This is a genomic window from Mesorhizobium sp. SARCC-RB16n, from assembly GCF_008520305.1.
Taxonomy (GTDB): Bacteria; Pseudomonadota; Alphaproteobacteria; order Rhizobiales; family Rhizobiaceae; genus Mesorhizobium.
This window is the reverse complement of sequence record NZ_ML703268.1, coordinates 150784-206586: the sequence shown is the minus strand read 5'-3', so window position 1 is coordinate 206586 and position 55803 is coordinate 150784. Positions and strand designations below refer to the sequence as shown.

Annotated in this window: 53 protein-coding genes and 2 tRNA genes (1 of these 55 only partly in view); 29 read left to right on the top strand and 26 right to left on the bottom strand. The window is 62.5% G+C overall.

Annotated features, from left to right (window positions below; genetic code table 11):
* The 3 genes from C7I87_RS16035 to C7I87_RS16025 form a co-directional block, all read right to left on the bottom strand.
* Positions 1–880: the 5' portion of a carbohydrate ABC transporter permease gene (locus C7I87_RS16035; RefSeq protein ID WP_149905111.1), read on the bottom strand. Its footprint begins 38 nt before the window's first position; the window shows 880 of its 918 coding nt (coding positions 1–880); the start codon lies at positions 878–880; the stop codon falls past the left edge of the window.
* A gap of 12 nt (positions 881–892) precedes the next feature.
* Entirely contained in the window at positions 893–2014 is a 1122-nt protein-coding gene (locus C7I87_RS16030) for a carbohydrate ABC transporter permease (protein ID WP_149905110.1), read from the bottom strand.
* A gap of 99 nt (positions 2015–2113) precedes the next feature.
* Positions 2114–3778 carry a type 2 periplasmic-binding domain-containing protein gene (locus C7I87_RS16025; RefSeq protein WP_149905109.1) on the bottom strand — a complete coding sequence of 555 codons (1665 nt, stop codon included), beginning with the start codon at positions 3776–3778 and terminating at the stop codon, positions 2114–2116.
* A 275-nt stretch (positions 3779–4053) separates the two neighbouring features.
* On the opposite strand from C7I87_RS16025, the gene C7I87_RS16020 reads away from it, so the two are divergent.
* Genes C7I87_RS16020 through rbsK form a run of 3 tightly spaced genes read left to right on the top strand, consistent with a single transcriptional unit; the run spans position 4054 to position 6531 of the window.
* The gene (locus tag C7I87_RS16020; RefSeq protein ID WP_149905108.1) at positions 4054–5103 is read left to right on the top strand and encodes an ABC transporter ATP-binding protein; all 1050 of its coding nucleotides are present in this window, start codon (positions 4054–4056) and stop codon (positions 5101–5103) included.
* A gap of 26 nt (positions 5104–5129) precedes the next feature.
* Positions 5130–5582: an RbsD/FucU family protein gene (locus C7I87_RS16015; protein ID WP_149905107.1), complete on the top strand. Its 453-nt coding sequence runs from the start codon at positions 5130–5132 to the stop codon at positions 5580–5582.
* A gap of 4 nt (positions 5583–5586) precedes the next feature.
* Positions 5587–6531: a ribokinase gene (rbsK, locus tag C7I87_RS16010; protein WP_149905106.1), complete on the top strand. Its 945-nt coding sequence runs from the start codon at positions 5587–5589 to the stop codon at positions 6529–6531.
* An 84-nt stretch (positions 6532–6615) separates the two neighbouring features.
* Here rbsK and C7I87_RS36625 read toward each other — a convergent pair whose 3' ends face one another.
* Both C7I87_RS36625 and C7I87_RS16000 read right to left on the bottom strand, forming a co-directional pair.
* Positions 6616–6789: a hypothetical protein gene (locus tag C7I87_RS36625; protein ID WP_306440507.1), complete on the bottom strand. Its 174-nt coding sequence runs from the start codon at positions 6787–6789 to the stop codon at positions 6616–6618.
* Positions 6790–7505: 716 nt separating this feature from the next.
* Positions 7506–7582, bottom strand: a tRNA-Asp gene (locus C7I87_RS16000).
* A 217-nt stretch (positions 7583–7799) separates the two neighbouring features.
* Between C7I87_RS16000 and C7I87_RS15995 the strand changes: the two genes are divergently transcribed.
* Positions 7800–7875 (top strand) — tRNA-Val (locus C7I87_RS15995).
* A gap of 64 nt (positions 7876–7939) precedes the next feature.
* Here the strand turns inward: C7I87_RS15995 and C7I87_RS15990 are convergent.
* The 6 genes from C7I87_RS15990 to C7I87_RS15965 all read right to left on the bottom strand — a co-directional run bounded on the left by C7I87_RS15990 (position 7940) and on the right by C7I87_RS15965 (position 14337).
* On the bottom strand, positions 7940–8710 hold the full coding sequence (locus C7I87_RS15990) for an SDR family NAD(P)-dependent oxidoreductase (RefSeq protein WP_149905105.1): 771 nt from the start codon (positions 8708–8710) through the stop codon (positions 7940–7942).
* Positions 8711–8756: 46 nt separating this feature from the next.
* Positions 8757–9752, bottom strand: a complete 996-nt coding sequence (locus C7I87_RS15985) for an ABC transporter permease (RefSeq protein ID WP_149905104.1) — start codon at positions 9750–9752, stop codon at positions 8757–8759.
* A 117-nt stretch (positions 9753–9869) separates the two neighbouring features.
* Positions 9870–10910, bottom strand: coding sequence for a sugar ABC transporter substrate-binding protein (locus C7I87_RS15980; RefSeq protein WP_149905103.1), 1041 nt, complete (start codon positions 10908–10910; stop codon positions 9870–9872).
* Positions 10911–10949: 39 nt separating this feature from the next.
* Positions 10950–11714 carry an ATP-binding cassette domain-containing protein gene (locus C7I87_RS15975; RefSeq protein WP_149905102.1) on the bottom strand — a complete coding sequence of 255 codons (765 nt, stop codon included), beginning with the start codon at positions 11712–11714 and terminating at the stop codon, positions 10950–10952.
* Complete coding sequence (locus tag C7I87_RS15970) at positions 11711–12877, bottom strand: ROK family transcriptional regulator (RefSeq protein WP_149905101.1); 1167 nt, start codon at positions 12875–12877, stop codon at positions 11711–11713. Before C7I87_RS15970 ends, C7I87_RS15975 begins: the two co-directional genes overlap by 4 nt.
* A 155-nt stretch (positions 12878–13032) precedes the next feature.
* Positions 13033–14337, bottom strand: a complete 1305-nt coding sequence (locus C7I87_RS15965) for a M23 family metallopeptidase (protein ID WP_149905100.1) — start codon at positions 14335–14337, stop codon at positions 13033–13035.
* Positions 14338–14641: 304 nt separating this feature from the next.
* Here C7I87_RS15965 and C7I87_RS15960 point away from each other — a divergent pair, with 304 nt between their 5' ends.
* Complete coding sequence (locus C7I87_RS15960) at positions 14642–15637, top strand: sterol desaturase family protein (protein WP_188393862.1); 996 nt, start codon at positions 14642–14644, stop codon at positions 15635–15637.
* Entirely contained in the window at positions 15634–16770 is a 1137-nt protein-coding gene (locus tag C7I87_RS15955) for a GNAT family N-acetyltransferase (protein WP_149905099.1), read from the top strand. The genes C7I87_RS15960 and C7I87_RS15955 overlap by 4 nt, the downstream gene beginning before the upstream one ends.
* 41 nt (positions 16771–16811) lie before the next feature.
* On the opposite strand, the gene C7I87_RS15950 is transcribed toward C7I87_RS15955, so the two are convergent.
* The gene (locus C7I87_RS15950) at positions 16812–17279 is read right to left on the bottom strand and encodes a peroxiredoxin (RefSeq protein ID WP_149905098.1); all 468 of its coding nucleotides are present in this window, start codon (positions 17277–17279) and stop codon (positions 16812–16814) included.
* Between the two features lie 95 nt (positions 17280–17374).
* Between C7I87_RS15950 and C7I87_RS15945 the strand changes: the two genes are divergently transcribed.
* The gene (locus C7I87_RS15945) at positions 17375–20752 is read left to right on the top strand and encodes a DUF3971 domain-containing protein (RefSeq protein ID WP_149905097.1); all 3378 of its coding nucleotides are present in this window, start codon (positions 17375–17377) and stop codon (positions 20750–20752) included.
* Positions 20753–20756: 4 nt separating this feature from the next.
* Here the strand turns inward: C7I87_RS15945 and tyrS are convergent, their stop codons facing one another.
* A complete protein-coding gene (gene tyrS / locus C7I87_RS15940) occupies positions 20757–22010 on the bottom strand; it encodes a tyrosine--tRNA ligase (protein ID WP_149905096.1) in 1254 nt (417 codons plus the stop codon).
* Between the two features lie 266 nt (positions 22011–22276).
* Here tyrS and C7I87_RS15935 point away from each other — a divergent pair, with 266 nt between their 5' ends.
* The 4 genes from C7I87_RS15935 to C7I87_RS15920 are packed head-to-tail and all read left to right on the top strand — an operon-like array spanning position 22277 to position 25870.
* The gene (locus C7I87_RS15935; protein WP_149905095.1) at positions 22277–23011 is read left to right on the top strand and encodes a glycosyltransferase family 2 protein; all 735 of its coding nucleotides are present in this window, start codon (positions 22277–22279) and stop codon (positions 23009–23011) included.
* Positions 23004–23336, top strand: coding sequence for a lipid-A-disaccharide synthase N-terminal domain-containing protein (locus tag C7I87_RS15930; RefSeq protein ID WP_149905094.1), 333 nt, complete (start codon positions 23004–23006; stop codon positions 23334–23336). The genes C7I87_RS15935 and C7I87_RS15930 overlap by 8 nt, the downstream gene beginning before the upstream one ends.
* A 37-nt stretch (positions 23337–23373) precedes the next feature.
* Complete coding sequence (locus C7I87_RS15925; RefSeq protein ID WP_188393861.1) at positions 23374–25023, top strand: ArnT family glycosyltransferase; 1650 nt, start codon at positions 23374–23376, stop codon at positions 25021–25023.
* 25 nt (positions 25024–25048) lie between these two features.
* On the top strand, positions 25049–25870 hold the full coding sequence (locus C7I87_RS15920) for a phosphatase PAP2 family protein (RefSeq protein ID WP_149905093.1): 822 nt from the start codon (positions 25049–25051) through the stop codon (positions 25868–25870).
* 95 nt (positions 25871–25965) lie between these two features.
* Here C7I87_RS15920 and C7I87_RS15915 read toward each other — a convergent pair whose 3' ends face one another.
* On the bottom strand, positions 25966–26640 hold the full coding sequence (locus C7I87_RS15915; protein WP_027028091.1) for an alpha/beta hydrolase: 675 nt from the start codon (positions 26638–26640) through the stop codon (positions 25966–25968).
* 252 nt (positions 26641–26892) lie between these two features.
* On the opposite strand from C7I87_RS15915, the gene C7I87_RS15910 reads away from it, so the two are divergent.
* The 8 genes from C7I87_RS15910 to sufA all read left to right on the top strand — a co-directional run bounded on the left by C7I87_RS15910 (position 26893) and on the right by sufA (position 34507).
* Positions 26893–28053, top strand: coding sequence for a cysteine desulfurase family protein (locus C7I87_RS15910; protein ID WP_149905092.1), 1161 nt, complete (start codon positions 26893–26895; stop codon positions 28051–28053).
* Positions 28054–28268: 215 nt separating this feature from the next.
* A complete protein-coding gene (gene sufB, locus C7I87_RS15905) occupies positions 28269–29786 on the top strand; it encodes a Fe-S cluster assembly protein SufB (protein ID WP_149905091.1) in 1518 nt (505 codons plus the stop codon).
* A 30-nt stretch (positions 29787–29816) separates the two neighbouring features.
* A complete protein-coding gene (gene sufC, locus C7I87_RS15900; RefSeq protein WP_149905090.1) occupies positions 29817–30572 on the top strand; it encodes a Fe-S cluster assembly ATPase SufC in 756 nt (251 codons plus the stop codon).
* 40 nt (positions 30573–30612) lie between these two features.
* Positions 30613–31881: a Fe-S cluster assembly protein SufD gene (gene sufD, locus C7I87_RS15895; protein WP_149905089.1), complete on the top strand. Its 1269-nt coding sequence runs from the start codon at positions 30613–30615 to the stop codon at positions 31879–31881.
* 5 nt (positions 31882–31886) lie between these two features.
* Positions 31887–33131 carry a cysteine desulfurase gene (locus C7I87_RS15890; protein WP_149905088.1) on the top strand — a complete coding sequence of 415 codons (1245 nt, stop codon included), beginning with the start codon at positions 31887–31889 and terminating at the stop codon, positions 33129–33131.
* A 5-nt stretch (positions 33132–33136) separates the two neighbouring features.
* Positions 33137–33523 carry an SUF system Fe-S cluster assembly protein gene (locus C7I87_RS15885; RefSeq protein ID WP_149905087.1) on the top strand — a complete coding sequence of 129 codons (387 nt, stop codon included), beginning with the start codon at positions 33137–33139 and terminating at the stop codon, positions 33521–33523.
* A gap of 16 nt (positions 33524–33539) precedes the next feature.
* A complete protein-coding gene (locus C7I87_RS15880; RefSeq protein ID WP_140809304.1) occupies positions 33540–34040 on the top strand; it encodes a DMP19 family protein in 501 nt (166 codons plus the stop codon).
* Positions 34041–34126: 86 nt separating this feature from the next.
* Positions 34127–34507 (top strand): Fe-S cluster assembly scaffold SufA, encoded by a 381-nt coding sequence (gene sufA, locus C7I87_RS15875; RefSeq protein WP_149905086.1) that lies wholly within the window; start codon positions 34127–34129, stop codon positions 34505–34507.
* 93 nt (positions 34508–34600) lie between these two features.
* Here the strand turns inward: sufA and C7I87_RS15870 are convergent, their stop codons facing one another.
* A complete protein-coding gene (locus C7I87_RS15870) occupies positions 34601–35098 on the bottom strand; it encodes a GFA family protein (RefSeq protein ID WP_149905085.1) in 498 nt (165 codons plus the stop codon).
* A gap of 91 nt (positions 35099–35189) precedes the next feature.
* On the opposite strand from C7I87_RS15870, the gene C7I87_RS15865 reads away from it, so the two are divergent.
* On the top strand, positions 35190–35513 hold the full coding sequence (locus C7I87_RS15865; RefSeq protein WP_149905084.1) for a TfoX/Sxy family protein: 324 nt from the start codon (positions 35190–35192) through the stop codon (positions 35511–35513).
* A 12-nt stretch (positions 35514–35525) separates the two neighbouring features.
* On the opposite strand, the gene C7I87_RS15860 is transcribed toward C7I87_RS15865, so the two are convergent.
* Both C7I87_RS15860 and C7I87_RS15855 read right to left on the bottom strand, forming a co-directional pair.
* Positions 35526–36443 carry a pseudouridine-5'-phosphate glycosidase gene (locus C7I87_RS15860; protein ID WP_149905083.1) on the bottom strand — a complete coding sequence of 306 codons (918 nt, stop codon included), beginning with the start codon at positions 36441–36443 and terminating at the stop codon, positions 35526–35528.
* A 57-nt stretch (positions 36444–36500) separates the two neighbouring features.
* Complete coding sequence (locus C7I87_RS15855; RefSeq protein WP_149905082.1) at positions 36501–37445, bottom strand: carbohydrate kinase family protein; 945 nt, start codon at positions 37443–37445, stop codon at positions 36501–36503.
* A gap of 9 nt (positions 37446–37454) precedes the next feature.
* Here C7I87_RS15855 and C7I87_RS15850 point away from each other — a divergent pair, with 9 nt between their 5' ends.
* The 3 genes from C7I87_RS15850 to alaS all read left to right on the top strand — a co-directional run bounded on the left by C7I87_RS15850 (position 37455) and on the right by alaS (position 41762).
* Entirely contained in the window at positions 37455–37706 is a 252-nt protein-coding gene (locus C7I87_RS15850; RefSeq protein WP_149905081.1) for a hypothetical protein, read from the top strand.
* Positions 37707–37726: 20 nt separating this feature from the next.
* Complete coding sequence (gene recA, locus C7I87_RS15845) at positions 37727–38827, top strand: recombinase RecA (RefSeq protein ID WP_013895892.1); 1101 nt, start codon at positions 37727–37729, stop codon at positions 38825–38827.
* Positions 38828–39095: 268 nt separating this feature from the next.
* Positions 39096–41762, top strand: coding sequence for an alanine--tRNA ligase (gene alaS, locus C7I87_RS15840; RefSeq protein WP_149905080.1), 2667 nt, complete (start codon positions 39096–39098; stop codon positions 41760–41762).
* Positions 41763–41779: 17 nt separating this feature from the next.
* Here the strand turns inward: alaS and C7I87_RS15835 are convergent, their stop codons facing one another.
* Complete coding sequence (locus C7I87_RS15835; RefSeq protein ID WP_149905079.1) at positions 41780–42406, bottom strand: glutathione S-transferase family protein; 627 nt, start codon at positions 42404–42406, stop codon at positions 41780–41782.
* 16 nt (positions 42407–42422) lie between these two features.
* On the bottom strand, positions 42423–43634 hold the full coding sequence (locus tag C7I87_RS15830) for an NADP-dependent isocitrate dehydrogenase (protein ID WP_149905078.1): 1212 nt from the start codon (positions 43632–43634) through the stop codon (positions 42423–42425).
* Between the two features lie 214 nt (positions 43635–43848).
* On the opposite strand from C7I87_RS15830, the gene C7I87_RS15825 reads away from it, so the two are divergent.
* Positions 43849–44769: an RNA methyltransferase gene (locus tag C7I87_RS15825; protein WP_149905077.1), complete on the top strand. Its 921-nt coding sequence runs from the start codon at positions 43849–43851 to the stop codon at positions 44767–44769.
* The gene (gene murI, locus C7I87_RS15820) at positions 44762–45619 is read left to right on the top strand and encodes a glutamate racemase (protein WP_149905076.1); all 858 of its coding nucleotides are present in this window, start codon (positions 44762–44764) and stop codon (positions 45617–45619) included. Before C7I87_RS15825 ends, murI begins: the two co-directional genes overlap by 8 nt.
* Here murI and C7I87_RS15815 read toward each other — a convergent pair.
* Positions 45575–46957 carry an RNB domain-containing ribonuclease gene (locus tag C7I87_RS15815; RefSeq protein ID WP_149905075.1) on the bottom strand — a complete coding sequence of 461 codons (1383 nt, stop codon included), beginning with the start codon at positions 46955–46957 and terminating at the stop codon, positions 45575–45577. The genes murI and C7I87_RS15815 overlap by 45 nt on opposite strands.
* Before the next feature lie 156 nt (positions 46958–47113).
* On the opposite strand from C7I87_RS15815, the gene C7I87_RS15810 reads away from it, so the two are divergent.
* Positions 47114–47302, top strand: a complete 189-nt coding sequence (locus C7I87_RS15810; RefSeq protein WP_027143670.1) for a DUF3008 family protein — start codon at positions 47114–47116, stop codon at positions 47300–47302.
* Positions 47303–47420: 118 nt separating this feature from the next.
* Here C7I87_RS15810 and C7I87_RS15805 read toward each other — a convergent pair whose 3' ends face one another.
* On the bottom strand, positions 47421–47618 hold the full coding sequence (locus C7I87_RS15805; protein WP_140506376.1) for a hypothetical protein: 198 nt from the start codon (positions 47616–47618) through the stop codon (positions 47421–47423).
* 376 nt (positions 47619–47994) lie between these two features.
* Between C7I87_RS15805 and rpsD the strand changes: the two genes are divergently transcribed.
* From rpsD to C7I87_RS15790, 3 genes are all read left to right on the top strand, one after another.
* Complete coding sequence (gene rpsD, locus C7I87_RS15800; RefSeq protein WP_013895883.1) at positions 47995–48612, top strand: 30S ribosomal protein S4; 618 nt, start codon at positions 47995–47997, stop codon at positions 48610–48612.
* A 150-nt stretch (positions 48613–48762) separates the two neighbouring features.
* Positions 48763–49650, top strand: a complete 888-nt coding sequence (ttcA, locus tag C7I87_RS15795; RefSeq protein ID WP_149905074.1) for a tRNA 2-thiocytidine(32) synthetase TtcA — start codon at positions 48763–48765, stop codon at positions 49648–49650.
* Positions 49640–50467 (top strand): inositol monophosphatase family protein, encoded by an 828-nt coding sequence (locus C7I87_RS15790; protein ID WP_149905073.1) that lies wholly within the window; start codon positions 49640–49642, stop codon positions 50465–50467. The genes ttcA and C7I87_RS15790 overlap by 11 nt, the downstream gene beginning before the upstream one ends.
* A gap of 30 nt (positions 50468–50497) precedes the next feature.
* Here the strand turns inward: C7I87_RS15790 and C7I87_RS15785 are convergent, their stop codons facing one another.
* The 5 genes from C7I87_RS15785 to purL all read right to left on the bottom strand — a co-directional run bounded on the left by C7I87_RS15785 (position 50498) and on the right by purL (position 55574).
* Positions 50498–51784 carry a multidrug effflux MFS transporter gene (locus C7I87_RS15785; protein ID WP_373424725.1) on the bottom strand — a complete coding sequence of 429 codons (1287 nt, stop codon included), beginning with the start codon at positions 51782–51784 and terminating at the stop codon, positions 50498–50500.
* 144 nt (positions 51785–51928) lie between these two features.
* A complete protein-coding gene (gene grxD, locus C7I87_RS15780; protein WP_013895877.1) occupies positions 51929–52264 on the bottom strand; it encodes a Grx4 family monothiol glutaredoxin in 336 nt (111 codons plus the stop codon).
* Positions 52265–52415: 151 nt separating this feature from the next.
* A complete protein-coding gene (locus tag C7I87_RS15775; RefSeq protein WP_015318146.1) occupies positions 52416–52649 on the bottom strand; it encodes a BolA/IbaG family iron-sulfur metabolism protein in 234 nt (77 codons plus the stop codon).
* Between the two features lie 122 nt (positions 52650–52771).
* Positions 52772–53335, bottom strand: coding sequence for a hypothetical protein (locus C7I87_RS15770; RefSeq protein ID WP_149905072.1), 564 nt, complete (start codon positions 53333–53335; stop codon positions 52772–52774).
* 7 nt (positions 53336–53342) lie between these two features.
* Positions 53343–55574 (bottom strand): phosphoribosylformylglycinamidine synthase subunit PurL, encoded by a 2232-nt coding sequence (gene purL / locus C7I87_RS15765; protein ID WP_149905071.1) that lies wholly within the window; start codon positions 55572–55574, stop codon positions 53343–53345.
* Between the last annotated feature and the right edge of the window lie 229 nt (positions 55575–55803).

The window sequence follows — 55803 nt, the reverse complement described above, 5'->3', positions numbered from 1 at the left end:
AGCGTTCCAGCGCGATGCCGATGATCGCCAGCGGCGCGATCGCCGCGGTGGCAAGGGCAGCCATTGACCACCAGTTGATGCCTTGCGACCCCGTCTGGCTGGCGACCATGACCGGGATTGTCTTGGCGTCCGTCGAAGTCAAAAGGGCGGCGAAGAAATACTCGTTCCAGCATAGCACCATCGCCAGGATGAAGGCGGCGACCATGCCCGGCAGCGCGATCGGCATGACGATACGGAAAAAGGCGCCCCAGATCGATAGGCCGTCGACAAGGGCGGCTTCCTCGAGTTCGACGGGGATGGAATTGAACTGGTCACGCATGATCCAGATGACGATCGGCAGCACCATCAGCGTGTAGAGCAGGATCAGTCCGACGCGGGTGTCGAGCAACCCGACCTCGCGGTAGAGCACCAGGAAGGGTAGGGCGAGCACCACCGGCGGCAGGATCAGCTGGGACAGGAAGAAGAAGGAGATATCCTCGTTCTTGAACCAGGCGAACTTGTAGCGATAGCGCGTGAGGCCATAGGCGGCGAGGCTGCCGATGATGATCGCCAGGCTCGACGCACCAACCGAGGTGATGACCGAGTTCATGAAACGCTTGAGGAACTCGTCGCGCACGGTCGAGGTCTGGAAGATCGAGTCCGGCGACAGGCCAAGCGATCGCCAGCCTTTCCAATCCGGCTGGAAGTCGACAAACGGGATCAGATGCCCTTGCGTGACGTCGACCGCCGATTTGAACGAGGTCGTTATCGTCCAGTAGATGGGGAACAGGCAAATGAAAGCCCAGAAGACAAGCGCGCCATAGATGAAGACACGGCTGGTGATGAAGCTAGCCGGGGAGCGGATTTCGGAGACGGTATAGTCGGTGGTCTGAACACTCATGATCCGGCCGCTCTAGTTGACGTTGCGCACGAAGCGGTTGGCGATCTTCAGGAGCCAGGTCACGAACACGACGATGATGACAAGATAGGCCATCGCCAGCATGGTGCCGTAGCCGACATTCGAGCGGTCGCGGTATTCGCGGTAGATGAAGCTCGACACGGAATCGGTGGCACCGCCCGGGCCGCCCGACGTCACCGTGATGATGATGTCGGCAAGCTTCAGCTTGAAGATGATGCGCAGGACGACGGCGGTCACCGACACCGGCAGCATCAGCGGGAAGGTGACCTGCCAGAAGGTTTGCCATGCACTGGCGCCATCGACACGTGCCGCCTCCAGCACCTCGCGCGACATCGCCTGCAGTCCGGCCAGCAGCATGATCATCATGAACGGAATGAAGGTCCAGGCGTCCAGCATCATGACCGAAATGCGAGCTGTGATCGGGTCGGAGAAGAAGGCGGGATTGTCCCAGCCGAGGTGGCGCGCCAGCGTCGCTGCCGGGCCGAACCGGTACTCCATCAGCGATTTGCCGATCATCCAGGACACCGCGACCGGCGACAGCATCAGCGGCATCAGGAAGACGACACGGAAGAATTTTCGCGCCCGGATCTGTGCGTTGAGCAACAGCGCCAGCGCGAAGGCGATGACATATTCCACCAGCACCGCCAGCACATAAAGCACCATATTGAACAGCGCATTGCGGTAGTAGGGATCGCCCAGCATCTGCCAGAAATTGTCGAGCCCGTTGAATTTTCGGCCCGAGAAAGAACTCAGGTTCCAGTCCGTCAGCGCGATGTAGAAGCCGAACAGCGTCGGGAAGATCACCATGGCGATGGTGAACAGCAGGGCCGGCAGCAGGAACAGCGCGCGCTGGCCGTCCTCGCCACGCGTCAGCACCTGGCCGATGCCGATAGCCACGCCCCACAGCACGTAGGCATAGACGACCGGTCGCCAGGTCTCGAAGCCGATCGTATCGACCTCGCTCTTGTAGAGGATCTGAAGCAGGATTGTCGCCAGGAGGCCGAATGTGGCCAAGGCCATCAGTGCCCAGCCGAGGCGTTTGCGGCCAGGCGGGATCAGATCCATTGGTGCGGAATTTGCCGGCCACGCATTCGTGGTCGAAGTCTGTTCAGCCACGCCTCTCGCCTCTTCTGCCACACTGACCGAACAAGAGCCGGTCAAAACTCGGCCCGGCGATGATGTGACGCCGGGCCGAGACTTATATCAAGGGTCCATCTAGGCGCCGAGCGAGGCCTTATAGAGTTTGATCTGCTTCTCGCGGCCGATCTGGTCGGTCAGCTTCTCCCAGGCGGCGGCAATGGCATCGGCACCCTCCTGTGCCTTCATCTTGCCTGCGAACGTATTGGCCAGGATGTCCTCGGCAGCGCTGTAGTATTGGAAGATGCCGGGGATACGTGGCTCGATAGCACCATTCGGATGATTGTAAGAGTTGAACTGGGAGTCGAGGTAGTTCGTGATGAAGGCCTTGTCGTAGCCGGCGGCCACCCATTCGTCGATGTCGTGCTGGCTGTTGCGGTAGCACTGGAAGCCGGACGGATACATCGCCGTCCAGATTGCCAGATCCTTGCCACCGAGATGCGCCGCCGCGCTCCAGGCTGCCTTGTGCTTCTTCGGATCGCTGTCGACGCGGGCCATGACATAGACGCCCCAGCCGAGATAGGCGAGGTTGGGCGCGTAGTTCGGTCCGCCCGGCAGCTTGTCCCATTTGCCGGTCTTGGAATTGTAGACGTCATCCGAGCCCGGCAGGATGTCGAAGCCGCAAAGGTCGCCAATCACCGAGGAATCGTTGGTTTTGGCATTGGAGCCGATGTCACCCCACCAGGGGATCATTGAACCGGTTCCGGCCAGGAACTGCTGGAAACCAGTGGTGTTCGGGTCGGCGTTGATCTGGTCGGCGGGTTCTGATGGCAGCGCGTCGATCACGTCCTGGATGGCACGCACCCAGGCCGGGTTGTTGATACGTGGCTTCATCGTGTCGGCGTCGAACAGCCAGGCCTTATCGTCGGGATGCTTGGCATAGGCGCTGGCACGGCTGCCGAGGAAGTAGAAGCCGAAACCGCCCCATGGTTTGGGCGCATCGAGGTAGCCATAGACATCCTGGCCCTTGAATTTCTTGCCCTTGAGGAACTTGGTGACGGCCTGCACCTGCTGCCAGGTCTTCGGCACGCCCCATTCGCCGGCACCGCCGCCGTCCTTCCACTGCTTGGCGAGATCCGCGTCGGCGAACACGTCGGTGCGGTAGTTGAAATTGTGCGTGTCGCCGTCGATGGTGACGCGATACTGCTTGCCATCCCAGGTGCCGACCGGCGGCTTCAGATAATTGACGAGGTCGTCGAGATCGATCTGTTTCTTGACCCAGTCGGGCATTTCCGAAGTGAGTCCCTTGCCGCAGACATCGCCTTCGAAAGGCGCGCCCATCTCGGCAATGTCGAAGTCGACGGTTCCGGTGGCGATCGACTGCTGCAGGCGGGCGTTGTAATCCGCTTGCGCCAGATCGATCCAGTTGATCTTGGCGCCGGTATAGGTCTCCCATGGCTTCAGGAAGCCGCGGAACAGCACATTGTGCAGGTTCTGGTTGTTGAGGCCCATGAACGCAAGCTCGACCCCGGCAAACTCGCCTTGCTTGACACTTGCCTTGGTCGCATCGAGACAGAGCTCGCCGACCTTCTGGAAATCGGCATCGGTCGGCTGGCCTTTGCCAACGCCGGGAATCTGCAGGATTTTCGCACGAAGTTCGCTTGCCGCGGAGGCAGGACGCGTCAAGGCGCCGAGGCCCGCGCCCGATGCCGCCGCGATCGCGGCCATGCTGGCCGCGCCTTTCAGTATGTCGCGTCTGGTAGCGCCGGCACGGACCAGTTTTTCGTAAAGATCTACTCTCATGGACTATTCCTCCCAGAACGTTAGTCGTGAATCGAAGTGCCAATCGTGCCCGGCGCTGGCCTTGTTCAGAAGCGAAACCACGACCCCAACCTGCGTCGCTTCGGGTTCCGTTTTTCGGGTAGAGTACCGGCGTTCGGATCGGCGCCCGTCACTATTCTCACAACCAAACGCCGTGTCAACGAGAACGGGTTTTTATCTATAAGGGACCGACTTGCCCTGACAGGTCGCGTTGGTTAGCTTCTGCGCCTACGGCCAGTGGGGCCGATGGGGGAACGATGGCTCAAGTCGCGATCAGCAATGTGGCCAAGGCATTTGGAACCGTCAAGGTTCTGCACGAAGTCAGCGTCGACATTGCCGATGGCCAGTTCGTCGTGCTGGTCGGCCCATCCGGTTGTGGCAAGTCCACGCTGCTCAGGATGGTGGCGGGGCTGGAGACCGTCTCCGGCGGCACGATCGTCATCGGCGATCGTGTCGTCAATCATTTGCCGCCGGCCAAGCGCGACATCGCCATGGTGTTCCAGAACTATGCGCTCTATCCGCACAAGACGGTCGAGCAGAACATGGCCTTCGCGCTCAAGTTGCGCAAGACCGATCCGGCCGTGGTGGCCGAGCGGGTCAAGCGCGCCGCCGACATCCTCGACCTCAGCCCCTATCTGAAGCGCTATCCGCGCCAGCTTTCCGGCGGCCAGCGTCAGCGCGTCGCCATGGGTCGCGCGATCGTGCGCAATCCGCAGGTATTCCTGTTCGACGAGCCGCTTTCGAACCTCGACGCCAAGCTGCGCGTGCAGATGCGCACCGAGATCAAGGAACTGCACCAGCGGCTGAAGACCACCACCATCTATGTCACCCACGACCAGATCGAAGCCATGACGATGGCCGACAAGATCGTCGTCATGCGCGACGGTCGCATCGAACAGGTCGGCGCGCCGCTGGAGCTGTTCGACCGGCCGGCCAATCTTTTCGTTGCCGGGTTCATCGGCTCGCCGTCGATGAACCTGCTCAAGGGTACCGGTCGCAAGGGTGGCGTCGACATTGCCGGAACGCTGTTCCCGGTCGCTCCAAACAACGCCGTCGAGGAGGGGCGCTCCGTCGTCTATGGTGTGCGCCCCGAACATCTCGAGATCCACCCGGATGGTGTGCCGGCGAAGATTTCCGTGGTCGAGCCGACCGGTTCGGAAACCCTGGTCTTTCTGCGCTTTGGCGACGGCGAGATGGTGGCGCTGTTTCGCGAGCGCCACGACTTCAAGCCCGGCGATACGCTGAAGCTTCGGCCAAGGCTCGATCATCTCCATTTGTTCGACGCCGAGACCGGCAAGCGTCTCTGATCTCAAACGCACTTCACGAGGACATCATGCTCAAAGGGATCGATCCGTTGCTCAATGCCGACGTGCTCCAGGCTTTGCGCGCGATGGGACATGGCGACGACCTGATCATCGCCGACACCAACTTCCCGTCCGATTCGGTCGCGCGCCAGACGGCGCTCGGTCGGGTGCTGCGCATCGATGCCTCGGCGGCGCAGGTGGTGAAGGCGGTGCTGTCGCTTTACCCGCTGGACACGTTCGTCGACGACTCGGCAGCCCGCATGGAGATCGTCGGCAAGCCCGACGAGATCCCAACGGTACAGAAGGAAGTGCAGAAGGAGATCGACGCCGCCGAGGGTAAATCCTGGCCTATGGTGCCGGTCGAGCGTTACGCCTTCTACGAACGCGCAAAGCAGGCTTATTGCGTCATCCAGACCGGCGAACGCCGCTTCTACGGCTGCTTTGCCTTCCGCAAGGGCGTCGTGCCGCCGGATGCGGAGTAGCGGCATGGCCTCGGGCAAGCCGATCGTCATGAAGCCTGTCGTCATATTGGGCGTGTTCGTCGCCGATACGGCCTACAGGGCGCAGCGCCAGCCGCGCATGGGCGAAACGATCCTCGGCAATTCCTTCAAGCTGGGGCCAGGCGGCAAGGGGTCGAACCAGGCGGTGGCGGCCGGCAAGCTGGGGGCGGACGTCACGTTCCTGACCCGGCTCGGCGTCGATGCCTTCGCCGACATGGCCAAGCGGACCTGGAAGGATGCCGGCGTGAAGAGCGCGGCCATCGACACGCCGGACAGCTATACGGGCGCCGCCTACATCTTCGTCGAGGAGGGAAGCGGCAACAACGCCATCATCGTCAGCCCCGGCGCTGCCATGCTGATCACGCCTGAGGATATCGAGGCCAATGTCGAGCTGATCCGTGGTGCCGGTGTTTTCGTGACGCAGCTCGAACAGCCGATCGAAGCCGCGATGCGGGCGCTGGAGATCGCGCGCAGGGCAGGAGTGACGACCATTCTCAATCCGGCACCGGCGGCAAAGCTCCCCGACCGCATCTACACGCTCTGCGACTATCTCACGCCTAACGAGACAGAGACGGAGGAATTGACCGGACTGAAAGTCTCCTCGCCCGATGAAGCGCGCGCCGCCGCCGGCAAGCTGCTCGAAAAGGGCGTCGGCACGGTCATCGTCACGCTCGGCGATAAGGGCGCGCTCCTGCACACGAAGGATCGCTCCGAGCATGTTCCAGCCATCAGTGCCGGCCCTGTCGTGGAGACCACCGGCGCGGGGGACGCCTTCAGTGGCGGCCTTGCCGCAGCACTGTCGCGCGGCGTGGAGCCTCTGGAGGCGGTGCGCTTCGCCTGCGCTATTGCCGGCATTTCCGTGACCCGTCCAGGCACCGCACCGTCGATGCCGACATTGCAGGAGGTCGAGGCGCTGCTGGCCAAGAGCTGAGGCGATTGCTCGGAGCTCGCAGGCCACACCGGAGGCCGGACTGTTCCGGCCACCGATGTCTCCTGTTAGATGGGCGTTGAGAAGCTACTGCTTGATGTAGCAGCGCTTCCCGGCGTCGGGAGCGGGATCGCCGAAGGAATCATTGTCGCATTCGACGCCATCCCGGAACACGTCCTGCGTGAACCGGCCGCGCGCGCCATACCTGACCACCTTGCGGCCATAGAAATCGCAGAATTCGCCTTCATCGGCACAGGCCACCCATCTCTCGCGGCGAGGCTCATCGTAACCGCCATCGGATTCGCCACGATCGCGCAACACGATAGAGCACGTCTTTTCGTGGCCAGGCGCAGGGTCGCCAAAAACGCGAGTTGAGCATGGGACCGCGTCACGGTCGATAAAGCGCGATGTAGTGCGGCCTCCGTCGCCAAAAACCACTTCAGCCGGAAATGGCAGTCGGCAAATGCCGCCCTCCCTTGCGCATCGCTGAAGCCGAGCAGCCGAAGCAGTGGCGGGAAAGATGGCGGAAGCAACTATTGTAAGGCCAGCAAAGCTTATGGCCGTGAACACCGTGCTCATCGAAGTGGTTGAGGCGATAGACACTGTAAGTCCTCCAGGGTCGTTCAGGCTGTATGTATGTTATGGTAGCCGGATTATTTCAGGCCAAGTTATTTCAGAGGTGAATCAAGCTTTTTTTTAGGCGGATGCGCAAGCCCCGTTCGAGCGGTTTGCCTGGCGCAAACGTCCGGCCAAGGGAAGACATCTGTCAACGTAGGAGCTGAAACAGGGCCCGCAGCCGACTTTCCGAGCTGACAGGAAGCAAATCTCATCCGGGCACCACGATCATGGCCGCAGGCCCATGCACGGCAGATCGAACCCAGATTTGAAAGGTTCTGGATCGCATCCGCATACATGCATCTTTGACAGACAACGTCGACATTTCTCCTAAGCCAAGGGTTTGTGTCCCTTGAGAGAAATGGCGCGAGTGACGGGGCTCGAACCCGCGACCTCCGGCGTGACAGGCCGGCACTCTAACCAACTGAGCTACACCCGCGCATTGACGAGCACGTGTCAGCCGTGTTCGTCGTTGGGGCGCTGGATAAGGGGTTCGCTACCGGGTGTCAAGCGCACCAAACCATCATAACGCCAAACAGGAGAAGGTTTTTTGACAGCCGGCATTTTGTTCGCAAATCCGGCCTGTGAACAGGGCGTCCCACGCTCATTTGGCCTTGCGAAGCCAGTCCCGACCGCTTAAAGGTCCGGCCCGGAGCGGGCGATTAGCTCAGTTGGTAGAGCGCTTCGTTTACACCGAAGATGTCGGCGGTTCGAGCCCGTCATCGCCCACCATTCAAACCCATATTTCAAGTCATCTGCCGGAGGCCGAACTGCTGGCTGCAGGCGCCTCGCGGCTTCACGGCGGCACCATCCGGAAATCCTTGCCCTCGGGCAGCAATTGCCCGCCATCGACGACGATGGTCGTGCCGGTGATGTAGCTGGCGTCGTCCGAGGCGAGGAACAGGAAGGCGTTAGCCACGTCGCGCGGGCTGCCGAGCCGGCCGAGCGGGATCGAATCCTCCATGTTCTTGATATAGGCATCGCCGCGATGCTGCTGAATGGCTTCGGTGAGGATATTGCCGGGTTCGACGCCGTTGACGGTGATGCCGTAGCCGGAAAACTCCAGCGCGGCCGCGCGGATGAAGCCGTTGATGCCTGCTTTGGTCGCCGAATAATGGCCATGGCCGGGGCTGGTAACGTGCGGGCCGGTGATGGAAGAGGTGTAGAGCATGCGCCCGAAGCGCTGCGCCTTCATCGGCGCCAGGGCCGCGCGGCTAGCATTGAAAGTGCCGCGCAGGTTGACGGCCATAACGCGGTCCCAGTCGTCGGTGCTGGTGTTTTCGATCAACTGCCAGGGATAGATGCCGGCATTCTGGACGATAATGTCGAGGCGGCCGTGGTGTTTCAGCGAAAGCGCCACCGCGGCCTCGGCGTCGCTCATTACCGAGATGTCGGTGCGGATGAAGGGGACGCCGAGTTCATCCGCACTTGCTTGCCCGGCCTCCTCCTCCGAATCGGCCAGCACCAGCCTTGCGCCTTCTTCGGCGAAGCGCAGCGCGATGCCTTTGCCGATGCCGCGCGCGCTGCCGACGATCAACGCCACCTTGTCTTTCAGTCGTGCTGTCATGCGAGCCGTCCTGTCATGCCAATTCCCGCCTCATGCCAATCCCCTCTCATGCCAATCTTTGGCGGATGGTTTGCTTGAATGCGTCGAGCAAGACGGCTGCCAGAACCAGCAGGCCATGGATGACCTGGGTGAAGTTGGCGGGCAGGCCCATCAGGTTGATCGCCGTGTTGATGGCAGAGAGCAGAAGCACGCCGGCGTAGACGCCGGGCAGGGTGCCGACGCCGCCCTTCAGGCTGACGCCGCCGATAACCACGGCCGCAAAGGCATTGAACAGAAGGCCTACACCCAGATTGGCGGTGGCGCCCGAAGTGCGGATCGCCAGCAGCCAGCCTGCCAGGCCGGCGATGGCGCCGGCGAGCACGAAGGCGATGATCAAGTTGCGATTCACCCGTATGCCGGCGCGGAAGGTCGCAGTTTCATTGCCGCCGATCATCACGAGGTGCCTGCCAAACGGCGTCTTGGCCATGATCAGCGAGAAGACCACGAAACAGGCGACCGCGATCCAGGCGGTAAGCGGCAGGCCGATCAGGCGTTGGATGCCGAACCAGCGGATGGCAGGCGCCAGGTCCTGCGCCGAGCGGCCGCCCGAAATGACCAGCACGAGGCCGCGTACCCAGATGTAGGAGGCCAAGGTGATGATGAAAGCGCTCATCTTGACCTTGACCACAAGATAGCCGTTGAACGCGCCGATGAGGCCGCCGACGGCCAGCGCCAGCAGCAGCGAGACCGGAACCATCAGCCATTCCGGGTGCAATTGGACGCCGAGGCCGATGCCCGAGGAACAAAACAGGATGCCCACCGCCATGGCGCTGAGCGCGGCGACGGATTCGACCGACAGGTCCATGTGACCGGCAATAATGACCAGCGCCAGGCCGATCGACATGACGCCGAGCACGCTCGATGCCTCGATGATGTTGGCGAAGATTCCGAGCTGGAAATAGTTCGGGATGAACAGCGAGAAGACAACCAGGACAAGAAGCAGCATGAACCAGACGAGGTTGTCGAGGACGAACTCCAGGGCATGGCGTGTGCGAAGGTTCATGTGTCGATCCGATTGGCGTGCGCAATCAAGGCCGCAGCGAATTGTCTGCGTCTCGTTCCATGAGGGCAGGGAAAGGCTCCGGGCCGGGTATGGCCCGGAGCGTTTCAGGCGGCATGCCTATTCGACTGATTTGACCGTGTCGGTCGGCGGCTTCTGGTTGCCCCAAAAGGCCGGATTGTCGACGTTCTCCTTGGTGATGGCGGCGCCCGGAATCTTGATGTTCGGGCCCCAGGCTTCCTTGGTGACGGTCGATTTCAGGCCAAGCACGTCGTATTCGCCGGGCTTGATCTCTTCCTTCTTGACGACCTTGTCCATAAACATGGCGACGGCAGCGGCCTGTGCGTAAAGCGGCTGCTCGACCTCGACGTTGAGCCAGCCCTTGCGGATCAGGTCGAGGCCGACCGGCGCACCGTTCGAGCTCATCAGCATGACGTCGCCTGGCTTCTTTCCGGCGGCCTCGAGCGAAGCGACAGCGGCGACCGACAGGTGTGCGGCATGGCTGAAGATCAGGTCGATGTCGGGGTTGGCCAGCATCTGGTCGGCAACGATGGTGCCGGCATTGCTAGCCTCCCATTGCATGGCCGGCAGCGAGATGATCTTGACGTCCGGGAACGCCTTCATCTTCTCTTCAAAACCCTTCTGGATGTCGAGCGTGTAGGGATCGCCGGGATCGCCAAGCACCTGAAGGACCTTGCCCTTCACCGAGCCGTTCTTGGCTTTAAGAAGCTTTTCGGCCTGGTCCGCGGCGACGTAGCCGATCTCGACGGTACCCGCGACCGATGTGAAGTCGGACGGTGTCGACGTGATCTGGCGGTCGAACTCGATCATCGGAATGCCGGCGGCGCGGGCTGCCTCGATCGATGGTTTCAACGCATTGAAATCGACGGCGGCCAGGATGATCGCCGCCGGCTTCAGCGCGATGACGTCGTTCATCTGCGATTGCTGCGCGTCGGTCTTGTTGTCGGCGTTCAGCGTCTTCATCTCGTAGCCGGTCTGTTTCAGGAACAGCTCCAGCGCGCTCACCGAGCCAGTCTGGAACTCGTCGAGCAATGTCGGCACCATGTAGTAGACAGTACCCTTGGACTGCGCGAATGCCGGCGTGAGCGTGGCAAAAGCCAGTGCCAGGATACCGAAGACAGCAAGAAGTATTCGCTTCATGTCGTTGGCTCCCTGTTAAGCCGGACCCCTCTTTGTCCCTTAGCCCGCCGGTCCGGCACCGGCGAGCGTCTCCCCGGTGATCATGTTGATCACCGCGTCGGGACTTGTCTTGTTGCGTGCGACATCGCCCGCCACGACGCCTTGCCGGATCACCACGATCCGGTCGGCGACCTGGAAAGCCTGCTGCATGATATGGGTGATGATGACGACGCCGATGCCCTGGCTCGCCACCTGGCGGATCATGTCGAGACCGCGCCGCGTCTGTTCGACGCCAAGCGCGGCGAACGGCTCGTCGAGCAGCACCAGCTTGCCGCCCCAATGCACGAAGCGGTTGAGCTCGATGGCCTGCCGCTGGCCGCCCGAGAGATGCTCGACATTGGTGCGCAGCGATGGAATGCGGGTGCCGGCGCTGGCCAGCGCCTTGCCGACGACGGCTTCCATGGCGCGCTCATCGAGCACGGGAATGCCAAGCACCTTCCTGGTGATCTCGCGGCCCATGAAGAAATTGGCCACCACGTCGACATTGGTGCAGAGCGATAGGTCCTGGTAGACGGTTTCGATCCCCGCCGCCTTGGCTTCCGCCGGCGACCGGGCCAGGAAGTCCTTGCCCTCGAACAGCATGCGGCCGGAGGTCGGTTCGAGACCGCCCGCAATGATCTTGACCAGCGTCGACTTGCCGGCGCCATTGTCGCCGAGCAGCGCCACGACCTCGCCCTTGCCGATGGAAAAGCTGATCCCCTTCAGCGCTTCGATCGCGCCATAGTTCTTGGTCACGTTGTCGAGCACCAGCAGGGGTTCGCTCATGCGGCAATCTCCCTGGCCGAAAGGATGTCGCGGCCGCGCTCGCGTTCGGCGGCGAACATCTGGCCGAAGCGGGGCGACAACACCCCGGAAACGGCGAGGGCCGCGGCGCCGCGCAGCACGGCATGCTGGCCGCCGCTGGCGACGATGACACGCGGCGTCTTGCGGTCCGCGCGGGCCGAGACCGAATTGTGCAGCGGTTCGGCCGCGTCTGCCAGGCGTTCGAGCAACTCCGATGCCGCCAAGCCGCCGAGCACGACCGTCTCTGGGTCGAAGAGGTTTTCGATGATGGCGATGGTGTTGCGGAAGATCGGGCCGACTTGCGCCACCCAATCGGTGTCGTCGCCGGCCCAGCGGCCCCGCGCTTCGAGCGAGAGGTAGCGCTCGAGGCAGCCTCGGTTGCCGCAGGGGCAAAGCTCGCCGTCAGGGACCACGGGAATGTGGCCGATCTCGCCGGCATTGCCCCAGGCGCCGCGCAGAACGGCGCCGTCATGCATCATGGCGCCGCCAAGCCCAACGCCGAAATAGAGATAATAATAGTCGGAATGGCGGGCTCCGATGCCATAGAGCCGCTCGCCCATCGCGGCGGCGGCCATGTCGCTCTCGAAGAACGCCGGCAATCCCGTCGCGGCCGTCAGCCGTTCACGCAGCGCCACGTGCTTCCAACCGGTCATCGTGGTCGGGCCGACAAAGCTCATGGAGTCCACGTCGAACGGACCGGGAAGCGCCATGCCGATGCCGATGACGCGGCCGCCGGGCCGCTTGCCCGTCAGGTCGCGGACCATGGCGCCAATCTGCTCGAACGCATGATCGGGCGCCGCGTTGGGCGCTTCGCGGCGTGAACTCTCGATGACATCGCCGCTGAGATTGATCAATGCGGCGTCTATTCCAAGCGGCGTCAGGTGGATGCCGACGGCATAGCCGCCTTCCGGGTTGATACGCAGCGTCGCCGGTGGCAGGCCACGCCCCTTCGGCTCTTCGCGCACGGACAGGATGTAGCCCTGTTCCTCCAGTTCGCGAACGATGGTCGACACGGTCTGGACGGTGAGCCCGACATGCCTGGCGATGTCGCCACGTGCTATCGGGCCATGACGGCGGATGGACTCCAGCACGATACGCCGGTTGTACGGCCGTCCGAACTCCTGATTGGTCCCCCGCAATGCCATGCCTTGCGTCCCCACTTGACGTGAGGTTCGCATCAAACATTTATTCAGTCAAATGGAATTCAAAAATGATCCGGAACACGGACAGAGCTGCCGACCCACGACGTCTCACCCTCGGTGGTTGCGGATTCCAGCCGGCAAGCGAGCGGTCGCCCTCGCTAGAGATATTGTGCGACTTTCCTGCCGACGGTCAGGAAGCGCAGCGGATCGATCGCCTCGCCATTGTGCCGCACTTCATAGTGGAGATGCGGGCCGGTCGAGCGTCCGCTGCTGCCGGTCTTGCCGATGATGGCGCCGGCGTCCACTTTTTCGCCCACCGTCACATCGATCTCGCTCAGATGCCCGTAACGAGTCGCAAAGCCGTTGCCGTGATCGACTTCCACCATGCGGCCATAACCGCCGTTCCAGCCGGCCTTGGTCACGACGCCGGCCGCCGTCACCCGCGCCGCCATGCCGATAGGTGCCCTGAAGTCCATTCCCGAATGCAGCGCGGCCGTGCCGAGGATGGGGTCGGTGCGCACGCCGAACGGGCTGGTGACGGAATGGCCGGGGGCGGGATTGGCAAGCGGCAGCCGGCGCGCTTCGTTCTTCAGCTGATCGAGCGTGTCCAGCGCCTCGTCCAGTTCCTTGACCTTGCTGTCGAAGATCATCGAGGAGTCGAGCGGGATCAACGGTCCGCCGACATCGCTCTCGTTCTTGCCGAAATTGCTGTCGACCGGCAGTCCGGCTGCCTGCAGCGCCTGCTGGATGGCATCTGCGCTTTTGTAGGCATTATCCGCGAGCGTGCTGATTCGGCTGAGCTGTTCGTTCTCGATGGATTTCAGCGACTGGTTGATCGAGACGAACAGCTTGTCGGCGCGATCGGCGGCTGAATCGGTGGGCAGCGGATCGGTGCGGGTCGACCACAGGGAGAAGGGCCTCGTGTCGGCGGTGCCGAGATCGGCGCCCAGGCTGGCGACCGCGTAGTTCTGCGCCGGCTGCTTGATGCTGCCGGTCACCTCGGCGCGCTTGTCCGGCTTGGCAGCCGCGGCCGGATCGTCGGCGGGCACCGTTCCGACCTCATTTTCGGCGCGTTCGAGCAGCGGGCCGAGACGGCCATGCCGCTGGCTGAGCTGCGTCTGCCGCTCAAGCAGTTCGCTGACCTTGGTTTCCATCAGTTGCTGGTCGAGCAACTGCCTGCTGGTGATGCGGTCGACCTGGGCGCGAAGCGCCGAAATGCGGTCCTCATAAGCCTGCTGCATGCGCGCCTGGCGCGCGGTGGTGGCGCCGATCAGGTCGTCGCGCAGCACGAGATAGGATGTGGCCAGGAGATAGCCGATGGCAATCGCGGCGAGTGCCGAACCGATGAATGCCGCGAGCCAGGGGCGGATCGTGAAGTGCCTGATCTCGCTGCCTCGGGCGATGATGACCGTGTGGGGTTCTTTGCGCCTGCCGAAGACTGCGGACTGACCGGTTGCGTTCACGGGACCAAGCTTTCGTTTACGACACCACGACAGCTTGATTACACATTATTAGGGTTAACAAAGGCTTGCCTTGTCCGCTGTGCGGCGCCGAATGCACGCAGCGCGGGCAAGAGATTGCATGAGAACCGCCAAGGTGCGGCCGCCATGTCGCGAAATCGTTGGCGATGAGCACCCAATGTTCTGCCAGCAGCGGCTTGTCGTGCCCAGAGCAAGGCTCGGGTTTCTTAACTGTCTTCGATTGCATTTAATTGACGCTTTTCGAGTAAAGGCGTGCTGATATTTGGAATTGACCGTGGCGGTGGGAATGCTGAACGATCTGGTTGGCAAGATCCTCGACAAGATTTCGGGCACCAGTCTGCTGGCGACCGGGCTTTTGCTGCTGACTGCCTTTGTCAGCGCGCTCGTGGCCTATTGGCGCACGGTCGAGGAGAAGAACTGGAGGGAGTTTTTCGAATTCGTCATCCCGCATGAGGTCATCACCCATCCCTCGGCGAAGGCCGACCTGATGTTCTGGGTAACGAAGAAGGCCCTGATGCCCTTCCTGATGTTGCCCGCCGGAATTGTCTTCGTCACGGCGGTGGGCTACGGGACCAACTGGCTGTTTTCGACACTGTTCCAGTTCCAGCCGCCTCTGATGGAGGGGCCGGCAGGGCCAGTGACGGTGCTGATCTTCACCGTCAGCATGCTGCTTGCTTACGACATTTCCTACTATCTCTATCACGTCGCCCAGCATCGCTATCCGCTGCTTTGGGAACTGCACAAGGTGCATCACTCGGCCGAGGTGATGGTCGGGATCACCAAGGACCGGGTCCACCCGCTCGACGAGTTGATGAATCGAGCCTGGGACGGCGTCATCGTGGGGTTCTGCTTCGGCGTCTGGTCGCTGATTTCGCTGAACCTTGTCGAACTGACCGTCTTTGGCGTCAACGTCTATGTCATGCGCAACATCCTGATGATGGATTTCGTCAGGCATACGCATTTCAAGATTTCGTTCGGCCCGCTCAACAATTTGATCCTGTGTCCTCATTGGCACCAGTTGCATCACAGCGTCGATCCGCGCCACTACGACAAGAATTTCGGGCTGCTCTTCTCGTTCTGGGATCGGCTCTTCGGAACATTGTGTGTTCCGAGGCCCGACGAGGACTTCAGGTTCGGGCTGGTCGACCGCGATGTGCGCGACTACCAGTCGCTCGCCGGCCTTTATGTCATGCCGCTGAAGCGGATGTGGGGGCATATTGCAAGGCGCATCCGGCCTGGAAAGCCACGCACCTCGCGATCATCGGAAGGGACACGGCCATGAACGCTCCCGTTGTGCTCGCAATCCCGCGGACACGCACCTTCGAAGTCGTGACATCGGCGGTGCGCCTGGCCGAGATCGCACCGGCCTGGAGCGCGCTCTGGCAGCGGGCTGGCGGGCTTGTGTTCCAGCATCCGGACTGGATCGCGGCCTGGTGGCGCACCACCCCGCACCAGGAGCGGCGCACGCTCAGGATCGGGCTTGCCTGGAACGGCGACCGGCTCGATGGCGTGATAGCGCTCGCAACCTTCAGGCGCTCAGGCATCCGCTTGCTCGAATGGGCGGCGAAGGATCACAGTGACTATGGCGACGCGCTGGTTGCACCCGACTGCGATCCGCGGGCGATCTCGCGCCTCTGGCAGTATGTTTTCGACCAGGGCGGCTTCGACCTGATCTATCTCAACCGTCTGCTGCCGGATGCCGGTGTTCATGCCCTGCTGCAGCCGGCCCACGGCAAGGCACTTCGGCCCAACCACCGCACTGAAATCAGCTATCGCGTCGCCGGCCCCTGGCAGCGCGGGGCGGAATGGTTCGAGACGTTGTCCAAGAAGGGCCGGCAGAACTATCGTCGTGGCCGCAAGTTCATGGAAGAGAGCGGCGCATTGCGTTTCCGGCTACTGGATGCGGAGGACCCGCGCGAGCCGGTGCTCGAGCGGGTCGCGACGCTGAAGCGCCTCTGGCTCGCCCGCCATGGGCGCGCCTCGGATCTGTTTGATGAGGGTTCGCCCGTTCTCTCCGCGCTTATTTCAGTGCTGGCCGACCTCGGGCTGTTGCGCATCTTCGTGCTAGAGCTTGACGACACGATCGTCGCCGTCTCGATCAATTTCGAGCAGCACGGCACGATGATGGCTTTCGTCACCACCTATGATCCCGAATACGAGCGCGCCTCGCCGGGTATGGTGCTGATGATGGACTATATCCAGTGGTCGCTCGACCGTGGCTTGGCCAAAATTGATTTTCTCTGCGGCGGCGAGGATTTCAAGCGGCGCTTCGCCACGCAGTCGGTCATGCTGTCATCGATGATGGGTGCGCGCGGCTTGCGCGGTCATCTCGCCGCGCTGGCCGATCATGTGGGCCATGTTTCGAAATCCTGGAGGACTGGGCGGCAGCCGAAGGCCGAGGCGCCCGACGAGTAACGATCGCAATTGTCGATTGCTTTCGCGGGCTTCGGCGACGCTCAAAGCGCGCGAACGGCTTCCAGCACGGCCTCGGCATGGCCCTTGACCCGGACTTTGCGCCAAATCCTGGCGATCCGCCCGTCGCGGCCGATCAGGAACGTCGCGCGCTCGACACCCATGTATTTGCGGCCATACATCGATTTCTCGACCCATAGATGGTAGGCCTCGATCACCTTGCGCTCCTCGTCGGCGGCAAGATCGATGGTGAGATCGTATTTTGACTTGAACTTGTCGTGTTTCTTGGCGCTGTCGGGCGACAGGCCAATGACGACGGCGCCGGCCTTCTCGAATTCCGGCTTCAGCTGTGAGAAGCTGATCGCCTCTTGCGTGCAGCTTGTCGTGTCGTCCTGCGGGTAGAAATAGAGCACGACAGGCTTGCCGGTGGATGCGGCTAGGCTGAGCGATCCACCACCATCCCGCGGCAGGTCGAATTGCGGCGCGGGATCGCCTACGTCGAGGTCGGCCATATCGATGCCCTTGTTTGAGGTTACGCGCGAAGCCACAGCGATATAGTGTCGAGCGGGGATTCGTCCACGAGCGAATTCGTACAACGGAAGATTGCGTGGACCAGGAGCAACCGCAGCACGAGAAGATCAGGTTCAGGCGGGACGAGATCACCGACCTGGGGGCCTTGCCGTCCGCTTGCCGCGTGCCGCCTCTCGGTCAGGCTGCTATCGGCCGCGGCGTCCGCATGCTCTCGCGCGTGTTTGCCGGCCTGGTCGCATTCATACTGCTGGCCGCGGTGGCCGTCTACCTCATCGGCCTTTACGGCATCGGCTCGGACAGGCTGCGCGTGGAGGCGGAGAGCGCCATAGAGAGGCTGGCGGGCGTCGACGTCAATGTCGCGGTCGGACCCGCGCGCATCACACTCGACAGTTCGAGCTTCGTCGCTCTCCAGGTGAGCGATGTCAGCCTGAAGACCGGCGACGGCAAACCCATGGCCGATGTGGGCCGCGTGCGCTTTGGCGTGCGCCTGGTGCCGCTGCTTTGGGGCGAGGTGCGGCTGACCAGTGCCAGGGTCTCCGATGCCCGTATCCTCATGGCGGCGATGCCGTCCGGCGGCGACTGGACCGCGGCGCTGCGCAACTCGGACGGCCTGGTCGACCCGGAGAAACTGTCGGACGCGGTGTTCGGCAACATCCATGGCGCACTCGACGCCGTGCGGGAAGATTCGATGCGCCGGATCGATCTCAGCAATGTCGAGTTCGTGCTGCCCGACGCCGGACCGATCAAACTGGTCAAGATCGCCGACGCCACCGTCGTTCAGTCGGGACCTGGCGGCATGAAGTTCACATCCGAGGCGGATGTCGACGGCAGGACAGTCACCGTTGCGGCTTCCGCCACCCGCGATATCGCGGCGCACCGTGTGACAAGCCTGGATGCCAGCATCAATCTGGCGGATGCCGGCGCCGCAGCCGGCTCCGGCAAGCTTGGGGCCGTCGCGTTGAAGCTCACAGGATCGGAAGGCTCAGGTGCCGCCGCATCACGCTTGACCGCCGCCCTTTCGTCCACCGGGTCGGTGCTGGATCTTGGCACGCGCGGGCTGCTGCCGGCAGATGCTGATGTCGATGCGACGCTTGTCTATGGCTCCAACAAGATCCAGGTGGACAGGTTGCTGCTAAAGACCGGCCGCTCGACTTTCGATTTTGCCGGCTCCATCGGGCCCAAGCCCTCGACCGGTGCCGCGGATGAGGAGCCCGCCTACCGTTACGACCTGACCAGCGACGGCTCGACCCTGGCGCCGTCGGAATCGCCGGAGCCCGCGCTGACTTTCCTCTCGCGCGTTGCCGGCGTCTATCAGACCAAAAGCCATAAGCTGGTGGCCGAGCAGATCGCCGTTCGATCCGCCGCTTCCAGTGAGGTGCTTGGCACCGCGACGGTGGAATTCGTTGACGGCAAGGCCCCCGGGATCAATCTGGCGCTCAACGTCCACAATATGCCGGTCTCTCACGTCAAACAGCTCTGGCCTTGGTTTTCGGCGCGCAATGCGCGGCTCTGGGTGCTGGATAATCTGTTCGGCGGCCGCGTGGTAGACGCCAATCTCCAGTTTCAGGTGGTGCCGGACCGCCTCGGCAATGGCGTGCCGCTTTCCGCCGACGAGGTCTTCGGCCGTTTCCAGATCGAGGGGACGCGTTTCGACACAGCCGGCCGCATTCCGCCGATCCGCGACGCGATGGGCGTCGTCGGCTTCCACGGCAACGACGTCGACATCTCGTTGTCGTCGGGCACCGTCTTCATGCCAAGTGGCCGCGTGGTGGCGGCCAGCAACGGGACATTGGCCGTCAAGGCAGCAAACCGCCCGCCGGTCATCGGCGCTCTCGATATCGACGTTGCCGGCGATGCGTCCGCCGTCGCCGAACTTGCATCCTACGAACCGATCAATGCCATGCGCCATGTCGGCATTCTGCCGGAGGACCTTTCCGGCGGCGTCACGGGCCATGTCAAGGCGGACATCCCGCTGCAGTCTGGCGTCGACACCTTGAAGCTCGATTGGCTGGTGTCGCTCGACTACACCGGCCTGTCGCTGGCCAAGCCGTTCGAGGGACAGACCGTGACGGGTGCCGATGGTTCGATCACGGTCGACCCGCAAAAGGCTGTTATTTCCGCCAAGGCGTCGCTGAACGGCATTCCGGCCGAACTCGACCTCATCGAGCCGCTGGCGGATGACGGCCCGGCGCGCAGCCGCAAGGTAGCCCTGGTGCTCGACGACAAGATCCGCGCCGCCGCCATGCCCGGCCTGACGCCGCTGCTTGGCGGTACGGTGAAGGTCGCAATCGACAAGAGCGGCAGCGGCAACCAGAACGTCTCGGCCGACCTGACCAATGCCAGGCTGGACGTTCCCTGGGCCGGCTGGAGCAAGGGGGCGGGGGTTCCCGCCAGCGCCACATTCGTCATGACCAAGTCCGGCGACACCACGACACTGTCCGACTTTAACCTCGACGGAAAGACATTCACCGTCGACGGCAGCATCGTGCTGGTCAACGGCGCCTTGTCTTCGGCCAAGTTCAGCAAGGTCACCTTGAACAGGGGCGACGACGTGGCGGTTTCGGTGAAGCGATCGGGCAAGGGCTATGCGGTCGACATCAATGGCAAAGCGCTCGACGCTCGTTCGCTCATCAAGCAGTTCACGTCCGATGTGGACACCGCAACCAAGACGACAGGAACAGACAACATTTCCGTCAGCGCCGATGTCGATCAATTGACCGGTTTCCACGATGAGCAACTGTCCAACCTGAAGCTCGACTACAGTGCGGCTGGTTCAAGGGTGAACGGACTGAAGGTCAGCGCGACGGCGAGTTCCGGCGCTGCCATCGCCATCAGCAATACCACCGGCGACGGCAGGCGCTCGCTCAGCGTGCGGTCGGCGGACGCCGGCGCCATCCTGCGGTTCCTCAACATCTATGAGCACATGGAAGGCGGATCGATTACGCTGGCGCTGACGGGGGCCAGCGACGGACCGATGAAGGGCAAGGTCGACACCAGCAACTTCTTCGTCGTCAACGAACCCAAGCTTGCCTCCATCGTCTCGACCACGCCCGCCGGCGACAGCCGCAGCCTCAACCAGGCGGTGAAGGGCAACCTCGACACGTCGCGGGTGAAGTTCGAACGCGGTTACGCCGAGATCGACAAGGGCAGCGGCTACCTGAAGCTGACCAATGGCGTGCTGCGTGGGCCGCGCATCGGTACGACCTTCCAGGGCATCCTCTACGACCAGAACAACAATATGGACATGACCGGCACCTTCATGCCGGTCTACGGCCTGAACCGCATTTTTGGCGAATTGCCCATCGTCGGCGCGCTTCTGGGCAATGGCCGAGACCGCGGCCTGATCGGTGTGACCTACCGGCTCAGGGGCAATGCCAACAAGCCGGTGCTCGACGTCAACCCGCTGTCGGTGATCGCGCCGGGGATATTCAGGTCGATCTTCGAATACAGGTGAGATCTCAGGCCGGCCGCACCAGGATGTGTTTTTTCCTGCCCAGTGAAAGCTTTACGACGTTTTCCGGACTCAAATCCTCAAGCGTGACCAGTCGACGGTCGTCGCTTACCGGCTGGTCGTTCAAGCGCACGGCGCCGCCTTGGATATGTCGCCGTGCCTCGCCATTGGACGATGCCAGCCCCGCGCTGACCAATAGCGACAGGATGCCGACGCCGGCTTCGAGTGCGGCCTTGTCCGTCTCGACGGTCGGCAACGTGTCGGCGAGCGCGCCTTCCTCGAAGGTCTTGCGCGCGGTTTCACTGGCTTGGTCGGCGGCCGCGCGGCCATGCAGATGGGCGGTGATCTCGGTAGCGAGGATCTTCTTTGCCTCGTTGATCTCGGAGCCGCCCAGCCGCTCGAGCCGCGCGACCTCGTCCAGTGGCAGCGTGGTGTAGAGTTTCAGGAAGCGGGCAACGTCGGCATCCTCGGTGTTGCGCCAGTACTGCCAGAACTCGTAGGGGCTCAGCATCTCCGGATCGAGCCAGACCGCGCCCGAAGCTGACTTGCCCATCTTGGCGCCGGACGAGGTGGTGAGCAGCGGCGTGGTCAGTGCGTAGAGTTGCGCATCCTCCATACGGCGGCCGAGATCGATGCCGTTGATGATGTTGCCCCATTGATCGGAGCCGCCCATCTGCAGGCGGCAGCCGAGGCGCTTGTAGAGTTCGACGAAATCATACGCCTGCAGGATCATGTAGTTGAATTCGAGGAACGACAGCGATTGCTCGCGATCGAGCCGCAACTTGACGGAATCGAACGCAAGCATGCGGTTGACGGAAAAGTGCCGGCCGACATCGCGCAGGAAATTGACGTAGTTGATCTCCATCAGCCAGTCGGCATTGTTGACCATGACCGCGTCGTTCGGACCACTGCCGAATTTGAGGTAGGGCATGAAGTTGCGGCGGATACCGGCGAGATTGTCGTCGATATCTTGTGGCGTCAAAAGCTTGCGCGCCTCGTCCTTGAAGGAGGGGTCGCCGATCATCGAGGTGCCGCCGCCCATCAGCGCGATCGGCCGGTGGCCTGTCTGCTGCAGCCAGTGCAGCATCATGATCTGGATCAGCGAGCCGGCATGCAGGCTCTTGGCCGTGGCATCGAAGCCGATATAGGCCGTCACCGTTTCCTTGGCGAAGATGTTGTCGAGGCCGGCATCATCCGAGGTCTGGTGGATGAAGCCGCGCTCGCTCATCGTGCGCAGGAAATCGGATTTGAAGGCAGGCATGTTTTCTTTCCCGAAAGCGTGCGCCCGGTCCGGCGCGGGCATATGTGAACGCGCGCGTTTAGCACTCAAGTGGCATCAGCAAAAGTGGATTCCGGTTTTGCGGCCCGAACGGATGGTGCCAGCGGCGATACGGCTGCAATGCTTGCTTCATCGTTTCGGCTGGCGTAATGAGGCGCCGCCCCAAAAGGTTCTTGCAGCCCACGACCTCAAGCGGCACCGCACGGCATCCATAAATGCCATATCCGACGACAGAGCCCCGACGCGACATGCCGGACGCATTGATATCCATTGTCATTCCTTGCAGAAACGAGGCGGCAAACCTGCCGCTGCTGATCGACGAGATCGAGGCGGCGATGGCTGGCCGCGACTTCGAACTGATCATCGTCAATGACGGCTCGACCGACGAGACCGTTGCCGTGCTCGCCGAACAGGCGGCGCGACGCCCGTTTCCGCTGCGCGAGTTGCGGCATGAAAAATCCGCCGGCCAGAGCCTCTCGGTGCGTTCGGGCGCCTGGGCGGCGCGCGGCGGCATTGTCGCGACCATCGACGGCGACGGCCAGAACGATCCGCAATACATTCCGATGCTGGTCGATGCCTTACGCCAGGCCGGCCCCGATTTCGGCGCCGCGCAAGGGCAGCGCCTCAAGCGCCGCGACAGCAAGGTCAAGCAATTGGCGTCGCGTTTCGCCAACTGGCTGCGAAACGCCATCCTGCATGACGAGACGCGCGATACCGGCTGTGGCCTGAAGGCGGTGCATACCGATATCCTGCGCAAACTGCCGTTCTTCGACGGCACCCATCGCTTCGTTCCGGCGCTGGTCATCCAGGAGGGGTACCGCGTCGTGCATTGCGATGTGATCGATCGCTCGCGCCGGCACGGCAAATCGAATTACGGCATTTTCGATCGCGGCTTGCAGGGCGCGGCCGATCTCATTGGCGTCTGGTGGTTGCGCCGCCGGCGCCGCAGAATGCCAAAAGTAGAGGAAATCAAGCGTGTTTAATGTGCTTCAGGAACTGGGGACCTGGCTTCACCAGGTTTTCATCAAGCAGTTCGATGCGTGGGTTCTGCTCGGTTTCATCGCCCAGTTCTTCTTCACCATGCGCTTCGTCGTGCAGTGGCTCGCCTCGGAAAAGGCCAAGCGCAGCGTCGTGCCTGTGGCCTTCTGGTTCTTCTCCCTGTTCGGCGGTGGCCTGCTTCTGATCTATGCCATCCAGCGCCAGGATCCGGTGTTCATCGCCGGGCAGGCCATGGGCATGTTCATCTACATCAGAAATCTCTGGCTGATCGCCAATGAGCGCAAGGCGGCGATGACCAAGGTCGATTGAGCAGCCGCCCAAAAGAAATGATCGGAGAGACTCAAAAATGGCGTTGAACAGGAACTACATATTTCTCTTCCTGTTCAGCCTGGTGATGACGGCTTCGGGCCTGGCATCGATGCCGCCGATCGACCGTGACGAGCCGCGCTTCGTCCAGGCCACCAAGCAGATGGTCGAGAGCGGCGACTATGTCGACATCCGCTTTCAGGACACCTCACGCTACCAGAAGCCGATCGGCATCTACTGGCTGCAATCGGCGGCCGTGGCGCTGAGCGGGCAGGGTGCCGAGGCGCCGATCTGGGTCTATCGCACGGTTTCGGCACTTGGCATTGCCATTGCAGTGCTGGCGATCGCCTGGACCGGGACCAATCTTTTCGGTGCCAATGCCGGCCTCGCGGCCGGCCTGGTGATGGCCGCCATCTTCGCCACCGCTTTCGAAGGCCGCGACGCAAAGACCGATGCCATGCTGCTGGCCTGCTGCGTAGCGGCGCAAGGGGCGCTGGCGCAGATTTATCTCGCATCGCGCCGCAATGAACCGGTCGGAGGTCATCTCTGGTGGATCTTCTGGATCGCGCAAGGGGCCGCGATCCTCATCAAGGGGCCGATTGCGCCGCTGCTGTCCGCGTTGACCGTCGCGACGCTGTTCGCCTTCGAACGCGACGGGCGCTGGCTGTCGAAGCTCAGGGTTGGGCGCGGCTTGCTGCTCGTCCTGGTGATTGCTCTGCCCTGGCTCGCCGCGATCACCTGGAAGAGCCACGGTGCTTTCCTGCAGCAGGCCGTTGGCAAGGACATGCTCGGCAAGGTCGCGTCAGGCGCGGAATCGCATGGCCTGCCGCCCGGTTTCTATATATTGACCTATTCGCTGTTCATGTGGCCGTTCGGCCTGATCGCGGTCGGCGCTGGCTTGCAGGCCCTCAACCGTCTGCGCGACGATGTCAGGCTGCGCTTCTGCCTCGCCTGGTACATTCCGTTCTGGCTCGTCTTCGAACTCATTCCCACCAAGCTGCCGCATTACGTCCTGCCGGCCTATCCCGGCATGGCGCTGCTGACTGGGTGGCTGCTGACATTGCAGCCGCAGGACGCCAATGCGCCGCTCAGGCGCTGGCAGCAATGGTTGTGGTGGTCGACCGCATTCGGTCTTGTCGTGGTCAGCCTGGGCCTGGCGGCGGTCTGCATCGGCGCGCCGATCTACCTTACCCATACTTTCTCTTGGTGGAGCATTCCGGCGGCGGCGGCCGCACTCGGCGCAGGCTATTTTGCGTTCTCCCGCCAGTTGCAGGTGCCGCTGCCCCGCATCGGCGCCACCGCCGCCTGTGCCGGTATTGCCTATGCGTTGTTGTTCGGGATCATCGCCCCGTCCCTGAAGCCGATATGGCTGAGCCCGGCAATCAGGGAAGCGGTGCGCGCCAACAAACCTTGCGACACGACCGTACTGGCCTCGGCGCGCTATCAGGAGCCGAGTCTGGTGTTCCTGGTCGGCACGAAAACGGTGCTGACCGATGTCGGCGGCGTGGCGGAGCATCTGCTTGCCGATCCTGCTTGCTCCTTGGGGCTGGCACCGATCGGCGACGAACAGAAATTGAATGGCATGCTGTCAGTGCAAGGCAAGTCGGCAAACCGGATCGCCGAAGTCGACGGTCTCAACTATTCGTCGGGAGACAAACTGTCGCTCGGTCTCTACCGTATAGCGCAATGACGATGATGATGGGGTCGAGTTCCCAATGCTCCTGAGATCGCGCCCGCCAGTTTCCAGATCGCTCCTCGGGATAGGACGCCGATCCCTAGGCAATTTTCGCGACACCCTGCAGATCGCAAGACGGCGCCTTGCCGTTCGCCCGGCTCGCTATCCCAACATTTCGTGGTGGGCGTGGGGCCTGGTCTGGGTCTTTCTGACGGCAGCGGCCTTTGTTCGTCTCGACACGCCAGCAGGAGTGACCCATGGCCAATGGTCGCCTGATGTGGCCAGGCTTGCCGAGTTCTTCACGCAATTCGGACTGGGCGGCTGGTATCTCATCCCGTCCGCGCTTCTGCTTGTCGCGGCCAATCTGACGGATTGGCGAAGCCTATCGCGGCGCGCGCTGATGCTGGTCTACAGTTGGACCTGTCTGGCTTTCTTGGTGCTGAGCGCCGTCGGCCTTTCGGGCCTCACCGTCAATGTCCTGAAATATGCCATTGGCAGAGCCCGCCCGCTCTACTACCAGGATTTTGGCGTCCTTGCGCTGCACCCTTTTGCCTTCGATGCGCGCTTTGCCGGCTTTCCCTCCGGCCATGCCACGACGATGGGCGCAGTGTTCGGCATCCTGCTGCTTTTGTTTCCGCGGCGTTGGTACATTGCCCTGGTGGTCACGGCCTGCATCGCCTCGACCAGGGTCTTCGTCGGCGCGCACTATCCGAGCGACACCGTAGCCGGCTTCGGCCTCGGCTGCGCCTTCGCGCTGGCAGTCGGACTGGTCTTCGCCAGGCTCGGCTTCATCTTCCGGCCGGCTCCTTCAGGATTGCCGGTCCGCAAGCCATCGTTCCGGCTCATTGCCCCAGAAAAATAGGTCGCTGCCGGACATCAGCACGGCGGCAAGACATATGTCGAGGAGGCGGGCATTGCCCGCCCACTCATTGCCGCGAATACGGATCGCCTGATGTCTTAGCGCAGCCGTTTCGGCCGCGGATCGGACAACTCTCCCGCCAGCCGGCGATCGAGATAGTCGGCGCATTCCTCGATCAGGACATCGGCGTCATTGGCGAAGAAATGGTTGGCGCCGGGCAGAGTCTTCTGCGTGATGGTGATGCCCTTTTGCGTGTGCAGCTTGTCGACCAGGCCTTGCACGTCCTTCGGCGGCGCCACCTTGTCGGCATCGCCGTGAATGATCAGGCCCGAGGACGGGCAGGGCGCCAGGAAGGAAAAATCATAGGTGTTGGGCTGCGGCGCGATCGAGATGAAGCCCTCGATCTCGGGCCGGCGCATCAGGAGCTGCATGCCGATCCACGAACCGAAGGAATAGCCGGCCACCCAGCAGCTCTTGGAATCCGGATGCAGCGACTGCACCCAGTCCAACGCCGCCGCCGCGTCCGACAACTCGCCGGTGCCGTGGTCGAACTCGCCCTGGCTGCGGCCGATACCACGGAAATTGAAGCGCAGCGTGGTGAAATCGCGCTTCTGGAACATGTAGAAAAGGTCATAAACGATCTTGTTGTTCATCGTGCCGCCGAACTGCGGGTGCGGATGCAACACGATGGCAATCGGCGCGCTCTTTTCCTTCGAGGGCTGGTAGCGTCCCTCCAGGCGGCCAGCCGGACCGGTGAAAATGACCTCAGGCATGAAATACTCCACGTGACATATACAAGTGCGGCGCCCGGAACTCTTCCTCTGGCCCCGCTTCCACAGACCTTGACGCAGGGCGAGCGTCTTCCTAGAAGCTAGTTTAGAATTGTTCAAAACTGGGTGGCCGAAACGCGATCGCCCGGTCGCACTCGCCGCAAGCCGCGTAAATAGGACGGCTTGCCTTGGAATTTCAAGGAAATAACGCCATACGTCGGCGGAATGGCTTCTGACGGGAAGGACTGGACGACAATGGCCGCGATACGCGCCTATCTCGACTATAATGCCAGTGCGCCGCTGCTTTCAGCGGCGCGCGAGGCCATGGTCGCGGCGTTTGATGCGGCCAATCCCTCGTCGGTCCATGCCGAGGGGCGTGCCGCGCGCAGGCTGGTCGAGAATGCCAGGCGCGACGTTGCGGCGTTGGTCAACGGCAAGGCCGAGCATGTCGTCTTCACATCGGGCGCGACCGAGGCCGCCTCGACGCTTCTGACGCCGGACTGGCGGATGGGGCGCGGCGCCATTCGCATGAGCCGGCTCTACGTGTGCGAGGCCGACCATCCGTGCCTGCTGAATGGCGGACGCTTCCCGGCAGACCTGGTGACGCGGATCGGTGTCGGCGCCGATGGCATCGTCAATGTCGACGCCTTGACGGCGGCGCTCGCCGGTCACGACAAGGCCGATGGCTTACCGTTGGTCGCGATCCACGCCGCCAACAATGAAACCGGCGTCATCCAGCCGATCGACCGCATCGCGGAGATCGTCAGGGCGGCGGGCGGCATTCTTGTCGTCGACGCCGTCCAGGCCGCTGGCCGCGTTTCCATCGATATGTCGGCCGAATACGCCGACTATGTGATTCTGTCCTCGCACAAGATCGGCGGGCCCAAGGGCGCTGGCGCCATCGTTGCCGCCGCTGACCTGATGATGCCGAGGCCGCTGATCAATGGCGGCGGCCAGGAAAAGGGCCGCCGTGGCGGCACCGAGAACCTGCCTGGCCTCGCCGGTTTTGGCGCCGCCGCGCGAGACGCCCTGGCCGGACTGAACGCCATCGGTGCCGTGCGTCAGCGTCGCGATGAGGTCGAAACGTCAATCAAGACGCTGGTACCGGATGTGGAAATCTTCGGGGCCGGCGCACCAAGGCTTGCCAACACGACATTCTTCGCTATTCCCGACGTCAAAGCCGAAACCGCCCAGATCGCCTTCGATCTGGCGGGCGTGGCGCTTTCCGCCGGCTCCGCCTGCTCGTCGGGCAAGGTTGGACCGAGCCATGTGCTGAAGGCCATGGGGTACGGTGACAGCCTTGGCGCCTTGCGCGTGTCGGTCGGCGCAACGACCGGTGCCGAGGACGTCGAACTGTTCCGCACCGCGCTGGAAGGAATTGCCGCGCGCCGGGCGGGTAGAGAGAAAGCCGCGTAGCGGTTTGAGCATCGGACCGAAAATCCGATGCTTGAGAAAAACGGATTTGGGCTTCGGCCTGGTAGAGCCGTGCGTTTCATGCTGGCCGGGTGAATTTCCGGTCGAGGCGCACTATATTGAACTTACGCTGCCGCGGACGCTGCTCGGCGTCCAATCGGCGGTGCCATAGTTTGAAAACTGTCGGGCCTTGACCCCGGCGTGGATGGAGAACGCATATGCCTGCTGTGCAGGACACGATCGATCGGGTCCGAAAGATCGACGTCGACCAATACAAATACGGATTCCAGACCGAGATCGCTGTCGACAAGGCTCCCAAGGGCCTGAGCGAAGACATCATCCGTTTCATCTCGGCCAAGAAGGACGAACCGTCCTGGATGCTGGACTGGCGCCTCGAAGCCTATCGGCGCTGGCTGGCGCTGGAAGAGCCGACCTGGGCGCGCGTCAACTATCCCAAGATCGATTTTCAGGACATCTACTATTACGCGGCGCCCAAGAGCACGCCCGGGCCAACTTCGCTCAGCGACGTCGATCCCGAGATATTGAAGGTCTACGAGAAACTCGGCATTCCGTTGAAGGAGCAGGAAATCCTCGCCGGCGTGCAGAAGACCGACGCCTCGGAGCTCGAGGAAGTCAGTGACAACGTCTACAAGTCGGGCCGCGTCGCTGTCGATGCCGTGTTCGATTCCGTGTCCGTCGTCACCACCTTCAAGAAGGAACTGGCGCAGGCCGGCGTCATCTTCTGCTCGATCTCCGAAGCGATCCGCGAGCATCCGGAGCTGGTCCAGAAATATCTTGGCTCGGTCGTGCCGACCTCCGACAATTTCTACGCCACGCTGAATTCGGCCGTGTTTACCGACGGCTCGTTCGTCTTCGTGCCCAAGGGCGTGCGTTGCCCGATGGAGCTGTCGACCTATTTCCGCATGAACGAGAAGAACACCGGCCAGTTCGAGCGCACGCTGATCATCGCCGAGGAGGGGGCCTACGTCTCCTATCTCGAGGGCTGCACGGCCCCGCAGCGGGACGAGAACCAGTTGCATGCCGCGGTGGTCGAACTGGTGGCGCTCGACGATGCCGAGATCAAATATTCGACCGTGCAGAACTGGTACCCTGGCGACGCTGACGGCAAGGGCGGCATCTACAATTTCGTCACCAAGCGCGGCGACTGCCGTGGCGACCGTTCGAAGATTTCGTGGACGCAGGTCGAGACCGGCTCGGCGATCACCTGGAAATATCCGAGCTGCATCCTGCGCGGCGACGATTCCTCGGGCGAGTTCTATTCGATCGCCGTGTCGAACGGCTACCAGCAGGTCGATAGCGGTACCAAGATGATCCATCTCGGCAAGAACACGTCGAGCCGCATCATCTCCAAGGGCATCGCCGCCGGCTTCTCGCAGAACACCTATCGTGGCCAGGTCTCGGCGCACCGCAAGGCGACCAACGCCCGCAACTTCACCAATTGCGACTCGCTGCTGATCGGGGACCAGTGCGGCGCTCACACCGTGCCGTACATGGAAGCCAAGAACTCGACGGCGCAGTTCGAGCACGAAGCGACGACGTCGAAAATATCAGAGGACCAGAAGTTCTACGTCATGCAGCGCGGCATTCCGGAAGAGGAAGCGATCGCTTTGATCGTCAACGGCTTCGTCAAGGATGTCATCCAGCAGCTGCCGATGGAGTTCGCGGTCGAGGCGCAGAAGCTGATCGGCATCTCGCTGGAAGGCTCCGTGGGCTGACCGGCCCGGACAAATATTCAGGAAACAAAAATGCTTGAGATCAAGAACCTGCACGCCCGCATCGTCGATGACGGCACCGAGATCATCCGCGGCTTGAACCTGACGGTGAAAGCCGGCGAGGTCGCCGCGATCATGGGGCCGAACGGCTCGGGCAAATCGACGCTCTCCTACATCCTCGCCGGCCGCGAGGACTATGAGGTGACCGAGGGCGACATCCTCTACAACGGCCAGTCGATCCTCGAAATGGATCCGGCGGAGCGCGCCACTTCGGGCATTTTCCTCGCCTTCCAGTATCCGATGGAGATACCGGGCGTGGCGACCATGGAATTCCTCAAGGTGGCGATGAACGAGCAGCGCAAGGCGCGCGGCGAGGAACCGCTGAAGATCCCGGAATTCCTCAAGCGCGTGAAGGACGCCGCCGCCTCGCTCAACATGGACATGGCGATGCTGAAGCGGCCGCTGAATGTCGGCTTTTCCGGCGGCGAGAAGAAGCGCGCCGAGATCCTGCAGATGAAGCTTCTGGAGCCGAAGCTGTGCGTGCTCGACGAGACCGATTCCGGCCTCGACATCGATGCGCTGAAGATCGTTTCGGATGGCGTCAACGCGCTGCGCGCGCCCGACCGGGCGTTCCTGGTCATTACCCATTACCAGCGCCTGCTCGAACACATCGTGCCCGACAGCGTGCACGTGCTCTACAAGGGCCAGGTCATCAAGTCGGGCGACAAGTCGCTGGCGCTCGACCTCGAAGCCAATGGCTATGCCGGCGTGATCGGCGAAGCCGCGTGAGATGCCAAGTCATTTTGTGCCAAAAGACAGGGCGACACTGATGAACATGCATACACAACCGCAGCGCACACCGGCCGAAACCGCGTTGATCGACGCGTTCGGCGACCGGCTGTCGCTGCTGCCGGGCGACGGCGCGGTGATGCTGAAGCGTGACGACGCCATAGAAGCGATCAAGCACGGCCTGCCGACGCGGCGCATCGAATCCTGGCATTACACCGATCTGCGCCGGCTTTTGAATGTGGTGCCGGACTTCGATCCGGCTGCCGCTGCGAAAGCCATCGCGCCAATCGTCGACGGTTCGACGGTTCTGACCCTGTTGAACGGCGTATCGAGTGCCAAGGCGCCGGTCGTCGAAGGCGTCAGCGTCCAGCGCCTGTTCGAAAAGCTGACCGACGGCAGCATCGCGCCGGGGCTCGATCCCTATGGCAGCGATGACGCCATCGGTGCGCTGAACACGGCCTTTGTCGCCGACGGCTATTTTGTCGACATCGCCGACGGTGTCGAACTGGAAAAGCCGATCGAGCTGCAGAATTTGCAGGCCGGCGGCCAGACCCATGTGCGCCTGCCGGTGCGGGTCGGCGCCGGCGCCAAGGCGGTCATCGTCGAGCGTCAGGCCGGCGAGGGCGCGGCATTGACGAGCTCGGTCTGCCAGCTCGTGCTCGGCGAGGGCGCCGAGGTAACTTGGCTCATCGTCCAGGAACAGCCGGAAACGGCAACACATCTGGCGCAGTTCAAGGCTCATATCGGCAAGAATGCAAAACTGACGCTGTTCGTCATGAACGCCGGCGGCAGGCTGGTGCGCCAGGAAATCATGGTCAAGACGACGGGCGAAGGCGCCGACTTCAAGCTGCGCGGCATCAACCTGTTGGCGGGCGACACCCACACCGACGTCACCATGGTGCTCGACCATGCCGTGCCGCATACGGCATCGACCGAGGTCATCCGCAACGTGGTGACGGGCAAGGCGCGCGGGGTCTTTCAGGGGCGCATCAACGTTCACCAATATGCGCAGAAGACCAACGCCAAGATGGCCTGCAACACGCTGCTTTTGTCGGACGATGGCGAATTCTCGACCAAGCCGGAGCTTGAAATCTTCGCCGACGACGTCGTCTGCGGCCATGGCGCGACGGTCACCGAGATCGACCACGACCATTTGTTCTACCTGATGGCGCGCGGCGTCGATGAAAAGAGCGCGCGGGGGTTGCTCGTCAAAGCCTTCGTGGCCGAAGTGATCGAGGAACTGGATGACGAAGCGATCGTCGAGGCGTTGGAAGCGCGGCTCGACGACTGGTTTGTGACGCACGGGTGATCCTGATGAACGCTCCAGGCAAGATCGGAGATTTCTACGACGTCGAGGCGATCCGCCGTGACTTCCCGATCCTGTCGCGCGAAGTCTATGGCAAGCCGCTCGTCTATCTCGACAATGGCGCCTCGGCACAGAAGCCGCAGGTGGTGGTCGATACCATCCAGCATGCCTATTCCCAGGAATATGCCAACGTCCATCGCGGCCTGCACTTCCTCTCCAATGCCGCTACCGATGCCTATGAAAAGGCGCGCGAGACAGTGCGCCGTTTCCTCAACGCGCCAAGCACCGACAACATCGTCTTCACCTCGAACACGACTTCGGCCATCAACACCGTCGCCTATGGCTACGGCATGCCCAACATCGGTGAGGGCGACGAGATCGTGCTGTCGATCATGGAGCATCACTCCAACATCGTGCCCTGGCATTTCATCCGCGAGCGCCAGGGCGCGAAATTGGTCTGGGTGCCGGTCGACGACCTCGGTGTCTTTCACATCGAGGAATTCGAGAAGCGCCTGACCGACAAGACGAAGCTCGTTGCCATCACGCAGATGTCGAATGCGCTGGGCACGGTGACGCCGATCAAGGAGATCGTCCGCATTGCCCATGCGCGCGGTATCCCGGTGCTGGTCGACGGCAGCCAGAGCGCCGTGCACATGCCCATCGACGTGCAGGACCTCGATTGCGATTTCTTCGTCTTCACTGGCCACAAGGTCTACGGCCCCTCGGGCATCGGCGTGCTTTATGGCAAGAGGGATATTCTCGCAGGCATGCGTCCCTTCATGGGCGGCGGCGAGATGATCGAGGAGGTGACGGAGGATGTAGTCACCTATAATGAGCCGCCACACCGCTTCGAGGCTGGCACGCCGCCGATCGTCCAGGCGATCGGGCTGGGCGCGGCACTCGACTACATGGAAAGCGTCGGCCGCGAGCGCATCGCGGCGCATGAGGAAGACCTCAAGAATTATGCCCATGAGCGGCTGCGGGCCATCAATTCGCTGCGCATCTTCGGCGATGCGCCTGGCAAGGGCGCCATCATCTCCTTCGAACTGCAAGGTATTCATGCCCATGACGTATCGATGGTGATAGACAGGCAAGGCGTGGCTGTCCGCGCGGGCACCCATTGCGCGCAGCCGCTGTTGAAACGCTTTGGCGTAACCTCCACATGCAGGGCATCGTTCGGCATGTATAATACCAGGGCCGAAGTCGACGCTTTGGCCGAGGCGCTTGAAAAAGCGCGCAAGTTTTTCGGGTGACGACCATGGATGATGTGAGTACAACCGCAGAGACCGTACCGGCCGGCAACAGCGTCGTTTCCGCCTCGGCCATCCCCGCCGATGAACTGGCGCGGCTGACCGATGACATCGTCTCGGCGCTGAAGACGGTCTACGACCCGGAAATCCCGGCCGACATCTACGAGCTCGGTCTCGTCTACAAGATCGACGTCGAGGACGACCGTTCGGTCAAGATCGACATGACTTTGACCGCGCCCGGCTGCCCGGTGGCCGGCGAAATGCCTGGCTGGGTGGAAAATGCCGTCGGCGCCGTCGAAGGCGTTTCCGGGGTCGAGGTCAACATGACCTTCGATCCGCCCTGGACGCCCGACCGTATGTCGGAAGAGGCACAGGTGGCGGTTGGCTGGTATTGAGGCGGTCAGACGAATTATGTCCGACAAATTTTCGCCGGATTACTTGAGCGCAAGGGATGTCCCGCCTTCGGAGAAAGTCGTTGAGCTTTGGGGCGCTCCAGTTATCGGCGCTCTCGATCGACCGCCCGAGTATCGTAGAATTGTCAGCGCTATGCCTTCCGCGATCAGGAACGTCATCTGTGTCGAGTTACTGACTTGGCAGGTTCTGAACGGCGGCTTCAGGCAGTATTTCTGGAATTCTTATGGGATAACGGCGCAGGGGGCCATTCAAGGTTTCCATGCGATGGGCCTTGAAATGCATGCGGAATTGACACGACAGGCCTGTGCTCTGTTGGGCGAGCGTTTTCCCGATGAGCGTTTGGCAAGGATGGAAATCGTGGGTGAAGCCGGCGGCCGTGGCATAGATTTCAATGCCTTGGATGACGCGTTCTATGCCTTGGAGGAGCATGAACGGGACTCATCTGAAGCTGTTCTTGATGCATACGCGACGGCAGCGCTGCACGGACAATGGCAATAAGATCTCTTGCAGCAAAGTGCAATTGTAACCATTTTAGGTAAGACTCGTTCTGCGGGCCTTGAACTCGCGCGAAAGTGGAGAATGACATGGGACGCTTTGCCGTCATCACGATGACCGAAAAGGCCGCCGACCGGGTGCGCGAGATCGTCGCCACGCGTGACACTGCGCACGGCATTCGCCTCGGCATCAAGAAGGGCGGCTGCGCCGGCATGGAATACACGGTCGATCTGGTGACCGAGCCCAACGCCAAGGACGACCACATCGAGCGCGACGGCGCGCATGTGTATGTCGCGCCGGAAGCTGCCTTGTTCCTGTTCGGCACCGAGATGGATTTCGAACAGACGACGCTGCGCACGGGCTTCACCTTCCACAACCCGAACCAGAGCTCTGCCTGCGGTTGCGGCGAATCGGTCGAATTGAAGCCCGCCGATCTCAAGGCGCTGGCCGAGGCGCGCGCCTCGGCCTAGCCTTCCTTCGCCCCGTTCACGGGGAGAAGGTGGCCCGAAGGGCCGGATGAGGGGCAGCGCCTGCCTCTCAGAATTTCGCCCATCTACCTGCCGCTAATCCACCCACATGCCCGTCCGCCTGTGCCAGTCGGCGATTGATTCCTCGGGATAGACGTCGAACGTCTTGTCGCCCTTGCCGATCTCGGGCTCGACCCAGTCCGCCTTGTATTTCAGCATCAGATGCACTTTTTCCGGCGGCTTCGGCAGGTCGCTGTCTATCGCCGAGGCAAAGGGATGGACAAGTTCCGGCCAGGTCGGGTCGTAGAGCCAGAGCGCCGAACCGCATTTGCGGCAGAAATTGCGCTCGCCGGTCGAGACCTCGCAATGGGGATGCTCGTCGTCCTCGATCTCGGCTCGGTACACACCGAGGCTCCTCTTGCCCTTGATGTTCAGTGTCTCGTAGTCGGCACCGAGATTGATGGCGAAACCGCCGCCGCCTTGCTGCTTGCGGCAGATCGAGCAGTAGCACAGCATGAACGGCACCGGCGTGTGGCTTTCCACTTCGAAACGCACGGCGTTGCAGCGACAGGACCCCTTGAGCAGCACAGGCATGGCAAAAACTCCGACAGGATAGCCTCAACCTGTCAGCATGAATTTTGGTTTCGGCGATGACAAGGCCAAATGCCGGTGACATGATCGTGGCATGGACAATGAGCGCATCGCGGAACTGTTCGAGGGCCTCGGCCCGGTCAGCATCCGAAAACTGTTCGGCGGCAAGGGGATCTATTTCGACGGCATCATCGTCGCCATCGTGCTGCGCGGTGAATTGCTGCTGAAGGCGGACGAACAAAGCGTGCCGGATTTCGAAGCCGCTGGCTGCCGGCAGTGGACCTATACCGGCTCCCGCCATGGCAAGCTGGTGGCAATGCCCTATTGGAGCATTCCCGACAGGGCCTTCGACGATCCTGACGAAATGACGGTGTGGGCGCGGCGCGCCTATGAAGCCGGGCTGCGGGCCGGCAGGTAACGGCGCGGAACCCTACAAGGCCTTGGCGATCTTAGCCGCCAATCGCGCATTGTTCTCGACCAGCGCGATGTTGGTCTTCAGGCTGCGGCCGCCGGTGAGTTCGAGGATTTTTCCCAGCAGGAACGGCGTTACGGCTTTGCCGGTAACGTTGAGCGCCTCTGCCGCCTTCTGCGCGGCTTCGATGTAGCCGGCCATTTCTTCAGCGGGGATTTCGTGGTTTTCCGGGACCGGATTGGCGACCAGCAAGCCGCCGCTAAGCCCAAGCGCTTGCCGCGTCTGGTAGAAATGCGCGATGTCTTCCGGCTTGTGCAAGGTCAATGGCGCCCGGAACGGCGACTGCCGCGACCAGAAGGCCGGCATCGTCTCGCAGCCATGGCCGACCACGGGCACGCCGCGCGTTTCCAGCACCTCCAGCGTCTTTTCGATGTCGAGAATGGCCTTGGCGCCGGCCGAGACGACGATGACCGGCGTGCGCGCCAGTTCATCGAGGTCGGCCGAGATGTCGAAACTCTTCTCCGCGCCCTTGTGCACGCCGCCAATGCCACCGGTGGCGAACACTTTTATTCCGACCATTTCAGCCGCGATCATGGTCGCCGCGACCGTGGTGCCCCCGGTGCGGCCTTGCGCGACGGCGAAGCCGAGATCGGCGCGCGACAATTTCATGGCGTCACCCGTCATCGCCAGCGATTCGCGTTCGCCGTCCGAAAGTCCGATTTTGATGCGGCCGTTGACCACGGCAATCGTCGCCGGCACCGCGCCGCCATCTCCAATGATCTTTTCGACATTGGCCGCCATGGCGCCGTTGTCGGGATAGGGCATGCCATGGGTGATGATGGTGCTTTCGAGCGCCACCACCGGGCGTCCGGCGGCCAGGGCCTGCGCCACCGGTGCGTGGATATCGATGAAGGGGCGGGCGGTCTCTGGCGTCATGTCTGATCTCCAATCCGGAGTGCGGCGCATCCACTGCGCTTTATGAATTTGCCGGTCTCATGCCACTTCCCTGGCATCCGGCACAAGGGCCAGCGCTTCCGCGAAGCTTGCAGCGTTGAATTCGGGCACTGCGTTGGCGCTTTCGATGGCGAGCGTTGCCGCGGCGACGCCTTCGCGTAGGGCCTGGCGCAACGGCAGGCCGCGCAGCAGCGCCGCCACCGTCACACCCGCCAGCGCGTCGCCGGCGCCGGTGACATCGGCGACTTTTCTGGGGGCAGGCGGCACGATCGAAAAGGCGCCTGTGCCGTCGAAACCCAACACAGGGCCACTGCCTGCCGTGACCACGCCGCTGGCAAGGCCGCTGCATCGCAACCCGTCGATCATCTCCCGCTCGGCGGCATTTGCATTGACCCCAGCCAGCACAACGGCCTCCCGCCGGTTCATGAAGAGCTGAGCCAGCCCGCCGAGCACCGGTATCAGCCGCGTCACCTTGGCCGGCGAAATCGCAATGGCGAAAACCGGTTTGCCGGCGGCTAACGACAGCAGCCGCTCCAGCGCGGCCGACGGCAGATTGGCGTCGCACAGGATAGCATCGGCGGCGGCCACTTCCTGGCGTATCCTGGAGCGCCGGATCTGCTTGGGAAAGGCCAGGTCGTACAGCGCCATGTCGGCAAAGCCGACGATCAGTTCGCCTTCGCGGTCGAGCAGTGCCGTGTAGCTCGGCGTCGTACGGTCGAGGAACACCGCCGACAGATCGACGATGCCTGCCTCGGCGATGGCCCGTGAAACCGTATCGGCTGACGCATCGCCGCCGCGCACCGAAAGCAGCGATGCGGAGAGGCCGCGCCGCACCATGCCGCGCAGGGCGTTGAAGACGCCACCGCCGACATCCTCGCGCATCGTGCCGGGATTGGAGGCGGCTGGCACATAAGGACCGGATACCTGGCCACGCCGGTCGATATGGGCGCCGCCCACGGCCAGTATCTTCGCTGATTTCACCATGGCGGCGATATGACCTTTGTTGTTGTAGCCGCACAAGCGCTAGAGTGCGCGACAGAGCTTCGCACGCAAGACGGCGATTCGGCGGGGTGGGATGCTGGGCCCGGCTGGCCCAATGCGGAGCCTGTTCCTGACCGGCTTGGCAAGACAAAAAAAGAACAAATCGGGATATCGCTTGTTTTTCAATTGGTTGCTACCCCTTGCCAAATGAGAACAAAAAAGGTACAAAATGACAGGGATTACGGATTGTCCGGCCTTCATTGACGACCAAGGGGTGATGTATCATGGCTCAGAATTCTTTGCGGCTGGTAGAGGATAAGGCAGTGGACAAATCAAAGGCTCTGGATGCGGCGCTGTCGCAAATCGAGCGGGCTTTCGGCAAGGGCTCGATCATGCGGCTCGGCGCGAACGAGCAGGTCGTCGAGATCGAAACGGTACCGACCGGGTCGCTCGGCCTCGACATCGCGCTCGGCGTCGGCGGCTTGCCGCGCGGCCGCATCATCGAAATCTACGGGCCGGAAAGCTCGGGCAAGACGACGCTGGCGCTGCATACCGTGGCCGAAGCCCAGAAGAAGGGCGGCATCTGTGCCTTCGTCGACGCCGAACACGCGCTCGATCCGGTCTATGCTCGCAAGCTCGGCGTCGATCTTGAAAACCTGCTGATCTCGCAGCCCGACACAGGCGAGCAGGCGCTCGAGATCTGCGACACGCTGGTGCGTTCGGGCGCCATCGACGTGCTGGTGGTCGATTCGGTGGCGGCGCTGACGCCGCGCGCCGAAATCGAGGGCGAGATGGGCGATTCGCTGCCCGGCCTGCAGGCCCGCCTGATGAGCCAGGCGCTGCGCAAGCTGACCGCATCGATCTCGCGCTCCAACACCATGGTCATCTTCATCAACCAGATCCGCATGAAGATCGGCGTCATGTTCGGTTCGCCCGAAACGACGACAGGCGGCAACGCGCTGAAATTCTATGCTTCGGTTCGCCTCGACATCCGTCGTATCGGCTCGGTCAAGGATCGCGACGAGGTCGTCGGCAACCAGACCCGCGTCAAGGTGGTCAAGAACAAGCTGGCACCGCCCTTCAAGGTGGTCGAGTTCGACATCATGTATGGCGAGGGCGTCTCCAAGACCGGCGAACTGGTCGATCTCGGCGTCAAGGCCGGTGTGGTCGAGAAGTCGGGCGCCTGGTTCTCCTATAATTCGCAGCGTCTCGGCCAGGGCCGCGAGAATGCGAAACTGTTCCTGCGCGACAATCCCGACACCGCGCGCGAGATCGAACTGGCGCTCAGGCAGAATGCCGGACTGATCGCCGAAAAATTCCTCGAGAATGGTGGTTCAGAGGGCAATGGCGACGACGGTTTCGAGGACGAAGCCGGCGCGATGTAGGGCAACGCCAGAGTTTGGCCATAAATCCAGCCTATCCGACGCTTAAGTAACAGAGTTCTTTAGTACTGCGTTCCAAACCGCCGGCCTTCGAGCCGGCGGTTTTCGTTTGCGCGCCCGCGCAAGTGCCGATGCAAGGTGTGAATTGGCCCAATTCCGTGTTTCTGGACAGGGTCAAGAGCTACGGCTAAAAGGCCAACTCCATCTTCTAGAAAACACTGAGCCATCTCCCGCCGGTCCGGCCGGCGGCTCTCTTGAAAAGGCAGTATCCATGAGTGGCGTGAACGAGATCCGGTCGACCTTTCTCGACTATTTCCGCAAGGAAGGCCACGAGGTCGTGGCCTCGAGCCCGCTCGTGCCGCGCAACGATCCGACCTTGATGTTCACCAATGCCGGCATGGTGCAGTTCAAGAACGTCTTCACCGGCTTGGAGAAGCGGCCTTATTCGCGTGCCACCACGGCCCAGAAAAGCGTTCGCGCCGGTGGCAAGCACAACGATCTCGACAATGTCGGCTATACCGCGCGCCATCTGACCTTCTTCGAGATGCTCGGCAATTTTTCCTTCGGCGACTATTTCAAGGAGCGCGCCATCGAGCTTGCCTGGAACCTCATCACCAGGGAGTTCGGGCTGAAGAAGGACAAGCTGCTGGTCACCGTCTATCATACGGACGATGAGGCGGCCGGCTTCTGGAAGAAGATCGCCGGTTTCTCCGACGATCGCATCATCCGGATCGCGACCTCGGACAATTTCTGGGCGATGGGCGACACCGGCCCCTGCGGCCCCTGCTCGGAAATCTTCATCGACCGTGGCGAGCACATATGGGGTGGCCCTCCGGGCAGTCCCGAGGAGGACGGCGACCGGTTCCTCGAATTCTGGAACCTGGTGTTCATGCAGTACGAGCAGCTGACGAAAGAGGAGCGCGTCGACCTGCCGCGCCCGTCGATCGACACCGGCATGGGCCTGGAGCGCATGGCATCCATCCTGCAAGGGGTGGAAAGCGTCTTCGAGACCGACCTGTTCCGTCATTTGATCGATGCGGCGTCCTCCGCGCTTGGGCGCGCGCCCGACGCCGAAACGGTGGCGTCCTATCGCGTCATTGCCGATCACCTGCGCTCATCCTCCTTCCTGGTCGCCGACGGCGTGCTGCCGTCGAATGAAGGCCGCGGCTATGTGCTGCGCCGCATCATGCGCCGCGCCATGCGCCATGCGCAGCTGCTCGGCGCCCGCGATCCGTTGATGTGGAAACTGGTGCCGGCCCTGGTGCGCGAGATGGGCCAGGCCTATCCGGAACTGGTGCGTGGCGAAACGATGATTACCGAGACCCTGAAACTCGAGGAGACACGCTTTCGCAAGACGCTGGTGCGCGGCCTCGGCCTGCTCTCCGAGGCGACGGAGAAGCTCGGCGCTGGCGACATGCTGGATGGCGAAACGGCATTCAAGCTCTATGACACCTATGGTTTCCCGCTCGACCTGACGCAGGATGCGCTGCGGCAGCGCAGCATTTCGGTCGATCTTGCCGGATTCACCAATGCGATGGAGCAGCAGAAGGCGGAGGCGCGTAAGCACTGGGCCGGGTCCGGCGAGGCCGCCACCGAGACGGTTTGGTTCTCCGTGCGTGAAAAGACCGGCGCCACGGAATTCCTCGGCTACGAAACCGAGCAGGCTGAGGGCCTTATCCAGGCGCTGGTCAAGGACGGCAAGACCGTCGACAGCGCCGCCAAGGGCGATGCGGTCGCCGTGATCGTCAACCAGACGCCGTTCTATGGCGAATCCGGCGGCCAGATGGGTGACACCGGCTTGATGTCAGGCGAGGGGTTCTCGATCGAGATCTCCGATACCCAGAAGAAGGCCGATGGTCTGTTCGTGCATCTGGGCAAGGTGATTGCCGGCACGGTCAAGACGGGTGCCGCGGTCGAACTGAAGGTCGATCATGCACGCCGCTCCAGGCTGCGCGCTAATCACTCCGCGACGCATCTAATCCATGAGGCGCTGCGCGAGGTGCTGGGCACCCATGTCGCGCAGAAGGGCTCGCTGGTCGCCCCCGAGCGCCTGCGTTTCGACATCTCGCACAACAAGCCGATTTCCGCCGAGGAGCTCGAAGAGGTCGAGCGCATGGCCAACGAGATCGTTGTCCAGAACAGCCCGGTCACCACGCGCCTGATGTCGGTCGACGACGCCATCGCCGAGGGCGCCATGGCGCTGTTCGGCGAGAAGTATGGTGATGAGGTGCGGGTCGTGTCGATGGGCACAGGTCTGCATGGCGCCAAGGCCAACCGGCCTTATTCGGTCGAACTCTGCGGCGGCACGCATGTCAGGGCGACCGGTGATATCGGCCTGGTGCGCATCGTCTCGGACGGTGCGGTCGCCGCAGGCGTGCGCCGCATCGAGGCGTTGACCGGTGAGGCCGCGCGAAAACATCTCGACGAGCAGGACAGGCGGCTGAAGGCGGCCGCCGCCACGCTGAAGATCTCGCCGGCAGATGTGCCGGCGCGCGTCGAAGCGCTGCTCGAAGAGCGCAAGAAGCTCGAGAAGGACCTGACCGAAGCGCGCAAGAAGCTGGCGCTGGGCGGCGGGTCGCCGGCCGATGCCCCAGCCGCCAACGAGATCGTCGCTGGTGTCGGCTTCCTCGGCAAGGCGGTTTCCGGCGTTTCGCCGAAGGACCTGAAGCCGCTGGCCGATGCCGGGAAGACTTCGTTGGGCTCTGGCGTCGTCGTGTTCGTTGGCGCTGGCGAGGACAACAAGGCAAGTGTCGTGGTCGCCGTCACCGATGATCTCGTCAGCCGCTTCAGCGCCGTCGACCTGGTGCGCGTGGCCTCCGCCGCATTGGGCGGGCAGGGCGGCGGCGGCCGTCCCGACATGGCCCAGGCCGGTGGCCCGGATGCGTCAAAAGCCAATGATGCGATCGCCGCGGTAAGGGCGGCGCTGGAGGCAGCGTAAGCGTCGGATTGGACTTATCAACCAACCTTGTCGGTGCGCGCAAAGCTTGCACGCACCGAGACACGCGCGTACCAGTCCCGGATATCCGCAAACCGCGCCAGCAAGTCGCGCCCCTCGCTGACCTTGACGAAATAGCCAATCATCGGCGCCGCATGCAGGTCGGCCAAGGTCAGCTGGTCGCCAAGCAGCCACGGCCCTTGTGCCTTCAGTGACGTCAGCACCCTGAGCACGGTTTCGGCCCGGCGCAGCCCTTCGGCGGTCAGCGTCTCGTCGGGCGTTTCTTTCTCCAGCCGCTCGACGGCGACGTCCCACACCATTGCCCGATAAGCATAGGCATCGAACATGCCGATGATCTGGCCCATCCTGGCGCGGCCGCGCGCATCGGCGGGCTGCAATGCCGGACCGTCGAAAGCTTCGTCGGCATAGCGCGCGATCGCGCTGGCCTCGAAGAGCCGAAAGCCATCATGTTCGAAGGCCGGGATGCGGCCGAAAGGATGGCGTTCGCCGTACCATGCCGGCGCGCCACCCTCCGCAAAAATGTCCACCGGCACGAGGTCGTAGGCGACGCCTTTCTCCTCGAGCGCAAGCCGGACGATGCGCACATAGACGCTGTAGTCCGCGCCGTAGACGACCGGCTTGCCCATTTGTCCTCGAGGCTGCTTACGCCATCGCCTTCTGCAAGTTCTCGTCGATCTTGTCGAGGAAGCCGGTGGTCGATAGCCAGGGCTGGTCGGGGCCGATCAGCAACGACAGGTCCTTGGTCATGAAGCCGGACTCGACGGTCTGGATGCAGACCTTTTCCAGCGTCTCGGCGAAGCGCTTCAGGTCGGCGTTGTCGTCGAGCTTGGCGCGGTGCGCGAGGCCGCGCGTCCAAGCGAAGATCGAGGCGATCGAATTGGTCGAGGTTTCCTCGCCCTTCTGATGCTGGCGGTAGTGGCGGGTGACGGTGCCGTGCGCGGCTTCGGCTTCGACGGTCTTGCCGTCCGGCGTCATCAGCACCGAGGTCATCAGGCCGAGCGAACCGAAACCTTGCGCCACCGTGTCGGACTGCACGTCGCCGTCATAGTTCTTGCAGGCCCAGACATAGCCGCCCGACCATTTCAGGCTCGACGCCACCATGTCGTCGATCAGCCGGTGCTCGTACCACAGCTTCTTCGACTTGAACTCGGCCTCGAATTCAGCCTCGTAGACCTCCTGGAAAATGTCCTTGAAGCGGCCGTCATAGGCCTTGAGGATGGTGTTCTTGGTCGACAGGTAAACCGGATAGTTGCGTAGCAGGCCGTAGTTCAGCGACGCCCGGGCAAATTCGCGGATCGACTCGTCGAGATTGTACATGGCCATGGCGACGCCGGCGCCGGGCGCATCGTACACGTCATGCTCGATCACCTGGCCGTCCTCGCCGACGAACTTGATCGTCAGCTTGCCCTTGCCGGGGAAGCGGAAATCGGTGGCGCGATACTGGTCGCCGAAGGCATGACGACCGACGATGATCGGCTTGGTCCAGCCGGGCACCAGGCGCGGCACGTTCTTCATGATGATCGGCTCGCGGAAGATGGTGCCGCCCAAAATGTTGCGGATGGTGCCGTTCGGCGATTTCCACATCTTCTTCAGCTTGAATTCCTCGACGCGTTGCTCGTCGGGGGTGATCGTCGCGCATTTCACGCCGACGCCGTATTTCTTGATGGCGTTGGCCGAATCGATCGTCACCTGATCGTTGGTGGCGTCGCGGTGCTCGATACCGAGGTCGTAATATTCGAGCTTGAGGTCGAGATAAGGGTGGATCAGCTTGTCCTTGATGAACTGCCAGATGATGCGGGTCATCTCGTCGCCGTCGAGTTCGACGACCGGGTTCGCCACCTTGATCTTCGCCATGGAAAGAATGCCTCGTTGCTGGGAATGGGACGGCCTTGCCCGCGTGGCGTTCGGCCGGGAGATTGCGCCCGTATACCAAAGCGTTTTTGGCCACGCAAACGGCGATCGGTCACGAATGTGAGGCATGGCCGCCTTCATTTGCGAATGCTTCATTTTCGCGGCCGAATATGGCAGGGGACGCTGAAATGCCGCAAACAGCAGTTCATTGACAGTCATGCCCATCACCAAAGACCCCGCCAACCCCGCAGCCGCCGGCCCGGCGATCATCCTCGTCGAGCCGCAGCTCGGCGAGAACATCGGCATGGTCGCCCGCGCCATGGCCAATTTCGGACTGTCGGAGCTGCGCCTGGTCAACCCGCGCGACGGCTGGCCGAGCGAGAAAGCACGCGCCGCCGCCAGCCGTGCCGACCATGTCATCGATGCCGTCACCGTTTACGAGGATCTGGCCTCGGCGCTCGCTGATCTGAACTTCGTCTTCGCCACCACCGCCAGGCAGCGCGACGGTTTCAAATCCGTTCGCGGCCCGGTGGAGGCGGGAAGGATGCTGCGCGCCCGTCACGGAATGGGGCAGCGCACCGGCATCCTGTTTGGACGCGAACGCTTCGGTCTCTACAATGACGAGGTTGGCCTCGCCGACGAGATCGTCACTTTTCCGGTCGACCCCGATTTCTCCTCGCTCAACATCGCCCAGGCGGCCTTGCTGATGTCCTATGAGTGGATGAAGTCGGGCCTGGAGGACGAAACCAGGACCAATTTTTCGGGGCCGGAGATGAAGCCGGCAAGCAAGGAAGAATTGCACGGCCTGTTCGCCTATCTGGAAGGCGCGTTGGAAGCGCGCGGCTATTTCCGGCCGGCGCCGAAGAAGCCGAAGATGGTCGACAATCTGCGCGCCGTGCTGACGCGCGCCGGCTTTGCCGAACCGGAGCTCAAGGTGTTGCGCGGCATCATCTCGTCGCTCGACCGGTTTTCGCCGGCGATGCCGCGCGGCGATGGCTCACCGGGCGATGATCCGAGGCGTTTGCCAGCGGCAGCCGCGCGCGCCCGCAAGGCGGAGGCGGCTGGCCAGGTGCCGGACGCCAACGGCGACGACGCGGACACGCCGCCACTTGGCGGCAAGGGAACCGACAATGACTGAGCAGCCGATCCTGATGTTCGATTCCGGCGTCGGCGGGCTCACCGTGTTGCGTGAGGCGCGCGTCCTGATGCCCGACCGGCGCTTCATCTATGTCGCCGACGATGCCGCTTTTCCTTTTGGCGCCTGGGAAGAGCCGGCGCTGCGGACCCATATACTGGAGCTGTTCGCCAAATTGCTCGACCGCTTTGCGCCGGCCATTTCGGTCATTGCCTGCAACACCGCCTCGACGCTGGTGATCGACGCTTTGCGCGAAAGATTTCCGGGCCATCCCTTTGTCGGCACGGTACCTGCGGTCAAGCCGGCGGCGGAGCGTACGCGCTCGGGCCTGGTCTCGGTGCTGGCGACGCCGGGCACGGTAAAGCGCCAGTACACGCGCGACCTGATCAGCAAATGGGCGCAGAAATGCCATGTCCGCTTGGTCGCCAGTGACAGGCTGGCGGGCCTGTCCGAGGCCTACATGCGCGAGGGCTTCGTCGACGAGGAGGCCGTGCGCGCCGAGATCGCGCCATGCTTCATCGAGCGCGACGGCATGCGCACCGATATCGTCGTGCTGGCCTGCACGCACTATCCCTTTCTGGTCAATCGCATGCGCAAGACCGCGCCCTGGCCGGTCGACTGGATCGATCCGGCCGAGGCGATCGCTCGCCGTGCCCTTTCGCTGCTGCCGCCCATCGATGGAGCTCTGCCGCAAGGCGAGCCCGATATCGCGGTGTTCACCTCGGGCAAGGCGGATTTCGCCGTCAGCCGCCTTATGCAGGGATTTGGGCTGACCGTGCACTTGGATAGTGGCGGAGGTGCCCGCCACTCAAACAGGTTCGAAGACGATGCTGCGTCGATCCGGATCGGCTAGGACCAGCCTTAGCGTCAGACCGTCGCCCTGTCTGAGGCCGGAGGCCTTTACGGTGGCGACGACAGGCATGTCGGCAAGCTGAACGCGCACGCCGTGGTCGACGAAGTCGGTGACGACGGCCTTGAACGTCTCACCCTCGCGGCCTTCCAGCATTATTGCCTCGGCAAGGTCGATGGCCGCGTGGTTGATCAGCGAAGCGCGGCTATCCGCACGTCCCATCGTCTTCGGCAATCTGGCGAACGCGTCGGTGACAGCCTGTGGCACGGGCTGGCCGTTGGCGATAGCCAGCGCGCAGCGCACGACATAGCGATCGGCAAGTCGCCTGAGTGGCGCCGTTGCATGGGCATAGGTGGCGGCCAGGGCCTCATGCCAGGGGACAACGCCATCGTGATAGGGTTGATAAGACGCGCCGGGGCTTGCATGGCGGATTTCCAGCATCAGCGCCGCCTGTTGCGGATCGGTCGGATCGAGGGTTCGCTGATAGTCTCGCAAGCTGGTGGAGGCCGGCCAGGACAGTCCGAGAGCCTGTGCCGCGTTGCGCAACCTTTGAACCTTGAAGGCATCCGGCCCCGACATCACCCGGAACAAGCCGGTATGATGCGCAAGCATGGCATCGGCAATCGCCATGTTGGCGGCCAGCGAAAGCGCGGCGTTGTCCTGCTCGGATTGCAGCAGCGGTCTGAACGAAAGCCGGTATGTGCCATCGGCAAGTCTTTCTACCTCCTGCTCGGGCGGATCGACGCGGGAAGCCCCGCGGCGCTGTTCGTTCGTCGCCATGCGCCGCGCCATTTCGGCGAAGCCGGCCGGGACGTCGGACGCCTGCACGCTGTCGTACGCGAGCTTGGCGCGGTTTTGAATGATTGCCCGCTCCGCGCCGTCCAACTTCGTCGCACCGTCCTGCGCAACCCGGACCGTGAAGATAACTGCTGGACGGGGTCCATCCGGCAACAGGCTTGCCGCACCCTCGGCAATCACCGGCGGGTAGAGCCCGGCCTTGCCGTCTGGCAAGTAAAGTGTCTCGCCCCGCGTCCAGGCTTCGAGATCCACCGTGTCGCCGTCCTGGACGAACCAGGCCACATCGGCAATGGCATAATGCAGCAGAAGATCACTGCCGCTCGCCTCGATCGAGAACGCCTGATCGAGGTCGGTGGAAGCAGCCGGATCGAGCGTGACGAAGGGCATCGCCCTTCGATCGGCATGCTGGTCGGGCACGCGTTTGGCCGCCGCCTCCGCCGCGGCAACCACATCAGCCGGAAATCCGTCCGGCACGTGCAATTCGGTGCGGATTTTCGTCAGGCCAGTGGAGAGAGCCTGTGAGGGATCGGTCAGGGATTTCATTCAGCCGTCCTACACTGGGGTTCCGGACACGGGAAGGCTACCAACGAAAATCGCCAAGGCCGGCTACCGGCTGGCATCGTGCGGACCGGAACGAGCCCTGTCGCTGGAACCGCCGCCGAAGCGCGGCGTTTCCATGACAGCAAAGGAGAACCCGCCATGCCAGCCACCTCGAAAGCCCAGCAGAAGGCCGCCGGCGCCGCACTCTCCGCCAAACGCGGCGAGACCAAGAAAAGCGAGCTCAAAGGCGCTTCCAAGGGCATGTATGAATCGATGAATGAAAAACAGCTCGAGGAATTCGCCGAGACGAAGCGCAAGGGACTGCCGGAGAAAAAATCCCAGGATTGAGCGCTTCGAGCCACACTACCTGGAATGAAAAAGGGCCAGCGACGTTCGCTGGCCACACTATCTTGGAATGGAAAGGGCCAGCGACGTTCGCTGGCCCTGGGATTGTTGCGTTGACAGCCTACCAGCGGTGGCAGCGCCGTACTCTCTCGACGATCACCCTGCGATGACCATGCCGCCACACCACTCGCTTTTTGACGATGACCCGGCAGACCTGTTTGTGGCCATGCCAATGGCGCGCCATGGCCGGTTCGGGGGCCACCGCCATCGAACCTGCAAGCACCGCGGCGCCTGCCAGGGTAAGGAAGAACTTCTTCATGCAATTAGGCTCCTCTAGCTCCAGTCACTTCTTGGTGCCGCTGGCGCAAACCTCCCGCCACATCCCGGCATCGCATCAACGCCCTGAACGCTATACAGTTGCGCCGGCCCGTGCCACTCACAAGCTTGACACCGGTTAAATCTCGGTTTAACCAGCCGCCAACGCCGGGCAGCGATGTCCGGTGTTTGTTTTGTATACGCAAGGTCTGTCACGACAGTCGTTTCCGATCTTGTTTGAACTGACGTGTCCCGTGGGTTTTCCGCCGCGTTGCGTGGGAAAACCCTGTCAGGTCTCGAAAACGGAGGCCAGAGGAGGGCGCGTTTCCTTCACCCGGACCATGAGGTGCCGGGTGTGTTGTTTTTGAAAAGGGAATGCGATGAGCAAGCGCGAATCCGCGAAATACAAGATCGACCGCCGTCTCGGCGAAAATATCTGGGGCCGCCCGAAGTCCCCGGTCAACAAGCGTGAATACGGTCCCGGCCAGCACGGCCAGCGCCGCAAGGGCAAGCTTTCCGACTTCGGCCTGCAGCTGCGCGCCAAGCAGAAGCTGAAGGGTCACTATGGCGACGTTTCGGAAAAGCAGTTCCGCAAGGTCTATGAAGAGGCCGACCGCCGCAAGGGCGACACCTCGGAGAACCTGATCGGCTTGCTCGAATCGCGTCTCGACGCGGTCGTCTACCGCGCCAAGTTCGTGCCGACCATCTTCGCCGCCCGCCAGTTCGTCAACCACGGCCACGTCAACGTCAACGGCAAGCGCGTCAACATCGGCTCGTATCGCTGCAAGCCGGGCGATGTCGTCGAAGTGCGCGAAAAGTCGAAGCAGCTGGTCATCGTCCTGGAGTCGGTCGGCCTCGCCGAGCGCGACGTGCCGGACTACATCGAAGCCGATCACAACAAGATGGTCGCGACCTTCTCGCGCATCCCCGGCCTGGCGGACGTTCCATTCGCCGTGCAGATGGAACCGAACCTGGTCGTCGAATTCTACTCGCGCTAAGCGAACGATTTTCTGCGATACCGGAAAGGCCGCCTTCGAGGCGGCCTTTTTGTTTTCGCGCATCCGCTTTGCGGCGTGTCGCTGAAATCAATTTCGATTTTCCGGCCAATGCGCTAAGCCGGCGGAAGTAACATCCGGGGCCGTCGCGCCATGAACATGCTGCCAGACATCGAAACGCTTGAACCGGCCGCCGAAGGTGGCTCCCACCCGCTGTTCGCCGAGGTACCGTCCTCGGTCGAGTTCAACAAGCTGCGCAAGCGGCTGCTGCGGCAGACCCGCCAGGCGATCGAGGACTTCTCGATGGTGAAGCCCGGCGAGCGCTGGCTAGTCGCGCTGTCGGGCGGCAAGGATTCCTACGGTCTGCTGGCCATGCTGCTTGATCTCAAATGGCGCGGGATGCTGCCGGTCGAGTTGCTGGCCTGCAACCTGGACCAGGGCCAGCCAAATTTCCCCAAGCACATCCTGCCCGACTATCTCGACGCCAACGGCATAGCCCACCGTATCGAATACCGGGACACCTATTCGGTCGTCACCGACAAGCTCCCCGAAGGCAGCACCTATTGCTCGCTCTGCTCGCGGCTGCGGCGCGGCCATCTCTATCGGATCGCACGTGAGGAAGGATGCTCGGCGCTGGTTCTCGGCCATCACCGCGAGGACATCCTCGAAACCTTCTTCATGAACCTGTTCCATGGCGGCCGGCTTGCCGCCATGCCGCCAAAGCTGCTCAACGACGAAGGTGACGTCATGGTGCTTCGCCCGCTGAGTTATTGCGCCGAAGCAGATCTTGAGAAATTCGCTGCCGCGATGCGGTTCCCGATCATCCCCTGCGACCTCTGCGGCAGCCAGGAAGGGCTGCAGCGCAACGCCATGAAGGCGATGCTCGAGGACATCGAAAAGCGCATGCCCGGCCGCAAGGACACCATGATCCGCGCTCTGTCCAACACCAGGCCGTCGCATTTGCTCGACCGAAAGCTGTTCGATTTCGCCGCCCTCAATGAAACCCTCGCGATCAGGCAAGACATTTCCGATGACATTTGACGATACCGCGATCGACTGGCTAGCCGGGATTCTGGCCGAGGCAGCCCACGTTGAAATCATGCCGCGCTTTCGCCGATTGGGCGATGGCGATATCAGGCAGAAGACATCCGCCGCCGATCTGGTGACGGAAGCCGATGTCAACGCCGAGCGGCTGATCACCGCCAGGCTGCGCGAGCGCTATCCCTCGGCCATGATGGTGGGCGAGGAGGCCTGCTCCGACAATCCGGCGCTGCTCGATGGCCTGGGCGACGCTGAACTGGCATTCACCATCGATCCGGTGGATGGCACCTTCAATTTCGCATCCGGCGTACCGCTCTTCGGCGTCATGCTGGCGGTCGTTGTCAGAGGCGAGACGGTCGCGGGCATCATCCATGATCCGGTGGGCAAGGATTGGCTGATCGCCGCCAAGGGTGCCGGCAGCCATATCAGGCATGCCCATGGAAGCCTGGAGAAAGTGCATGTGGCGTCGCCTGTCCCGATATCGCAAATGACCGGCGCGGTCTCCTGGCAATATCTCGACGAACCGGAGCGCTCACGCCTTGCGCGCAACCAGACCAAGGCATTGTCGCAGTTCGCTTATCGCTGCGCTGCTCACGAGTATCGCCTGCTGGCGAGCGGGCATGCGCATTTTGTCGTCTACAACAAGCTGATGCCTTGGGATCATCTGCCCGGCGTGCTGATCCATCAGGAAGCCGGCGGCCATGCCGCGCGCATTGATGGCAGTGCCTATCTGCCCTCGCATGTCGACGGCGGCCTGCTGGTCGCGCCGGACCAGGACAGCTGGCAGGAACTGCGCCGGGAACTGTGGGCGGAATAGGTTAACTTCTGCGCGGTGTCGGCGGCAAGATCAATGCAGGTCGGTAACGTGCCCTGACACGGGTGCGTTCTGCGGCTGGAACATCTTGCCGCGCTCGGCAATCAGGATCATCAGCAGCGCTGCGACCGAGACGCTGCAGAACCCAGCGGCCAACGGTGTCACCGTACCATTGAAAGCCTGGCCGATCAACGTGCCGAGAATGCCGCCGAGAAACGTCTGCATGAAACCCAGGATGGACGACGCCGTGCCGGCCAGTTGGCCAAGCGGCTCCATGGCCAACGCGTTGAAATTGGCGCCGAGACAGCCAAACGGCACCATTGCGCCGGCAAAGAAGGTGATGAACAGCCAGAGCGGCATCTTCGTTTCCAGTGAAAGCACCAGCCAGGCCAGGCTGATCACCAGAAACAGCAGCAGCGCGCTTTGCGACAGTCGGCGCATGCCGATGCGGCCGACGAGGCGCGAGTTCAGAAAGTTGGAGAAGGCGAGCACGGCCGCGACACCGGCGAAGATGACGGGAAACATCTCGCCGACGTTGAAGATGTTGACATAGATCTGCTGCGCCGAGGCAATGAAGCCGAACATGGCACCGAAGATGAAAGTGCTGGCGAAGGCATAGCAGAGCGCGATGCGGTTGGTGAGCACGATGCGGAAGCCGCCGAGGATGGAGGATACCGTCAGTTGCCGGCGGTATTCGGGATGCAGCGTCTCAGGCAGGCGCAGCAGCGACCATGCCGACACGACCAGGGCGCCGACGGCCATGGTGACGAATATCCAATGCCAGGTCGCGAACAGCATGATAAACTGGCCGATGCCTGGTGCCACGACCGGGATGGCCATGAACACCATGAAGATCAGCGACATGACTTCGGCCATTCGCCGGCCATCGAATGTATCGCGCACGATCGAGACTGCGATGACGCGCGTGGCGGCCGCGCCGATGCCTTGCACGGCGCGGCATATCAAAAGTGTTTCAAAGCTCGGCGCGATGGCAGCCGCGGCGGCCGCCGCCACATAGATAATCAGGCCGGCGACGAGCGGCGAACGGCGACCGAACCGGTCCGAGATCGGCCCGAAGAGCAGTTGGCCGCCGCCGAAACCCAGTATGTAGGCGGTGATCACATATTGCCGGTGGTTTTCATTCTCGACGCCGAGCGAGGCGCCGATCTGCTGCAGCGCCGGCAGCATGATGTCGATGGCCAGCGAATTGAGCGCCATCAGCGCCGCGCAGAGCGCGATGAACTCCCAGCGCGGAATGGGCAAGCTGCTTGCCCCGGGCAAGGTGCTTGCCCCCTGCGGCGCTGATTTCTGCTGGTCCACGGCAAGTCCGATCTCTCAAACGAAAACGCGCCGGCGGGCCGGCGCATTGGCTCGTCCTGGTCCCGGTGTCCGGGATGTAAAAATTGCCGAGGTGGGGCTGCCCCGGTGCCCAAGGCATGTCGGTGTCGACATGCCTTGGCTGAATTAGGCGGCGCCTTTGACGCTCACGCCCTTCTCGACCAGGAATGTCTGCAATTCGCCAGCCTGGAACATCTCGCGGATGATGTCGCAGCCGCCGACGAATTCGCCCTTGACGTAGAGCTGCGGGATCGTCGGCCAGTTGGAATAGTCCTTGATGCCTTGGCGCAGTTCGGCGGAGTCCAGGACATTCACGCCCTTATAGTCGGCGCCGATATAGTCGAGGATCTGGACGACCTGGCCCGAAAATCCGCATTGCGGGAAGCCGGGCGTACCCTTCATGAAAAGGACGACGTCGTTGCCCTTCACTTCGTTGTCGATGTAGTCGTTGATACCGCTCATGGAATATCCTTTCACGCCTGTGGGAGTCAGGCTCGAAACATGTCTTTCAAATAACCCCATAGGTTGCCCGAAACAAGACTTTAGCCATGCCATCACCCGAATGGCGCAAAGAATGGGCTGTTTTGGGCCAAGCGTGACGGGTGGGAATGCCTCAGTCCGGGACGCTGGTCTGCAGTGCCAGCGCATGCAGCACGCCGCCCATATTGCCCTTCAGCGCGTCATAGACCATCTGGTGCTGCTGGACGCGGCTTTTTCCCCGAAAGCTCTCGGCCACGACTTCGGCCGCATAGTGATCGCCATCGCCGGCGAGGTCGCGGATCGTCACGCGGGCGTCCGGTATGCCGTCCTTGATCAGTTTTTCGATGTCGTGGGCGTCCATTGCCATTGCAGAAATTCCTGTTTCGGGAGGGCGGCGACGCGGCGGCCCGTGCGATGAGAGTCGGCCAAGACTAAAGCCTTTCCAATCCGGATTGAAGCGGTTCCGTCCGGTGTACGTCCTGTTGGTGTTCAGGAGAGGGTTTCATCAGGCTCCTGCGCCGGCTCGTCCTCGCGCATCGAGAAGGCGCGGCCCAGGCTGAAGACCAGCACGTAGAGCGGGATGTTGACCGCCAGGTTGGCGATCGGCAGATAACTGGTCATTTGCCAGGCAGGCGAGAAGAACGGCCGGCCGTAGCCATCGCAGACAAGCGAAGAGCCATACTCCCACAAGGCCCCGAGCACAGCCGAGACGACGAAAAGCTTGATGCAGGTGATGATGTGCCTGGCCCGCGTTGGCTCCGGCAGGAGCCGGTTCCAAAGCACCAGGCAGACGATCGGAACCGCATAGATCAAGTCCTGAAGGACCAGCATCGGAAGCGTGCCGTTGGCCGCGGCGAGGAACTCGGCGCGTGTTTCCAGCCTGGGGCAAACCTCACTCGAGGTCGTCGACAACAGGAAGAAGACGAACGGCCCGAGGCACCAGAAAAAGAACAGCGACGGCCAGAAGACCACTGCAAGCAGCGCCCGTACAGCTAGTTTCCTATGATTGAGCAGGATCTTTTCCGAAAACCGGTTTCCACTTTTCGGGATCATGCTCTCGTCAACTGGCCTGATCCATGAAACGCGGGAACCAGCCTTCATGGGCGGCGGTCAAGTCGCTGACCGGGATTGCCCTTGCATCGCCGAGCTTCAGCGTATTGCCCCCCGTCGAGCCGATCCACGGCGCGAAGATGCCGAGTTCGCCCTGCTGCTTGCGGATCGCGTCCCATTCATCGCCGTGCGGATCGATCGACAGCGTCAGGAGGTAGCGGCCCTGGTCTTCGCCGAACCAGACCGGGATCGGATCGGTACCGACAAGGCCGGGAACGGTCGCGCCGATCCCCGACGCCATGGCCATTTCGGCCAGCGCCACCGCGATGCCGCCGTCGGAGACGTCATGCGCCGCCGTGACGATGCCGGACGCGATCAACGAGCGTACATGGTCGCCGACGCGCTTCTCGTGCTTGAGATCGACCGGGGGCGGCGGGCCATCGCTGCGGCCGTGGACATCGCGCATATACGCCGACTGACCGAGATGCGTGCCCCAGGAAGCCGGTGCGCCGACCAGCAGGATCATCTGGCCTTCCGCGGCGAAACCGATCCGTGCCATCTTCGACCAGTCCGATATCAGGCCGACGCCGCCGATGGTTGGTGTCGGCAGGATGCCCTGGCCATTGGTTTCGTTGTAGAGCGAGACGTTGCCCGACACGATCGGGAAACCCAGCGCCCGGCAGGCGTCGCCAATGCCTTTCACCGCGCCGACCAGCTGGCCCATGATCTCGGGCCGTTCCGGATTGCCGAAATTGAGATTGTCGGTGGCGGCGAGCGGCAGCGCCCCCGTGGCGGTCAGGTTGCGCCAGCATTCGGCCACCGCCTGCTTGCCGCCTTCATAGGGGTCGGCTTCGCAATAGCGCGGCGTCACGTCGGAGGAGAAGGCCAGCGCCTTGGTCGGATGTCCCTCGACGCGAACCACGCCGGCATCCCCGCCCGGAAGCTGCAGCGAGTTGCCCTGGATCAAAGTGTCGTATTGCTCCCACACCCAGCGACGTGACGAAAGGTCCGGTCCGCCGAGCAGCTTCAACAGCGCATCGGCAACATCGGCCTGCGGAACGTCATTGCCGGCAAGCGGCGCCGGCTTCTTCGGCTCGATCCACGGGCGATCGTATTCCGGTGCCTTGTCGCCAAGATCCTTGATCGGCAGGTTGGCAACCTCGTCGCCCTGGTGCCGCACGCGGAAGCGCAGATCATCGGTGGTCTTGCCGACGATGGCGAAGTCGAGGCCCCATTTGTGGAAGATCGCCTCGGCTTCCCTTTCCTTTTCGGGGCGCAGCACCATCAGCATGCGCTCCTGGCTTTCCGACAGCATCATCTCGTAGGCGCTCATCCGCTCTTCGCGCACCGGCACCTTGTCGAGGTCGAGCTCGATGCCGAGGTCGCCCTTGGCGCCCATTTCAACGGCAGAGCAGGTGAGGCCGGCCGCACCCATGTCCTGGATGGCGATGACGGCGCCCGAGGCCATCAACTCGAGGCAGGCTTCCAACAGGCATTTTTCGGTGAAGGGATCGCCGACCTGCACCGTCGGGCGCTTTTCATCGATCTTGTCGTCGAATTCGGCCGAGGCCATGGTGGCGCCGCCGACACCGTCGCGACCGGTCTTGGCGCCGAGATAGACGACCGGCAGGCCGACGCCCTTGGCCTCGGACAGGAAGATGGCGTCCGTCTTGGCAAGGCCGGCGGCAAAGGCGTTGACCAGGATGTTGCCGTTGTAGCGAGCATCGAAATTGACCTCGCCGCCAACCGTCGGCACGCCGAAGGCATTCCCGTAGCCGCCGACGCCGGAAACCACTCCGGCGACGAGATGCCTGGTCTTGGGATGATCGGGAGCACCGAAGCGCAGCGCGTTCATCGCCGCGATCGGCCGCGCGCCCATGGTGAAGACGTCGCGCAAGATGCCGCCGACGCCGGTCGCGGCACCCTGATACGGCTCGATGAAAGACGGGTGGTTGTGGCTTTCCATCTTGAAGACGACGCAGTCGCCGTCACCGATGTCGACCACGCCGGCATTCTCGCCCGGGCCCTGGATGACCTGCGGACCGGTGGTCGGTAAGGTGCGCAGCCATTTCTTCGAGGATTTGTAGGAGCAGTGCTCGTTCCACATCGCCGAGAAGATGCCGAGTTCGGTAAAGCTCGGTTCGCGTCCGACCAGATCCAATATGCGCTGATACTCGTCGGGCTTCAGCCCATGCGCGGCGATGAGGTCCGGTGTGATCGGCACGGAATTGGAAATGGTCATGGGCGGCGATTTATGTCCATGGAGCAGGGATTTTGAGTCTCCTCTTATCGCAAGCTTTGCGGCCGATACACCCGTCGGCGGAGGAAAAAGGCAGAAAGCAACAGGGTGATGACCACAATGGATCGCGCTACAGCATGTCGCGGCGAATAGGATTCGCCCGACCTGCTGTAAGCTTCTGATTTTATGCATGTCGTTATCCCGGAACCGAGGACACTTCCGGGCGACATGC

Coding starts and splice junctions, on each gene's coding strand:
- C7I87_RS15950 (WP_149905098.1), bottom strand. CDS start 17,279: ATGGCCGACCTCGACGTAGGCGATCCCGCGCCGCAATTCGACCTGCCG.
- rpsD (WP_013895883.1), top strand. CDS start 47,995: ATGAGCAAGCGCGAATCCGCGAAATACAAGATCGACCGCCGTCTCGGC.
- purL (WP_149905071.1), bottom strand. CDS start 55,574: ATGACCATTTCCAATTCCGTGCCGATCACACCGGACCTCATCGCCGCG.
- C7I87_RS15865 (WP_149905084.1), top strand. CDS start 35,190: ATGGACAATGAGCGCATCGCGGAACTGTTCGAGGGCCTCGGCCCGGTC.
- C7I87_RS15825 (WP_149905077.1), top strand. CDS start 43,849: ATGCCCATCACCAAAGACCCCGCCAACCCCGCAGCCGCCGGCCCGGCG.
- C7I87_RS15955 (WP_149905099.1), top strand. CDS start 15,634: ATGAACGCTCCCGTTGTGCTCGCAATCCCGCGGACACGCACCTTCGAA.
- C7I87_RS15880 (WP_140809304.1), top strand. CDS start 33,540: ATGTCCGACAAATTTTCGCCGGATTACTTGAGCGCAAGGGATGTCCCG.
- C7I87_RS16025 (WP_149905109.1), bottom strand. CDS start 3,778: ATGAGAGTAGATCTTTACGAAAAACTGGTCCGTGCCGGCGCTACCAGA.
- murI (WP_149905076.1), top strand. CDS start 44,762: ATGACTGAGCAGCCGATCCTGATGTTCGATTCCGGCGTCGGCGGGCTC.
- sufC (WP_149905090.1), top strand. CDS start 29,817: ATGCTTGAGATCAAGAACCTGCACGCCCGCATCGTCGATGACGGCACC.
- ttcA (WP_149905074.1), top strand. CDS start 48,763: ATGAACATGCTGCCAGACATCGAAACGCTTGAACCGGCCGCCGAAGGT.
- C7I87_RS15980 (WP_149905103.1), bottom strand. CDS start 10,910: ATGAAGCGAATACTTCTTGCTGTCTTCGGTATCCTGGCACTGGCTTTT.
- C7I87_RS15960 (WP_188393862.1), top strand. CDS start 14,642: ATGCTGAACGATCTGGTTGGCAAGATCCTCGACAAGATTTCGGGCACC.
- C7I87_RS15855 (WP_149905082.1), bottom strand. CDS start 37,445: ATGGTGAAATCAGCGAAGATACTGGCCGTGGGCGGCGCCCATATCGAC.
- C7I87_RS15775 (WP_015318146.1), bottom strand. CDS start 52,649: ATGGCAATGGACGCCCACGACATCGAAAAACTGATCAAGGACGGCATA.
- C7I87_RS15870 (WP_149905085.1), bottom strand. CDS start 35,098: ATGCCTGTGCTGCTCAAGGGGTCCTGTCGCTGCAACGCCGTGCGTTTC.
- C7I87_RS15975 (WP_149905102.1), bottom strand. CDS start 11,714: ATGAGCGAACCCCTGCTGGTGCTCGACAACGTGACCAAGAACTATGGC.
- C7I87_RS15815 (WP_149905075.1), bottom strand. CDS start 46,957: ATGAAATCCCTGACCGATCCCTCACAGGCTCTCTCCACTGGCCTGACG.
- C7I87_RS15920 (WP_149905093.1), top strand. CDS start 25,049: ATGCTCCTGAGATCGCGCCCGCCAGTTTCCAGATCGCTCCTCGGGATA.
- grxD (WP_013895877.1), bottom strand. CDS start 52,264: ATGAGCGGTATCAACGACTACATCGACAACGAAGTGAAGGGCAACGAC.
- C7I87_RS15970 (WP_149905101.1), bottom strand. CDS start 12,877: ATGGCATTGCGGGGGACCAATCAGGAGTTCGGACGGCCGTACAACCGG.
- C7I87_RS15835 (WP_149905079.1), bottom strand. CDS start 42,406: ATGGGCAAGCCGGTCGTCTACGGCGCGGACTACAGCGTCTATGTGCGC.
- C7I87_RS15990 (WP_149905105.1), bottom strand. CDS start 8,710: ATGACAGCACGACTGAAAGACAAGGTGGCGTTGATCGTCGGCAGCGCG.
- C7I87_RS15985 (WP_149905104.1), bottom strand. CDS start 9,752: ATGAACCTTCGCACACGCCATGCCCTGGAGTTCGTCCTCGACAACCTC.
- tyrS (WP_149905096.1), bottom strand. CDS start 22,010: ATGCCTGCCTTCAAATCCGATTTCCTGCGCACGATGAGCGAGCGCGGC.
- C7I87_RS15830 (WP_149905078.1), bottom strand. CDS start 43,634: ATGGCGAAGATCAAGGTGGCGAACCCGGTCGTCGAACTCGACGGCGAC.
- C7I87_RS15890 (WP_149905088.1), top strand. CDS start 31,887: ATGAACGCTCCAGGCAAGATCGGAGATTTCTACGACGTCGAGGCGATC.
- recA (WP_013895892.1), top strand. CDS start 37,727: ATGGCTCAGAATTCTTTGCGGCTGGTAGAGGATAAGGCAGTGGACAAA.
- C7I87_RS15790 (WP_149905073.1), top strand. CDS start 49,640: ATGACATTTGACGATACCGCGATCGACTGGCTAGCCGGGATTCTGGCC.
- C7I87_RS15850 (WP_149905081.1), top strand. CDS start 37,455: ATGACCTTTGTTGTTGTAGCCGCACAAGCGCTAGAGTGCGCGACAGAG.
- sufD (WP_149905089.1), top strand. CDS start 30,613: ATGAACATGCATACACAACCGCAGCGCACACCGGCCGAAACCGCGTTG.
- C7I87_RS16020 (WP_149905108.1), top strand. CDS start 4,054: ATGGCTCAAGTCGCGATCAGCAATGTGGCCAAGGCATTTGGAACCGTC.
- C7I87_RS16015 (WP_149905107.1), top strand. CDS start 5,130: ATGCTCAAAGGGATCGATCCGTTGCTCAATGCCGACGTGCTCCAGGCT.
- C7I87_RS15935 (WP_149905095.1), top strand. CDS start 22,277: ATGCCGGACGCATTGATATCCATTGTCATTCCTTGCAGAAACGAGGCG.
- C7I87_RS15805 (WP_140506376.1), bottom strand. CDS start 47,618: ATGAAGAAGTTCTTCCTTACCCTGGCAGGCGCCGCGGTGCTTGCAGGT.
- sufA (WP_149905086.1), top strand. CDS start 34,127: ATGGGACGCTTTGCCGTCATCACGATGACCGAAAAGGCCGCCGACCGG.
- C7I87_RS15925 (WP_188393861.1), top strand. CDS start 23,374: ATGGCGTTGAACAGGAACTACATATTTCTCTTCCTGTTCAGCCTGGTG.
- alaS (WP_149905080.1), top strand. CDS start 39,096: ATGAGTGGCGTGAACGAGATCCGGTCGACCTTTCTCGACTATTTCCGC.
- C7I87_RS15915 (WP_027028091.1), bottom strand. CDS start 26,640: ATGCCTGAGGTCATTTTCACCGGTCCGGCTGGCCGCCTGGAGGGACGC.
- C7I87_RS15770 (WP_149905072.1), bottom strand. CDS start 53,335: ATGATCCCGAAAAGTGGAAACCGGTTTTCGGAAAAGATCCTGCTCAAT.
- rbsK (WP_149905106.1), top strand. CDS start 5,587: ATGGCCTCGGGCAAGCCGATCGTCATGAAGCCTGTCGTCATATTGGGC.
- C7I87_RS15885 (WP_149905087.1), top strand. CDS start 33,137: ATGGATGATGTGAGTACAACCGCAGAGACCGTACCGGCCGGCAACAGC.
- C7I87_RS15810 (WP_027143670.1), top strand. CDS start 47,114: ATGCCAGCCACCTCGAAAGCCCAGCAGAAGGCCGCCGGCGCCGCACTC.
- C7I87_RS15860 (WP_149905083.1), bottom strand. CDS start 36,443: ATGACGCCAGAGACCGCCCGCCCCTTCATCGATATCCACGCACCGGTG.
- sufB (WP_149905091.1), top strand. CDS start 28,269: ATGCCTGCTGTGCAGGACACGATCGATCGGGTCCGAAAGATCGACGTC.
- C7I87_RS15910 (WP_149905092.1), top strand. CDS start 26,893: ATGGCCGCGATACGCGCCTATCTCGACTATAATGCCAGTGCGCCGCTG.